Source organism: Comamonas sp. 17RB (assembly GCF_030056555.1).
In the GTDB taxonomy this organism is placed as follows: domain Bacteria; phylum Pseudomonadota; class Gammaproteobacteria; order Burkholderiales; family Burkholderiaceae_C; genus Comamonas; species Comamonas terrigena.
This window is the reverse complement of record NZ_JASHHY010000006.1, coordinates 169,848-226,147: the sequence shown is the minus strand read 5'-3', so window position 1 is coordinate 226,147 and position 56,300 is coordinate 169,848. Positions and strand designations below refer to the sequence as shown.

The following is a 56,300-nucleotide window of genomic DNA, read 5'->3' as shown; positions in this document are numbered from 1 at the left end:
ACGGCGTGCTTTTTCGTATCCAAAACAGCGCCGTCGGTGCGTATCCGGACGGCCCTGTTGGCGGAGAATTCCGCCAAGTCCTCTGGGACACGAATTTGTAAAAACCTTCAAAGGAAGACCATGAGTGCAATCGTTGACATCGTAGGACGCGAAGTCCTGGACAGCCGCGGCAACCCCACCGTCGAATGCGACGTGCTGCTGGAATCCGGCGTGATGGGCCGCGCTGCGGTGCCGAGCGGCGCCTCCACCGGCTCGCGCGAAGCCATCGAACTGCGTGACGGCGACAAGAGCCGTTACCTGGGCAAGGGCGTGCTCAAGGCCGTGGAGCACATCAACACCGAAATTTCCGAGGCCGTGCTGGGCCTGGATGCTTCCGAACAGGCCTTCCTGGACAAGACCCTGATCGATCTGGACGGCACCGACAACAAGAGCCGCCTGGGCGCCAACGCCATGCTGGCGGTGTCCATGGCCGTGGCCCGCGCTGCCGCGGAAGAAGCCGGTCTGCCCCTGTACCGCTATTTCGGCGGCATGGGCGGCACGCAGCTGCCCGTGCCCATGATGAACGTGATCAACGGTGGTGCCCACGCCAACAACAGCCTGGACCTGCAAGAGTTCATGATCATCCCCGTGGGTGCGCCGACTTTCCGCGAAGCCGTGCGCTGGGGCGCCGAGGTCTTCCATGCACTGAAGACCATCATCCACCACAAGGGCATGTCCACAGCCGTGGGCGACGAAGGCGGTTTCGCACCTTCCGTGGAAAACCACGAAGCGGCGATCCAGCTGATCATCGAAGCCATCGAAAATGCCGGCTACAAGCCCGGTGAGCAGATCGCCCTGGGCCTGGACTGCGCAGCCTCCGAGTTCTACAAGGACGGCATGTATGTGCTGGCCGGCGAAGGCAATATGACGCTGACCTCCACCCAGTGGACCGACATGCTGGCGGGCTGGTGCGACAAGTACCCCATCGTCTCCATTGAAGACGGCATGCACGAAGGCGACTGGGATGGCTGGAAGATCCTGACCGAGCGCCTGGGCAAGAAGGTGCAGCTGGTGGGTGACGACCTGTTCGTGACCAACACCAAGATCCTGAAGGAAGGCATTGAAAAACACATTGCCAACTCCATCCTGATCAAGATCAACCAGATCGGCACCCTGACCGAAACCTTCGCCGCCATCGAAATGGCCAAGCGCGCCGGTTACACCGCCGTGATCTCGCACCGCTCGGGCGAAACCGAAGACAGCACCATCGCCGACATCGCTGTCGGCCTGAATGCAGGTCAGATCAAGACCGGCTCCATGAGCCGTTCCGACCGTATCGCCAAGTACAACCAGCTGCTGCGCATCGAAGAAGACCTGGGTGATGTGGCCGAATACCCCGGCCGCGCTGCTTTCTACAATCTGCGCTGATCCGCAGCCCTTTCACTGAGTCGAGCGCCTCCCCCGCACCATGGTTCACCGCATTGTCACGCTGGTACTGCTGGCCATACTGGCCATCGTCCACGCCCAGCTCTGGCTGGGCAGCTACAGCATGGACCATGTGCAGGAGATGCGCACCCAGATCGCGCAGATCAAGTCCGCCAACGAAGTGGCCCGGCTGGAAAACAACCGGCTGACCTCGGAAGTGTCGGACCTGCGCGAGGGCAAGGACATGGTGGAAGAGAAAGCCCGCAGCGAACTGGGCATGGTCAAACCCAACGAGATCTACGTGCAGATCACCAAGCCCTGATCGCCGCAGGCGCGCCCCTGCGCGCACCTCCCTGTAACGGCCTCTTGAGAGGCCGTTATCGTTTCTGCACAGCGGCTGGCGGCCACCATGCCCCGCCCAGGCCCCATGCCGTGTGGTGCAGCACGCCCCACAGCCACCGCCTCTACACTGGCCCCACCAGCCACCGCTTTTCGGCCCCACCAGGTCCCGCTTGCCCCGGAAAACGGCTCCACACCTCCCGCTCGATGTCCCCGCTTCCTGCCCCTTTTCCCTTGGCCACTGTGGCCGGTACGGCCAGCAGCCAGCCGCAGGCGCTGTGGCAGCGTGTGGCGCAGGCAGGTGCCGCAGCCACCGACGGCGCGCCATGCCCGCCCGACGGGCGTCCCTCCCCCTCCCCCTTCGTGGATGCCGGCCTGCTGGCCCATTGGACGGCCGAGGCCCAGCAGCCCATGCCCACCGGCCAAGTGTTCTGGCTGCCGACACCGGCATCGGCGGATGCCGCCGAGCGCGCGCTGGAGCAGGCCTGCCGCCAGCAGCTGATGCAGGACGCGATGGATGGCACCACCTGCCTGCGGGTGCTCTATGGCGCCCCAGCGCAGCAACTGCGCGCGCTGCAGGAATGCCTGCAGGCCTTGGCTGCCCAGCTGCCCGATACGGCCGCCCTGGGCAGCGGACCCGACGTGGACAGCGCGCTACGGCACGGCCATGGGCCCAACCTGCGTTGCCGGGAATGCGTGGACCCCGCCAGCGAGCAGCGCCTGTTCTCACGCCTGCTGGGTGGCAGCAAGAGCCCAGGGAACGACGCAGGGCAGCCCTGAGCCCCACCGGTTTGCCGCACACGCACGGCAAACTCTATGAATAAAGCATCGCTGCCTGCCCCCATGGGCCATGGCCGCTGCAAGCCACCACGCTCAGCGCTGCAGCAGTTGCTGCTTCGGTACAAAGTGCCTGCATAGCCCGCTCCCCCATGGCACGCACAAGAAAAAAGCCTTGCAAGCAAGGCTTTTTAGCGATCGGGACCACCCGACAGGACCGAGCCTGCCCCCAGACAAGGCGCTTACTGCACCGCGTTGGATGCCGGCGGCTGCGCCGCCGCATCGGCAAACAGCTGGGCCGCGTCCACCGCGTCAAAGTGGTACTGCTGGCCGCAGTAGTCGCAGCCCACTTCCACATTGCCGCGTTCGGCGACGATGCTGTCCACCTCGTCCTGACCCAAGGAACGCAGCATGTTCTGCACGCGTTCACGGCTGCAGGTGCAGGCAAAACGGGGACCGGCTTCCTCGTCCTGCTGGGGCACAAAGCGCAGCAGCTTCTCCTCCCAGAACAGGCGGTGCAGGATGGTGTCCACGTCCAGCGTCAACAGCTCATCGCGCGTCAGGCTGGCGGCCAGATGGGCGATGCGGTTGTAGTCCTCGTTGAAACCGTTGCGGTCATCGCCCTGTTCGGCACTCTCGGTGGCACCGGCCAGGTTGGCCTCGCCCTTGACAGGCATGCGCTGGATCATCAGACCGGCGGCCACTTCCTCGTTGGCCGCCAGCACGATGGTGGTGTCCAGCTGCTCGGACTGCAGCATGTAGAACTGCAGCGCATCCGACAGGCGGGCGAACTTCTTGCCATCCACATCCTGCAGCGGCACCACGCCCTGGTAGGGTTGCTGACCCGGGCGGCGGTCCTTGGGGTCCAGCGTGATGGCGCAGCGGCCGCTGCCATGCACATTCACCAGCTCGGCCAAGGAGGCACCTGCCGGCACATCTCCTTGCACATTGGCAGTGGCGCGCAGCGTCAGGTCGGAATTCACATCCGCCACGACCAGCTTGACCGGGCCGTCCCCCATCACCTGCAGCACCAGCGCGCCATTGAACTTGATGTTCGATTGCATCAGCACGCCGGCCGCCGCCATTTCCCCCAGCAGCTCGCGCACCGGGGCGGCATAGGCCCCGGTTTCGGTGTTGCTGGCGCGGCGGCGCAGGATTTCCTGCCAGGCATCGGTGAGGCGCACGATCATGCCGCGCACCGGCTGGCCGTCAAAAAGGAATTTGTGCAGTTCAGACACGCTGTCTCATTTCTCAAAAAACGCCCGGCGTTTATCCGCCGAGCTTGCGCAGGCCTTTGTGAAAGCGCTGCGCGTTCAGTACATAGTGGCGTGCGCTTTGGCGCAGGCCTTCGATCTGTTCCGGGCTCAGCTGGCGCACCACCTTGGCGGGGCTGCCCAGAATCATGGAGCCATCGGGGAATTCCTTGCCTTCGGTGACCAGCGAGCCGGCCCCCACCAGGCAGTTCTTGCCGATTTTCGCCCCATTGAGCACCACGGCGCCGATGCCGATCAGCGATTCATCGCCAATCGTGCAGCCATGCAGCATCACCTGGTGGCCCACGGTGACATGCTGGCCGATGGTCAGCGGCGAGCCAAAATCGGCATGCAGCACGCTGGCATCCTGGATATTGCTTCCCGCCCCGATGGTGATGCGGTCCGTGTCACCACGGACGACCGTTCCAAACCATATGCTGGCGTCTTCGCCCAATTCAACCTGGCCCATCACCTGGGCACTGTCGGCCACCCAGGCCGAAGGGGAAATCACCGGCGCCACGCCGTCCAGTTCGTAAATTGCCATGGGGGACTGTCTCCGTTGGTTTTAGTGCGAAACCTAAAATTGTAAATATGGAGCTTCGCCACCGTGCATTGGAGGTCTTGCGCCTCACCGACCCTGAAGAAAAAGCGCTTGCTGTGCTTGACCTGCATGCGCAGCAAGCTCACTATTCCATAGCAGCCGATATCCAGCTGCCGTCCGTGGACCCGGCCAGCCTGCCGGGCCGCCCCGAACGCCCGCTGCTGCGCCACCACACCGAAGTGGCGCGCCGCTCCCCGGCCACGCCCGAAGGCCGGGCCATCTTGATTCACGCCATTGCCCATATCGAATTCAACGCCATCAACCTGGCGCTGGACGCCATGTGGCGTTTTGCCGGCATGCCGCCCGACTACTACCGCGACTGGCTGCGCGTGGCCTCCGAGGAAGGCAAACACTTTCTGCTGCTGCGCGACCACCTGCGCCAGCACCACGGCCAGGACTACGGCGACCACCCTGCCCACCAGGGCATGTGGACCATGTGCGAGAAGACCTCGGACGACGTCACCGCCCGCATGGCCCTGGTACCCCGCACCCTGGAAGCACGTGGGCTGGACGCCACCCCGCAGATCCAGAACAAGCTGCGAAACACCCACGCCCCCGACGCCCTGGCGGCAGTGGCCATTCTGGACATCATCCTGCACGAAGAAGTGGGTCATGTCGCCATCGGCAACCACTGGTACCGCTGGTTGTGCGACAAACAGGGGCTGGATCCCGAATCGCTGTACCACGAACTCACGGTACGCTACGAAGCCCCGCGCCTGCGGCCGCCGTTCAACACCAGCGCCCGCAAGCAGGCCGGCTTCACCGAAACCGAGCTGCTGTGGCTCCAGCAAATTGCTTGACCATGGACATCGACAAGCGCCGCCTGTGTGCGGCATGATCGCAGCCGCCTGCTGCACCGACTTCTGCCCCGCCACCCTTCACGCCCCATGTCACTGTCCACTTTGACTTCTGCCCCCCCTCCCACTGCGCAAGCGGCGCTTCCTGGCGCCATGATTGCGCGGCAGGCCATCGTGGACCAGCAGGGCGAAGTCGTGGGCTACGAGCTGTTCTGCCGCTCCCGTGCCCCCGCCAGTCTGGGCGTGGCCAACGATGTCAGCCTGATCTTTGCGGCCATGTCCCATGCCAGCGGTGACGATCCGGCCGTCACCAAACCCATTTTCGTGAAGTGCTCGCACGAAAGCATGGCCAGCGGCCAGCTGGAGCTGGTCAGCTCCGACAAGGTGGTGCTGGAGGTGGAGATGCTGGGCCATGTGGCCAGCAGCGAGGTGCTGGCCCGCCTGCCCATTCTGCAAGCGCTGCGCAACCGGGGCTTTCAGCTGGCGTTTGGCCACAAGGTGCTGGAATCGGCCTACGCCGCCTGGCTGCCGCTGGCCGACTACATCAAGCTGGACCTGGGCGTGCTGCGCCCGGAACAGCTCGCCGTGCTGGTGGGCTATGCCCAGCGCCACACCAAGGCCCAGATCATTGCCGAGAAAGTGGAAAGCGCCCAGCACTACCACCTGCTGCAGGACATGGGCATCCGCCTGTTCCAGGGCTACTGGTTTGCCCGCCCTGCGCTGGTGGAAGCCCGCCTGCTGGCCCCGGCCCAGGCCAGCATCATCCAGCTGATCAACCTGCTGCGCCAGCAGGCGCATCCGGAGGCCATCGAGGCCGTGCTGAAGAAAGATGCCGGCCTGGCCTTCAATCTGATGCGGCTGATCAACTCGGCCGGCCTGGGCATGGCACGGGAAATCACCTCCTTCCGCCAGGCCGTCCTGATCCTGGGACTGAAAAAGATGTTCCGCTGGGCCGCGCTGCTGCTGACGGCCTCCAAGTTCGGCAACCTGCCCTCGTCGGTGGGCCAAACCGCCGTGGTGCGCGGGCGCCTGATGGAGCTGCTGGCCCTGGAACTGTTGGGTGAGGACGAGGCCGACCAGGCCTTTGTGGTGGGCGTGTTCTCGCTGCTGGACGTGATGCTGAACATTCCCATGCAGGCCACGCTCAACCTGGTGAATGTGCCCGATGCCGTGGGTGCGGCCCTGCTGCGCAACGAAGGCGTTCTGGGCGAGCTGCTGGAGCTGACGCGTGCCTGCGAGGATTGCAGCCCGCTGCTGCACGACCGCTCTGCCACCTTGTCGCGGCTGAGCGATCCGCAGATCAATCTGGCGCACCTGCAGGCGCTGGCATGGACGGACAATCTGTCCACGACCTGAATCCTGCGCTCCCCATGGGCGGTGCAAGGCCCGCCCTGCATCCGCCCGCCATGAACGAAGGCCTGCAGCGACCGACCCCGTTCACCAGCGCTGCTCCCCGCCCCCCGTCGGAGCAGCCGCCCGGAAAGCCGTGCATGCACGCGGCGGATGCAACACCCGGCCATGAAAAAAGCACTGCCAGGCAGTGCTTTTTCGGGGAGAAACGACCAACCGCTTCGCTTACTGCAGCGTGATGCTGGCGGCCTTGATGATCTTGGCGTTCTCCACCGATTCCGCTGCGATCTGCTTGGCAAACGCTGCGGCCGTGCCACCGGTGGGCACGTTGTCGCTGGCCTTCAGGCGCTGCTGGATATCGGGCTCGGCCAGTGCCTTGTTGATTTCGGCGTTCAGGCGGTCGAGCACCGCCTTGGGGGTACCGGCCGGGGCGAAGATGCCGAACAGCGAGGTGCTGTTGGCCGCGGGGTAGCCCAATTCGGCCAGGGTGGGCACCTTGGGCAGCGAATCCAGGCGCTTGGGCGCACCCACGGCCAGCGGCGTCAGGCTGCCGCTCTTGATGTGGGGCATCACCGTGGGGCTGGCATTGGTGGACAGGATCTCGTACTGACCGCCCAGGCCGTCATTCATCTGTTGACCGCCGCCCTTGTAGGGCACGTGGGTGATGTCCACCTTGGCCTGGTGGCGCACCTGCTCCAGCACGATATGGCCCAGCGATGCCAGACCGGCCGTGGCCCAGCGCACCACACCCGGGTCCTTGCGCGACTGTTCCATCAGCGCGGCAAAGTTGGCCGCCTTGTTGGCCTTGGTGCCCAGAATCAGAATGGGCGAGTACATGACGCTGGCCACCGGGGCGATGTCCTTGAGCGGATCGAAGGCCATCTTGCCCAGGTGGGGGCTCAGCGCCAGCGGACTGATGGACGAAAAGCCCAGGGTGTAACCGTCGGCCGGAGACTTGGCCACCTGGTCCAGACCGATCGCACCGCCAGCACCGGCCTTGTTCTCGATCACCACGGTCTGGCCCAGCTGGGCCGACAGCTTGTCGCCCAGTGCGCGCGCCACGTTGTCGCTCACGCCGCCAGCAGGGTAGGACACCACCATGCGGATGGGCTTGGTCGGCCAGGCTTCAGCGGCCACAGACAGGGCAGGCACAGTGGCGGCGAGCACAGCCGCAGCCAGCAGACCACGGCGCAGGGAATCAGTCATGGAAACTCCGGATTGCATAAACCTTGCAATTTTCTTTCAAACTGTAAAACCGCTTATGCGGGTTTAGTAATTCTTCAAGCCACGGCAGGGGGCACCGCCCTGGCGCTCACCCCCGCGGGTGGTGCGTGGCATGCAGCTGGCGCAGGCGCTCGCGCGCCACATGGGTGTAGATGGTGGTGGTGGAAATGTCCGCATGGCCCAGCAGCATCTGCACCACGCGCAGGTCTGCGCCGTGGTTGAGCAAATGGGTGGCAAAGGCATGGCGCAGCGTGTGCGGCGACAGCGGCGCCGTGATGCCGGCGATGGCGGCATACTTTTTCACCAGCGTCCAGAACATCACCCGCGTCATGCCGCTGCCACGCCGGGTGACAAACACCGCATCGCTGTGCTGACCGGCCAGCAGGTCGGCGCGCCCCTGCGCCAGGTACTGCTCCAGCCAATGCTGGGCTTCCTGGCCGAACGGCACCAGCCGTTCCTTGCTGCCCTTGCCCATCACCCGCAGCACCCCGGCCCGCAGGTCGATCTGGAACAGCGGCAGGCCCACCAGCTCGCTCACCCGCAGGCCGCAGGCATACAGCAGCTCCAGCATGGCCCGGTCGCGCAAGCCCAGCGGGTTGCCCAGGTCCGGAGCCTGCAGCAAACGTTCCACCTGCTCGGCCGTCAGGGTGTGCGGCACACGCTGCGGCTGCTTGGCCGGCTGCAGACGCACCACCGGATCCTGGTGGATGCGCGCTTCGCGCAGCGCCCATTGAAAATAGCGGCGCAGCACGCTCAGGCAGCGGTTGGCCGACGTGGCCTTGCTGCGCAGATCCAGACGGTGTGCCAGATAGGCCTGCAGGTGTTCCTCGGCCGAAGCATCCAGGGACACCCCCGGAAAAGCCTGCTGCAGCCAGCGCAGGTACTGCGTCAAATCCCGGCGGTACGCCTGCAGGCTGTTGTCTGCCAGGCCATCTTCCAGCCACAGCGCTTCGACAAAGGCATCCACCGCGGCCTGGCTGGCGGCATCCAGGCCGTCGCCCCCCGCATCGCCGGTGTCTGCTTGCGCTGTTTTCGGTTCCGTCATGGACTGTTCACTCCTGGGGCGCCATTGTGCAGCCGCCCCGGCAGCACTCAGGCCACGGCACCGCAGGATTGCAGCTGCGCAATCTCGTCCGCCCCGTACCCCAGCCCCTGCAGCAGCACCGCCGTGTGCTCGCCCACGGCGGGCGGGCTGCAGCGCACCGGCAGGCGCTGGCCGTCCATGCGCAGCGGCAGCAGCGTGGTGCGCACCGTCTGTCCGGCGCGCTCGCCATCGGTCAGCACCACGTCCGCCAGGCAGCCCGTGGCATTCAGGTGCGGGTCATCGAACAGCTGTTCCGGCCGGGAGATGGGCGCGAATGGCAGCTGGTGCTGCTCGAAGATGGCCGCCAGCGCGGCCGCCGTATGCTGGGCCAGCCGCTCGCGCAGCACCGGCATCATCGTGGAGCGGGCACGCACACGGTCATTGTTGGTCTGCAGCTGCGGGTCGTTCTTCAGATCGGTATAACCCATGGCATCGCAGAAAGTGCGCCATTGGGCATCGCTGACGGCGGCCAGAAAAATCTGTTCCCCATCCTGGGCGGTGAACACGTCGTACATGGCCCAGGACGAAATGCGGTCCGGCATGGGGGCCGCCGCCTGTCCCGTCACGGCGTACTGCATCATGTGCTGGCCGACCAGGAAGACATTGTTCTCGAACAGGGCGGAGTCGATCTCCTGGCCCTTGCCCGTCTGGGCGCGCTGCATCAGCGCTGCCATGGCACCAATGGCGCCAAACATGCCGCCCATGATGTCGTTCACGCTGGTGCCGGCACGCAGCGGGTCGCCCGGGCGGCCTGTCATATAGGCCAGACCGCCCATCATCTGCACCACCTCGTCCAGCGCCGTACGGTGCTCGTAGGGCCCTGGCAGAAAGCCGGTGTGGTTCACATAGATCAGTCCCGGATTCAGCTGGCTCAGCGTGGCGTAGTCCAGCCCGTATTTCTTCATCACCCCGGGCTTGAAGTTCTGCAGCACCACATCGGCCGATGCCGCCAGCCGGATGGCGGCCTGCAGGCCTTCGGCGCTGCGCAGGTCAATGGCGATGCTCTTCTTGTTGCGGTTGAACATGGGGAAAAAGCCCGCGCCCGCACCCAGCAGATGGCGCGTGCGGTCGCCTTCCACCGGCTCCACCTTGATCACCTCCGCCCCCAGGTCGGCCAGCACCATGCCGCACGACGGCCCCATCACCATGTGGGAAAACTCCACCACGCGCAGGCCTTGCAAAGGCAGGGGCCGGTCGGCAGCCGCCGCAGCGGTGTCCAGGGGAATATCGGAAGAAGAAGCCATGAAGTACCAAGAAAAAGCCACAAGACGGGGCGCCGCCGACCGCAGGCAGGGCCTGCGCGCCTGCGGCCCACACCCCCATGCCCACGGACTCTGGGAGCACGCCCACAACCAGCGGCCCATTGTAGAAAGCGCCTGCAGCTGCCGGCCCCGGCATTTGGGAAGCCGCCGCATCCCCAAACGCGCGCGCCCTGCAAGTGCACTGGAGCGCACCCGCGTGTCCGACAAACACCCGACGTCTCCAACGGACGTGGTCCGGTTGCAACACTTGCGCCGTTTTTGAGCCATTTCTGACCCGTTTGCCTGATTGCTCTACGTATAGAGCTACCAAACTTGTAGCAGAATGCGATCCACGCTATATTCATTCCGACTTGGTACGGGGGATCCGCTGCCCCAGTCCTCCATCAACGACATGCGCAAGGAGAAGCGTCTATGAGCTCCAAGGAAAACGCCGCCATCAACCAGCTGTTCGAAAAGTTGGAATGCCGTTATGCACTCCGCGTGCTGTGGGCTTTGCGCGACGGACACCCACAGACCTTCCGCTTGCTGCAGGACAGCGTGGGGGGCATCACCCCCAACACGCTGAACACCCGTATCAAGGAACTGCGCGAATGTGGTCTGCTGGAGCATGGCAGCGACGGTTACACCGTCACCACCCAGGGCCATGACCTGCTCAAGCGCCTCAGCGATGTGCAGGCTTTTGCCACACGCTGGGCAGCCGCGCGCGCCAAGAAGTAAGCTGTCGCACCTTTCGCATCTGGCGCACCGAAGGTGCGTACAGGTATGCATCAGGCCCGGGGCATGCCCTGCAGGCCTGATTTCTTTATTGACGATCTCCAAGGACACCCCATGGCCCTGACCACCACCGCCTCTGGCCTGCAGTATGAAGACACCGTTGTGGGCGAAGGCGCCGAAGCCATCAGCGGCGCTGACGTCAAGGTGCACTACACCGGCTGGCTCTACAACAATGGCGAACAAGGCGCCAAGTTCGACTCCAGCAAGGACCGCCGCGAGCCGTTCGAGTTCTCCCTGGACGAAGGCATGGTCATCCGCGGCTGGGATGAAGGCGTGCAAGGCATGAAGGTGGGCGGCAAGCGCACCCTGATCATCCCCGCAGAACTCGGCTACGGCGAGCGCGGCGCCGGCGGCGTGATCCCTCCCAATGCCACCCTGAAGTTCGAAGTGGAGCTGCTGTCCACCAAGGCTGCACCGGTGCTCCAGATCGAAGACACCGTTGTGGGTGACGGTGCCGAAGCCACACGCGGCAAGCGCGTGACGGTGCACTACACCGGCTGGCTCTACAACAATGGCGAACAAGGCGCCAAGTTCGACTCCAGCCTGGACCGCAACGACCCCTTCGTCTTCCAGCTGGGTGCCGGCATGGTCATCAAGGGTTGGGACAAGGGCGTGCAAGGCATGAAGGTGGGCGGCAAGCGCACCCTGATCATCCCCTCGGAAATGGGCTATGGCGCCCGTGGCGCGGGCGGCGTGATCCCTCCCCATGCCACACTGCGCTTCGAAGTGGAACTGCTGGCGGTCTGATCTGCCCGGCCCGTATCGCACCAGGCGGTCCAGACAAAAAAAGGCGCCTTTGGGCGCCTTTTTTGCATCCTGCAACCCAAGCTACCACGACGCACGCGAAGGCGGTACAGCCTTCTCCTGCACATCGCCAAACAGCACCAGCTCCAGCACTGCGGCCCGCGCGGACCCCACGGCATCACGGATCCGCGGCACCAGCGACGCCAGCTGCTGGTAGTCGGTGGCGGACTCAATGGCCAGCAGCAGACGCAAGCCCCGCAGTCCCAGCCCCGTGGTCAGCTGCCGCGCCCAGCGGTAGCCTTCCACATACCGCGCATGCTCCAGCGCCAGGCTGGCCGTGCGCGCATCCATGGCGGAGGCCGCCGTTTCCTGCTGCGTCCCGGCCCGCAGCCACCCCAGCTCCAGCAAGGTGCGCACATCCTCGGACGTTGCCCCCAGACCGGCCGTGGCACCCAATACCTGGCCCATGCTGCGCTGCCCGTCGCACAGCATGAAGACGGTGTGCATGCTGGGCGTGAACAGGGCGTCCTGTACGGCCAGGGCCTGCCGGCCGCTTGAAGTGGGAACCAAGATCATGCTGCCCTCCTGGGATGGTGCTCATGAAACCAAGCCCTTGCGGCATCCGCTACGGGATGCGCAGTGACTGGCATGCAGCTTCCCACGCCCGCCCCCTTTCGCAAAGGGACAATGCAGCAGGTGTTGCGGCACATCAAATCCCGCGTGCCGGCAGTTCCGACCACCAGCGCACCCGCGCCGTCTCACAAGGGGCCGTAGGGGCGCGGTACGGGCGCGCGGGTACGCGTCAGCCAACTCACACCCCATGCCAGCAGCAGCCCGGCCGGCACGCCGAACACCCCGGCCGAGACGGGCTGGATGCCGAACCACAGCCCATCAGCCAGCAACACATGGGGCAGCCACGCCTTCACCAGCGACGCGTGCGAGAGCATGTAGTACAGCGCCACCACCAGCCCGCCCAGCATGCCTGCCAAGGCGCCCTGGCGGGTGGTGCCGCGCCAGAAAATGCCCAGCACCATCACCGGCACAAAGGCCGAGGCCGCCAGCGAGAACGAGGCCGTCACCATGGGCAGGATGTCCGACGAACGCCGACCGGCCACAAACGCCGCCGCCAGCGCCACCGCCAGCAGCGCGAACTTGGACAGGATCACCCGCTGCTCCGGCACCATGCGCCGCGGCCGGGCATGGAAATACAGGTCCCGCACCAGCGCATTGCTGATGGCCAGCAGCAAACCGTCGGCCGTGGACAGGGCCGCCGCCAGCCCCCCTGCGGCCACCAGCCCCGACACAACAAACGGCAGTCCCGCAATCTCCGGCGTGGCCAGCATGATCAGATCCGCACCCAGTCGGATTTCGCCAAACTGCACGCGGCCGTCGCCATTCATGTCTTCCACCGACAGCAGCGATGCATCCACCCGTGCCCATTGCCCCATCCAGGCCGGCAGCTCATCGAACCGCACACCCACCAGGTTGTTCATGACCTCGTACTTCACCAGCGCCGCCAGCGCCGGCGCCGTCAGGTACAGCAGACCGATGAAGAACAGGGTCCATGCCACCGAGGTGCGCGCCCCCGACACCGACGGCGCCGTGTAGTAGCGGGTCAGCAGATGCGGCAGGCCCGCCGTGCCCACCATCAGGCAGAACATCAGGGCCAGAAAGTTGATGCGTGCATCCTGGTATTCCGCCTGCTGCGCCGGCGTGCCGTCCGGGTCGCCGGTGAACGGCTGGCTGTGCCGTGGCAGGCCGCCCAGCGGCTTGGCGCGCTCCAGGTTCTCCGCCACCTCCCGCGTCCAGCGCTCCCGGGCCTGGTCCGCATCGCGCGGCAAGGCGGCGTACTCGCGGCTGGCCATCACGATGTCGCTCAACTCCCCGCGCTCGGCCCGCAGAATGCGCAGCCGTTCCGCCAGCTGCGCGCGCTCCAGGTCCAGCGACTGGGGCAGCGCCGCCAGCTTGCGCTGCAGCAACTCGGCACGGCGCAGGTAGGCATCCTGCACCTCCTGTTCGGCCGACGATTCCAGCAACTGCTCTTCCAGCACCGCAATCTTGCCCAGCTGCGCACCGTAGGCCACGGCCGCCACCGGGTTGCCCAGCTGCTTGTAGGCCAGCCAGGACACCGGAATCAGGAAGGCCAGCAAGATCACCACATACTGCGCCACCTGGGTCCAGGTGATGGCCCGCATGCCGCCCAGAAAGGAGCACAGCAGCACCCCGCCCAGGCCCAGCATGATGCCGATCTCGAACTGCACCCCCGTCAGCCGCGACGCAATCAGGCCCACCCCATAGATCTGCGCCACCACATAGGTGAAGGAGCAGACCACCGTGGCCAGCGCCGCCAGAATGCGCGGCCAGCGCCCGCCAAAACGCACCTGGAAGAAGTCCGGCACCGTGTACAGCCGCATGGCGCGCAGATGGGGGGCAATCAGCATGGCCACCAAGCAAAAGCCGCCCGTCCAGCCCAGCAGATAGGCCAGGCCGCCGGGTTGCCCGGGGGTCCCGCCAAAGCCCTGCAGGTACAGCGCACCCGACAGGCTGATGAAGGAGGCGGCACTCATCCAGTCGGCCGCAGCCGCCATGCCGTTGTACATGGGCGGAATGCGCCGCCCGGCCACGTAATAGTCTTCCGGGTTGCTGGTGCGGGCGTAGACGCCGATGCCCGCGTACACCATCACCGTGGTGAACAGGAAGATGGGGCCGATCCAGTGCCGTGCCAGGCCCTGCTCCTCGGCCCAGACCATGGTGCCCAGAAATGCCAGCACCCCCAGCACATACAGCGCCAGCATGCGGTGCAGGCGCCAAAGGTAGCTGGAAGGGATGGTGGTGGAGGCGAAATCGGAATTACTGGGGCCGGCCATGGCGTGCTGCCTGGGCGCGGCGGCGCGCAGCGTCATTGCGTTCAAACTGATCCATGGCGACACAGTAAACGAGCACCAGGACAATGAACATCAGGACTGCCCCTTGGGCGGCCATCCAATACCCCAGCGGCCAGCCTTCGGCCCAGGCCTGCAGCTCGCGCGCATAGAAGCAGGCCCCAAACGACACCACCACCCAGACCGCCAGCAACAATGCCTTGAGCCACAGGTGGTGGATATCGTGCAGGTCGGGGGCAAACGTGCCCCCGCCGGCGACCGGTGCTTCATGCGGAAGATCGTCCCGATTCACAAAGCACCTGTGCTGTGCAAGCCTCAGCTTGCCAGACGTTGCCAGGTTGCCACCACGCTGTCAGGGTTCAGCGAGATGGAGGCAATGCCCTGGTCCGCCAGCCACTTGGCGAAGTCGGGGTGGTCCGAAGGGCCCTGGCCGCAGATGCCCACGTACTTGTTCTGTGCCAGGCAGGCCTGGATGGCGCGCTCCAGCATCTTCTTGACGGCGGGGTCACGCTCGTCGAAGTCGGCAGCCAGCAGTTCCAGACCGGAGTCGCGGTCCAGACCCAGGGTCAGCTGGGTCAGGTCGTTGGAGCCGATCGAGAAGCCGTCGAAGTATTCCAGGAACTCGTCGGCCAGGATGGCGTTCGAGGGCACTTCACACATCATGATCAGCTGCAGGCCGTTCTCGCCGCGCTTCAGGCCGTTTTCCGCCAGCAGCTCGGTCACGCGCTTGGCCTGGGCCAGGGTGCGCACGAAGGGGATCATGATCTTGACATTGGTCAGACCCATGTCTTCACGCACACGGCGCAGGGCTTCGCATTCCATGCGGAAGGCTTCGCCGAAATCGGCCGAGATGTAGCGCGCTGCACCGCGGAAGCCCAGCATGGGGTTCTCTTCCTCGGGTTCGTAGCGGCTGCCGCCGATCAGCTTGCGGTACTCGTTGGACTTGAAGTCCGACATGCGCACGATCACGGGCTTGGGGTAGAAAGCCGCAGCGATCGTGGCCACGCCTTCGGCCACCTTGTCCACATAGAAGGCACGGGGCGATGCATGGCCACGGGCCACGGATTCCACGGCCTTCTTCAGGTCGGAGTCCACCGCGGGGTAGTCCAGGATGGCCTTGGGGTGCACACCGATGTTGTTGTTGATGATGAATTCCAGACGGGCCAGACCCACGCCTTCGTTGGGCAGCTGGGCAAAGTCGAAGGCCAGTTGGGGGTTGCCCACGTTCATCATGATCTTGGTCTTGATCTCGGGCATGGCGCCACGGGTGACTTCGGTCACTTCCGTCTCGATCAGGCCGTCATAGATCTTGCCGGTATCGCCTTCGGCGCAGGACACGGTCACCAGGGTGCCGTTCTTCAGCAGCTCGGTGGCGTCACCGCAGCCCACCACGGCCGGGATACCCAGTTCACGCGCAATGATGGCGGCGTGGCAGGTACGGCCACCGCGGTTGGTGACGATGGCAGCGGCCTTCTTCATCACCGGCTCCCAGTTGGGGTCGGTCATGTCGGTCACCAGCACGTCGCCGGCCTGCACCTGGTCCATCTGCGAGATGTCGGACACCAGACGCACCGGGCCGGTACCGATCTTCTGACCGATGGCGCGGCCTTCGGCCAGCACCGTTCCGGTACCCTTGAGCTTGTAGCGCAGTTCGGCCTGGCCCTTGGCCTGGCTCTTCACGGTCTCGGGACGGGCCTGCAGGATGTACAGCTTGCCGTCGGTGCCGTCCTTGCCCCACTCGATGTCCATGGGACGGCCGTAGTGCTGTTCGATCACCAGCGCGTACTTGGCCAGCTCCTGCACGTCGGCGTCGGTCAGCGAGTAGCGGTTGCGCAGCTCGGTGGCCACATCGGTGGTCTTGACCAGCTTGCCGGAAGCGGCCTTCTCTTCGGCGGAAGAGAACACCATCTGGATCAGCTTGGAGCCCAGATTGCGGCGGATCAGCGCGTTCTTGCCGGCCTGGAGCATGGGCTTGTGCACGTAGAACTCGTCGGGGTTCACTGCGCCTTGCACCACAGTTTCGCCCAGGCCATAGCTGGAAGTGATGAACACCACTTCTTCAAAGCCGGATTCGGTGTCGATGGTGAACATCACACCGGCAGCGCCCAGGTCGGAGCGCACCATGCGTTGCACGCCGGCGGACAGGGCCACCACGTCGTGGGCAAAGCCCTTGTGCACGCGGTAGGAGATGGCGCGGTCGTTGTACAGCGACGCGAACACTTCCTTCATCTTGTGCAGCACGTCTTCGATGCCCATCACGTTCAGGAAGGTTTCCTGCTGACCGGCGAACGATGCGTCGGGCAGGTCTTCTGCCGTGGCAGACGAACGCACGGCGAACGAAGCGGCTTCGTTGCCGCCTTGCAGCGTGATGAAAGCGGCGCGGATGGCGGCTTCCAGATCGGCCGGGAAGGGCTGGTTCTCGACCAGGGCGCGGATTTCGGCGCCCACGGCGGCCAGGGCGCGGACATCGTCCACGTCCAGGGCGGCCAGCTTGGCGGAAATCTTGTCGGCCAGGCCTTCATAGGCCAGGAAGTTGCGGAAGGCGTGGGCCGTGGTGGCGAAGCCGGTGGGCACGCGCACGCCCTGGGGCAGCTGGGAAATCATCTCGCCCAGCGAGGCGTTCTTGCCGCCGACGACTTCAACGTCGCTCATGCGCAGGTTTTCGAACGGAACGACCAGCGCGGTCGCCTCAAAACGTTCAGACATGGGAAGCTCCAAAGTTAAAAAACCGGCTCAGCCCAGGCCCTGCTTTTCAGGCCTGCAGCCATCCCCCCACATCTGGCAGAACACACTTGGGTGTTCTGGATGTTGGCGTTCTGCTTGTGTGGGGATGAAATTGGGAATAATGGGCGCCATTGTAGGCCTGCCGCGCAAAGTCCATGGCAATGGCGGGCTGTTCATTTTTTGACCACTGTTAGCTGCCCATGCATACGCGCACCATTTTTGTCGTCTCGGACGGCACCGGCATCACGGCCGAAACCTTTGGCTCGGCCTTGATGACGCAGTTCAACGTCAAGCCGCGCCTGGTGCGCATTCCATTTGTGGATACGGCAGACAAGGCCCACCAGGCCGTCCGTCAGATCAACCACACCGCCGAGATCGAGGGCAAGAAGCCCATCGTCTTCACCACCGTGGTCCACCCCGAGGTGCAGCAGGTCATCCAGAGCAGCTGCAAAGGGATGTTGCTGGACATGTTCGGCACCTTTGTCCAGCCGCTGGAAGACGAACTGGGCGAGAAGTCCATGCACCGCGTGGGGCGCTTCTCGGACGTGAGCCACAGCAAGGAATACTTTGACCGCATGGAGGCCATCAACTACACGCTGGCCCACGATGACGGCCAGAGCAACCGTGATCTGGCCGGCGCCGATGTGATCCTGGTGGGCGTGAGCCGCTCCGGCAAGACCCCGACCAGCCTCTATCTGGCCATGCAGTTCGGCCTGAAAGTGGGCAACTACCCGCTGATCCCCGAAGACTTCGACCGCCGCCAGCTGCCCCCGGCACTGGAACCCCAACGCAAGAAGCTGTTCGGTCTGACCATTGATCCGGGCCGTCTGTCGTCTATCCGCAACGAACGCCGTCCGGACTCCAAGTACGCCAGCCTCGAAAACTGCCGCCATGAAGTGGCCGAAGCCGAAGCCATGATGCGCCGCAGCGGCATCAAGTGGCTGTCCACCACCACCAAGTCGATCGAGGAGATCGCCACCACCATCCTGCAGGAAGTGCTGCCCGAGCGCCTGGGCCACTACTGATCTATTGATCTACTGATCCGGCGCCGGCGGCAACTGCAGCTGGGGAAGCCCCGGCAGGGCTTCGAGCAGATAGTCCACCAGCGCCCGGACCTTGGCCGGCACATACTGCCGGTCGCGAAAGCAGGCGAAAAAGTCCAGCGGCTCCTCCTCGAACTGCAGGCCGGGGTCCCCGGCCCGGGCTTCGGGCATGGGAATATGCACCAGCCGGCCCTGGCGCACCTGCTCATGCACCAGAAAGAAGCCGGCCCAGGTGATGCCGGCGCCGGCCTCCGCCATCGCCACCAGCACATCGATGTCATTGGCGATGGCCGCAATGTGCAGCGGCGGATCGGCGCGCTGGCCGCCACTGCTGAAAGGCCAGCGCATCAGCCGCCCATCCACCTCCCGCCGGTACAGCAGGCAGCGGTGCTGCAGCAAATCCTCCGCCGTGCGCGGCACGCCGTGGGCCTGCAGATAGGCCGGCGCGGCATACAGCCTGCGTGGCACCGCCACCAGATGCCGCACCGCCATGCCCGGCTCCAGCACATCGCGGTAGCGCAAGCTGACGTCCACATCCTCTTTGAGCACATCCACCTGCCGGTCCACATTCAGCAACTCCAGCGCCAGCTTGGGATGGCGCGCGGCAAAGGCCGGCAGCAGCGGTGCCAGGACATGGCGGCCAAAGGCGGCCATGCAGGCAATGCGCAGCCGGCCCTGCAACTCACCGTGCAGCAGCGACAGATCGGACTGGGCTTTTTCCAGCTCGCCCAGCACCGGCGCCACACGCGCCAGGTAGCGCTCTCCGGCTTCGGTCAACGCAATCTGCCGGGTGGTGCGGGTCAGCAGCCGCACGCCCAGCTCGCGCTCCAGCCGCGCAATGTTCTGGCTGGCTGCGGCTGGCGTCATACCCAGCTGGCGGGCAGCCGAGGCGATGGAGCCCCCTTCCAGCGCTTTGACGAAGGTTTCGATGGCGCGCAGATTCGGCATGTTTGGTAAGCGATGGTTTTTTGGATTCGTAAATTTAACTTATGAGTCTAGCAAGCTGGCCGCATCTACCGCTGCCTGCCGGCGCTGCGTACAGTCCCCCTTCGCCCATGACCCCATGGTTGTGGGACCCTCCCCTCACCGATTGCATTTCCGACTTTGATGACCCCTCCCACCTCGACCCCCACCGCACGCGCCCGCCGCAAGCTCCCCCGCCCCTACGCCCCGGTGGTGTTTGCCTTTTACATGTCGGCCATCATGGCCATGCTGATGTGCGCGGCCATCGTCGGCATCAACAGCGGCCTGAGCGACGGCTATGTGCAGCGCGTGCTCGGCGCCTATGTGTTTGCCATGCCCATCGCCTTTGGCTGTGTGCTGCTGGTGCGCCCGCTGGTGGTCCGCCTGGTGGCGGCCACCGTCGAGCTGTAAGCCGCCGCGGGCATCGGCTCTGCCTTTGTTCTGCCGTTGGTATCCACCCAAGCCCCTGGGCTGGTCCTGGGAGGCCGTTTGGCCTCAACGCCCCGATTTTCGGCAGGCCAGCACCCTGGTCATCAGGCCTGGCCAGGAAGACGCCCGGGACCGCACGCTCTGGCACCCCTGCCGGCGTTCCCGCCTGTTTCCAGCGCCAGCCACGCGCGGTCGCAGGGCCTGAGCGACCTTTGCGGCCTTTTCGCGGTCCATTCCCTCACACTGCGCCTGATGCCACCGGCGCATCCATCCCCGGCAACTGCGCGCAGTGCGCACCGGCGATGAACTGGGGCGTGCCGTCGCGCGCAGCCTGCATCTCGCCGTGGATGCGCCATACGCGGGCGATGGTCGGCAAGGTCAGCACGGCATGCACCGGCCCCAGCAGCGCCGCCTCGCCCTGACCGGGCAGCAGCAGCACCTCGTCGGCATAGCGCAGCGCCAGGTTCAGGTCGTGCAGCACCACGATCACGCCCAGGCCATCGCGGCTGGAGCGCTCGCGCACCAGGGCCATGGCGTGGTGCTGGTGCTGCAGGTCCAGTGCAGCCGTGGGCTCGTCCAGCAGCAACCAGCGGCTGCCGGACTGTGCCTGTCCCTCCGGCTGGATCTGCGCCAGCGCCCGCGCCAGCTGCACCCGGGCACGCTCCCCGCCCGACAGCGAGGCCAGCGCGCGCTGCGCCAGGCCCGCCACGCCGGTGGTCTGCATGCAGTGCTGCACGATGGCCGCCTCGTCCGGCGCGGGGTGCTGGCGGTGGGGGTAACGCCCCATTTCCACCACCTCCTGCACGGTGAAGGCAAACGCCAGTTGCGTGTCCTGGTGCATCACTGCCATGCGCCGCGCGCGCTGGGCAGCGGGCAGCTGGGCCAGCGGCGCACCATCCCACAGCACCTGGCCCTGGCGCGGTGGCTGCGTACCGCACAGCGCCGCCAGCAAGGTGGACTTGCCCGCGCCGTTCGGCCCCAGGATGGCCGTCACCCGGCCGGGCTGCAGCTGCGCGTCCACCCGGGCCAGCAGCGGGCCCTGGCGGTATGCGGTCAGCCGAATGTCCTGGCAGTGCAGGCTGCCGTCCACCTGATGGGGAACGTCCATGCCCTGCACCGGGCCGTGTTCCCCGGTCGTCACCACTGTCACAGCCCGCTCCTGAATTGCCGCAGCATCCACAAAAACAGCGGCACGCCGATGAATGCCGTCAGCACGCCCAGCGGCATTTCCGCCGGCTGCACCACGGTACGTGCCAGCGCATCCGCCCCCACCACCAGCGCAGCGCCCAGCAAGGCCGAGCACGGCAGCACCACCCGGTGGTCCGGCCCGGCGATCAGGCGCACGCCGTGCGGCGCCACCAGACCGATGAAGCCGATGATGCCGGTGGCCGACGTCACGGCCCCCACGGCCAGCGCAGTGACCACCACGATCCAGCGCTTGCAGCGCTCCACCGGCACACCCAGCAACTGGGCCTGCGCCTCGCCCAGGGCCAGCGCATTCAGCGGCCGCGCCAGCCGCAACGCGGCAGCGTTGCACACCAGCACCACGCTGCCCACCAGCACCACCGTCGACCAGCGCGACTGGCCCAGGCTGCCCATCAGCCACAGCTGCAGATTGCGCAGCTGTTCGTCGCTGGACACATAGCTCAGATACCCCAGCCCGGCCCCCGCCAGCGCATTGACGGCAATGCCGGCCAGCAGCATCAGCCCCACGCGCGTACCGCCCTGGGTCTGGGCCAACAGGTAGATCAGCACCGTCACGCCCATGCCGCCGCCAAACGCGGCCAGCGCCAGCGCCCAGCTGCCCAGGCCGACCTGCAGGCCGGGCAACCAGGCCTGACCCAGCACAATGGTGAACGCCGCCGCCAGGGCGGCACCGCTGCTCACGCCGATCAGTCCCGGGTCCGCCAGCGGATTGCGGAACAAGCCCTGCATCAGGGCGCCCGCCAGACCCAGACCGGCCCCGGCCACCACGCCCAGCAGCAAACGCGGCAGGCGGATGTGCAGAAACACCAGCTCCTGCGCCCCGGCCCCTTGCTGCCCCCCTTGCCCGGTCACCCACTGGCCGAGCACCTGCAGCAGCTGCGCCGGCGCAATGGCGTAGGCCCCTTGGGCGCTGGCCCACAGCAGCACCAGCAGGGCCAGCAGGGCCATGGCGCCCAAGGCAGTCGCCGGCGCCAACCGCCCGTTGGACAACCGCCAGGGCCGTCGCCAGGCACTGGCACGGCGCGCCGCCGGCACGGCACTCATCTGCACCGCCATTTACACCACCCGCTGCATCTGTTCATGCAACTGGCGCACTGCCGACGGCAGACGCGGGCCAAAGCCCAGCAGGTGGTTGGCCTCCATGGCCACCAGCGCGCGCCGGCCATAGGCCGGCGTCAGAGCCAGCTCTGGGCGCTTCCAGAAAGCGTCGATCCCGCCCATGGCTTCCAGGCCCTGCGTCGTGGTCACGATCAGCTGGGGCGCGACGGCCGCCATGGCCTCGGCCGTCAGCGCACGGTAGCCTTTGAACGCCTGTACCGCATTCGACGCGCCCGCCATGGTCAGCAGCGCATGGGCTGCCGTACCACTGCCCGCCACCTGGGGCGTGCCGCTGTGCGCCAGGATGAACAGCGCACGCGGCTTGCTGCGGGCGCGGGCCACGTCGGCCTGCACCGTCTGCCACTGCTGCTGCAGCTGCTGGGCCAGGGCCTCGGCCTCGGCCTGCTTGCCGGTGGCGCGGCCCGCCATGCGCAGCTTGGCCATGACTTCGGCCCAGTCGTGCGTGGCCTGCACCGTCTCCACCTGCACGCCGGCGGCGCGCAGCTGGTCCAGCACGATGGCCGGACCGGCTTCGCCCGCACCGATCACGGCATCGGGTCGCAGCGACAGCACACCTTCGGCCGACAACTGGCGCAGATAGCCCACCTTGGGCGTGCGCGTGGCGGCATCCGGGTAGAGGCTGGTGGTGTCGGTGGCCACCAGCATGTTTTCGGCACCCAGGGCGTACACCGCCTCGGTGACGGCGCCCCCCAGACTGATGATGCGCCGCGACGCACCGGCAGCCGAAGCCCCTTTGGGCGCAGCAGGCTGGGCCCAGCTGGCGGCCCCGGTCCAGCCCATGGCGGCGACCGCCGCCAGCCGCTGCAGCGCGGCTCTGCGTGCACACCCCTTCATCACAGGCGCTCCAGGGTTTCGGCCAGGTCGCGCCAGGCGGTCAGCTCAGGCTGGCCCGGCTTGCGCACGCCGAAGAACATGGCCACCACCTCACCGGTGTCGTCGAACACTTCCACCGACGTCACCACGCCATCGCTCGTGGGCTTGCGCACCAGCCAGGCACTGACCACGCGGTCGGTGCGCACATGCAGATTGAAGCCGGCATCCAGCACATTGATCCACTGCGCCGCACCGGGTGTGGCCAGGGGCTTGATGTTGTTCACCGGACCGGAATGGATCTGGATGCAGCCTTTGCTGCCCGCAAACACCATGATGGGCGTGGACGCGGCAGCCGCGCGCTGCAGCAGCTCGGTCACCACGCCGGTGGCCAGGGGTTCGCAGAACTCACCTTGCGTCAGGCGAAAGCTCTGCTGGCGTTCGCTACCGAATTTCTTGAGCATGCCGAAGAACTCGTGCGTGTCCTGCATGGCGGCCCAGGCCGTGCGCAGGCCGACCACGTCGATGCTGCTGTCGGGCGCCACCACCGGCTGGGCGGCGCGCGGCTGGAAGGTGTGCTGCGCACCGGCATCGGCATCGGCATCGGCAAAGCGTGCCACCAGCGCATTCCAGGCATCCAGGTCGCTGGCGGGCCGTGCATAGACCTTGTGCACCGCCACGCCCATGCTGTCGAAGAACTGCAGGCTGTGGGCCAGCACACCGCCGCGCCCGGGTTCGGTGACCGCATAGCCGGCGTGCCAGTGCATGAAGAACAGGCGCAGATCGATGTCGGGGTTGACGCACAGGCCGATGGGGCCTTCCTGCGTCAGATTGCGGTAGATGCCGTCCTTTTCATGCACCACGGTTTCGTTGCGCGTCAGCGCCATCACCGGTCCGCAGGCTTCCAGCGCCTGCAGGATGGCCAGCCATTGGCCGCCGACCAGCGGCGTGGATTGCAGCGACCGGTCATGGGCACCAGTGTGGGCCTGTACCACCGCACCTTCGCTCAGGCCCAGGGCCTCGGCAGCATCCTTGGCACGCAGGCCGGCAGCGCGCTGGGTCGCAAAGCCTTCACGCACCGTGGCGGGGTTGGTCAGGGAAAAAGTATTCAGGTGTTCCATCGTGGCGTTATTCATTGCAAAGTCTCCAAAGGGGCGTGCCACAGCACGTCCGGGGTCTGGGTGGGGCTGGCGGCAGCGGGCATGTGCATGGCGGCAGCCGCCGCCGCATCGGCCTGGCTGCGCAGGTCGCTGCGCATTTCGTTGAGGTGGGCTTCGGCGTAATGGGCGGCCGCCGCCGTCCATCGGGTGCGCAAGCGCAGCAGCAGCGCCTGCATGTCGCAGGACAGCTGCGGCCCCTGCATGCTGTGCACCAGGGCACTGAGCTGGTCGGCCACCTTGGCGGCAATGGGCCCCTTGTGCGCCGGGCAGCAGCCATGGGCGAAGCCGGTCATCAGGGCCAGCGTGGCAGCCAGCACCGCTTCCTGTTCGGAAAGCAGGTATTCCTCATCCTGGTTGGCGCTGGCGGTCTCGGGGTGCGAATGCGAGTGGGCGTTGTGCGACATGCTGGCTCCAGTGGTGCTTCGTCAAAAAAGCCTGGGCCAGTGCAGCAAGCGCTGGCCCAGGCGGTTGTGGTTTTAGAAGTCGGCGACCAGCGAGACACGCACATTGCGGCCCGGCTGGCTGTAGGCGTCGATGGCGGCGCGCTCGGTGGCCGTGGTCACACCGCGCACATCCGACCAGTTCCAGTACTTGCGGTCCGTCAGGTTGAACAGGCCCAGGTTCAGGCGCAGGCCTTTGCGCAGTTCTACCTGCGTGGTCAGATCCAGCACGGTGAAGGACGGCGTCATGAACAGCGCGCTGCTGCTGGTGGACACATCGCTTTGCTTCTTGGCCGCATGGTGCGTGGCCGCCAGCTCCCAGTTCCAGTGCGCGGCCTTCTGGCCTACGCCCAGCTTGACCTGCCAGGGCGAGATGCTTTCCAGACCCTGGCCATCGGCGCCCGTGCCCTTGGTGTAGCCGTAGCCACCGCGCAGATTCCAGACACCGCCCCAGGACTGACCCAGCTCCGCCCTGGCCTTGAGCTCGATCCCCTTGATCGTTGCCCGGGCCTGGTTGCGCGACTGCTGCAAGGTGACCACCGGCGAAGTGCCGACGGAGCCGGCATTGGCATAGCGTTCGATGAAATTGCGGTACTTGCCGTAGAAGGCCGCAGCCTCCCACTGGAAGGCGCCTTCGGCGTCGCGTATGCCCAGGTCGAAGTTGTTGCTGGTTTCGGCCTTCAGATTCGGGTTGGGCAGGATGTAGTAACCGTAGAACGGTGTGATGTTGCCGAAGAAGTTGTTCAGCTCGCCCGCCGTGGGGGCGCGAAAGCCCCGCGCATAGTTGGCAAACAGCTGCACGCCACCGCCCATGCGCATCTGACCGCCCAGCTGCGGCAGCCAGGCATCAAAGCGTTTGGACACGGCCGTGGCGCCCGAGGCGCCCATGCTGATGCTGCCCGCATCGGCATCCACGTCCACCGATTCGTAGCGCAGGCCCGGCTTGAGGGTGAAGCGGCCCAGCTCGATGCTGTCCTGCACAAAAGCCCCCCAGCGCGTGGTGGTGGTGTCCGGCCCCTTGGGCACGGCCGTGGTCACGCCCCGGTCGGTGGACAGGCTCTGGGTTTCGTTGTCCAGGCGGTTCACATCCAGGCCGTAGTGCAGCGCATGGCGGCCCAGTTGCTTGCGCGCCTGCAGACCGGCCTGCAGCATGCGTTCGTCATAGCTGTGGTCGCGCACGCGCAGGCCCTGGGTGGTGGTATCCACATCCAGCTTCTGGGTGGAGCTGCTGTCCTGCCAGGCCAGATAGCCCGTCAACAGATCGGCTGCGGCCGCATTCAGGCGGAAGTCGGACTTGAGCGAGACGCGGTTGCGCGTGCTCTCGTTGTCGTCGGTGTGGCTCTTGGTCGTGCCGTTGGCAAAATCATGCAGGTTGTTGACATACGTGCTCTGGCTGCGGCGCTCGACCGTGAGCATATGGGTCTGGTCGGCGTTGGGCTGGTAAACCAGCTTGGCCAGTACCGAGTTGCGGCGGACGTCTTCGGGATTGGCCCGGGTGCGCTTGAGGCCTGTGCCCCCCACGCGGCCCATGGTTTCGGTCTCGTCGCTCCAGTCGCCGTTGAGTGCAAACAGCCACTGCAGCTGGTCCGAGGCCTTGCCCGCCAGCACGGCGCCAGCGGTCAGCCCCTGGCTTTCGCTGCGCCAGCCCAGCAGCGCGCGGCCGGCCAGCGTCTTGCCGTCCAGCAGCAGGTCCGAGGGCGACAGCGTGCGCAGATTGACTGCACCGGCAATGCCGCCGGCCGGCATGGACACGGGCGATACGCCCTTGTGCACTTCGATGGACGACAGGGTCAGCGGATCCACATAGTCGCGGCCAAAGCTGTGGCTGTTCATGAAGCTGTCGGCTTCAGGCTGGGGAATACCGTCCACCAGCATCTGCACGCGGTTCCCACCCAGACCACGAATCTCGAAGCCGGTGTTGCCTTCGCGCCCTGTGGTGCCCGAAATGCCGGTGCCGCGCGCAGGCTGGCGCGGCACTTCCACGTTCACCATGTCACGGGTGGCATCGCGAATGTCCAGCACCTGCTGGCGTTCCATCTCTGCGCGGTTCAGCAGCTCGGTGGCATACGGCGTCTGCGCCGGGTCCAGCGCATCGGCCTGCTGGGCGGGGGCGGCCACGGTGGTTTCGGGCAATGCCGCCGTGGTCGCATCGGCGGCCATGGCAGATCCGCCCCACACACAGGCCAACACGGCCGCTTGGGCCACCGGACGCATTCCTGCCCACAGCTGGGTCATAGCTTGTTCTCTCTTCCTGAAGTTCTGGTACTGCACCAAAGGGTTTGGGGCTGGCGAACCTGGGCCGGGAGTTCAGCGAAGCGAACGGCTTGGGGTGGCTGGCAAGCTTTCGATTATATGAGAACAATTCTCATTAACATGCTATGTACCAGCAGTGTGTGTGTTTTCTGCACCAGCGGCGCCGGGGGGCTGGCGCACGGTGTGCCGCAAGGCCATGCCTGCGACCAGACCCCTGCTCGCGCACGGACTCATGCCTGTGCCACGGCGCTGCCAGGATGCCTGGGCGGTTGCATCGCCCGAAGACAGGCTCTCAGGGTTGTGGCTGGCGCATCCATTGCGTGATGCGCTGCACGGCCATGTGCTCCATGCCGATGAAGCCATGCCAGTGCAAGGCATGGCACACACCGCCTGTGGGGTGGGCACCGCCATCGACCAATTGCAGCTGTTTGACCGGCGCCTGGGTGAAGCGCGCCAGCACCCCCGGCATGGCGCTGGGCGTGCACAGGGGGCAGGCATCCCTGGCATGCTGGACCAGCAGCACCGGCACACGGATGGCCGCCAGATCCAGGCTGGGCAGCGCGCCCGGCTCCGCCGGGGCCACGATGCTGGACGTCAGCACCACACCGGCCAACCCTGCATCCGGCATGCGGCTGGCAGCGGCGGCCACCGATGTCGTGCCCCGGCTGGTGCCCACCAGCCACACCGGCTGGCTGCTGTGGGCACGTACGGCCTGCAGCACCTGGCGGATGTCCTGCAGATGCTCGGCCCCCATGCGGTCCTGGGGCGCCAGCTCCTGCCCGTTCGCACGGCCGAAGATGGCCACGTTCAGGCCCTGCTCCCGGAATTCGTCTGCCGAGCGCACCAGAAAATTGTTGCTGCTGGGCCGGTTCTGCTCCAGCTTGCCAAAACCGCCCACGCCCCCCGGAAACAGCAGCACCGTGGCCCAGGCATTCGGTGCCGCTTCCCAGTACACGGTGGTGCGCACACCGTCACGGGTGGGCAGCGACCAGACGGTCCCGGATGCGGGTGCAGTCAGCGCTGCAGCCGGTGCCGCAGTGACGGCCGTTGCGGCAGGCGGCCGCTCCGCCTCTGCGGCGTGTGCCTGGGTCAAGACCGCCCCCAAGGCCATCCCGGCCCACACCACCGCACGCGCCCACAGGCCCGCTGCACTTTCACGTTGCGACTTGCACATGGTCGACTCCTGCATGGCACAAGGGCCGCCCCCTGCTGCACGGCCAGCATAGCGCGCAGGGTCACCGCAAGGCAATCTGTGCGGCAGCGCCCAGGCAGCTACGGGCGCCAGAAGGACCAAAGGACTGCCGAAGCAGTCCTTTGGTGGGCAGTCGCAGCACGCAGCTGCGCTGGCAGTACCTACTCTACTGTGGGTGCAGGCCCGGGTTTCACCCCCAGGCCCCTGCCCTCAGTGGCGGATCAGGTGATCGAAAGCCGACAGCGCAGCCGTGGCACCGGCACCTGCGGCAATGATGATCTGCTTGTACGGCACGTTGGTGCAGTCACCGGCCGCCAGCACGCCAGGCACATTGGTCTCGCCCTTGGCATTGATCTCGATCTCGCCAAAGCGCGTCAGGTTCACCGTGCCCTTGAGCCAGTCGGTATTGGGCAGCAGACCGATCTGCACAAAGATGCCTTCCAGCGCCACCGACTTGATTTCATCGGTGGTGCGGTCCTTGTAGGTGATGCCGGTGACCTTCTTGCCGTCGCCGTTCACCTCGGTGGTCTGGGCGTTCAGGATCACCGTCACATTGGGCAGCGAAGCCAGCTTCTTTTGCAGCACGGCGTCGGCCTTCAGCTCGGCAGCAAATTCCAGCACCGTGACGCTCTTGACGATACCGGCCAAGTCGATGGCGGCTTCCACGCCGGAGTTGCCACCGCCGATCACGGCCACATCCTTGCCCTTGAACAGCGGGCCGTCGCAGTGCGGGCAGAAGGTCACACCCTTGGTGCGGTACTGCTCTTCACCGGGCACGTTCATATTGCGCCAGCGGGCACCGGTGGACAGGATCACGGTCTTGGCCTTCAGGCTGGCACCGGATTCGGTCTGCACCTCGATCAGGCCACCTTCGGTGGCTGCCGGAATCAGCTTGGCCGCACGCTGCTGGCTCATGATGTCCACTTCGTAGTCACGGATGTGGGCTTCCAGCGCCGCCGCCAGCTTGGGACCGTCGGTCTTGCTCACCGAGATGAAGTTCTCGATGTCCACCGTGTCCAGCACCTGGCCGCCCACGCGCTCGGCAGCGATGCCGGTGCGAATGCCCTTGCGGGCAGCGTAGATGGCTGCTGCTGCGCCGGCAGGGCCTGCGCCCACCACCAGCACGTCGAACGCGTCCTTGGCGGAAATCTGGGCCGCCGCACGGGCCACCGCACCGGTGTCCACCTTGGCAACGATCTCTGCCAGTTCCATGCGGCCCTGGCCAAAGCGTTCACCGTTGACGAACACGGTGGGCACGCCCATCACTTCGCGTTCCTTGACCTCATCCTGGAACAGGCCGCCGTCGATGGCGGTGTGCGTGATCTGGGGGTTCAGCGCCGACATCAGGTTCAGCGCCTGCACCACGTCCGGGCAGTTGTGGCAGGACAGCGAATAGTAGGTCTCGAAGTGCAGCGGCACATTGATGGCCTTGATCTGCTCCAGCAGATCCGCCGATTCCTTGGAGGGATGGCCGCCCACGTGCAGCAGGGCCAGCACGAAGGACGTGAATTCATGGCCCAGGGGCACGCCGGCAAAGCGCACACCGGTTTCCACGCCGGGGTTGTTGATCGCAAACGAAGGCTTGCGCACCGCCAGATCGTTGTTTTCGACCACGGTGATCTTGTCGCTCAGCGCCACCAGATCGGCCAACAGAGACTTGACTTCACCGGCGGCCTTGCTGTCATCCAGGGTTGCGACGATCTCGAGCGGCTTTTGCAAGCGTTCCAGATAAGCCTTGAGTTGGGTTTTGAGGTTGGCGTCCAGCATATTAGTCAAATCCTATTAATTATTTATTTCGATAGTCTGCGTTTGCTTGGTGGAAAAAAAGCCCGGTCAGGCCCGGGCTTTTTTCTGCGGGCAAAGGCTTAGATCTTGCCGACCAGGTCCAGGGAAGGAGCCAGGGTAGCTTCGCCTTCCTTCCACTTGGCGGGGCAGACTTCACCGGGGTGGGCGGCCACGTACTGGGCAGCCTTGACCTTGCGCAGCAGGTCTTCGGCGTCACGGCCGATGCCTTCGGCAGTGATTTCCATGGCCTGGATCACGCCTTGGGGGTCAATGATGAAGGTGGCACGGTCTGCCAGGCCTTCGCCTTCGCGCAGGCAGTCGAAGTTCTGGCTGATTTGCCAGGTGGGGTCGCCCAGCATGGTGTACTGGATCTTGGCGATGGTGTCCGACGTGTCGTGCCATGCCTTGTGCACGAAGTGGGTGTCGGTGGAGACGGAATAGACTTCCACGCCCAGCTTCTGCAGTTCAGCGTAGTGGTCGGCCACGTCACCCAGTTCGGTGGGGCACACGAAGGTGAAGTCGGCGGGATAGAAGAAGAACACGGCCCACTTGCCCAGGACGTCCTTTTCGGTCACTTCGATGAACTTGCCGCCCTTGTAGGCTTGTGCGGTGAAGGGCTTGATCTTGCTGTTGAGCACGGACATTGTGTTGTTTCCTTTCAGTGAATCGGAGGTACTGCTTGAACTAAGCACTGGGTCAAGTGTAGGACAAGCAACCGATAAACTCAATCGATTGACTCGATCATATTGATTGAGTGTAGCTATCAAAAACTACCGTATCGATAGCCATCGGCAGACCGCTGTGCAGACACCGAATGCAAACGCGATTCAGCATCAAACGCAGCCCATCCCCATTATTGGGGGCAAAGATGTCAAGCGCGTTGTCATGCAGGACAATCGCCCCACAACAGCGACCGGAAGGAGCCCCCACATGCAAGGCGACACACAAGTCATTGCCTGCCTCCAGGCACAACTCAAAAACGAACTCACCGCCATCAACCAGTACTTCGTGCACTACCGCATGTTCAAGCACTGGGGTTTCGACAAGCTGGCCAAGGTGGAATACAAGGAATCCATCAGCGAGATGAAGCACGCCGACGTGCTGATGGACCGCATCTTCATGCTGGACGGTCTGCCCAACCTGCAGGACCTGGGCAAGCTGCAGATCGGTGAAGACGTGCCTGAATCCCTGACCTGCGACCTGCGCCTGGAACAGGCCGCCCAGCAGACCATCAAGGAAGGCATTGCCGCCTGCGAAAGCGTGCAGGACTATGTCTCGCGCGATCTGCTGCAAGAGATCCTGGAAGACACCGAGGAGCACATCGACTTCCTCGAAACCCAGCTGGACCTGATCGAAAAGGTGGGCGTTCAGAACTATCTGCAGTCGCAGATGAGCGAAGCGGACTGAAGCTCCTGCTTTCCATGCAAAACGGGCCCACAGGGCCCGTTTTTTCATGCACCGCCGAATGGCTCAGCCATGCGCCTTCTGGTTTTGCAGCGCGTTTTCCCGGATGGTGGACAAGGTGGCGCGGGTGGTGATGACTTCCGGGCTGAGCGGAATCTCGATCAGCGTGCCCGTGGGTGCCGCCAGCGCGCGCTGCAGTGCGGCTTCGAAGTCGGCAGTACGCTCCACCCGCTCGGCCGCATAGCCATAGGCCTGGGCCAGCGCGCAGAAGTCCGGATTGCCCAGCGTGGAGCCGCTGACATGGCCGGGGTACTCGCGCTCCTGGTGCATGCGGATGGTGCCGTAGATGCCATTGTTCAGCAGCACGATGATGCTTTTGCCGCCATGCTGCACTGCCGTCGCCAGCTCCTGGCCATTCATCAGGAAGTCGCCGTCCCCGGCGATGGTGAACGCCGTGCGCCCGGTGATCAGATTGGCCGCAATCCCGGCCGGCACGCCATAGCCCATGGCGCCGCTGGTGGGCGCCAGCTGGGTCTTGTGGCCCTTGCTCCAGCCGTGAAAGCGGAAATAGCGGTGCACCCAGCTGGCAAAGTTGCCCGCGCCATTGGTGATGGCTGTGTCCTGCGGCAGCAGGCGCTGCAGCGTGGCAATGATGGCCGGCATGTCGATGGCGCCGTCCTTGGCCACATCCAGCCCCGCCAGCGGCTGGGGCTGCAGATTGGCTTCATAGTCGGCATGGGCTGCCGCCGTCCAGGCGGCCCAGGGCACACTGGCCGGGGCTTCCAGTGCCGCCAGCGCCCGGGCTGCCGCAGGCATGGTGGCGCACAGCGGCAGATCGGCGCGGAAGACACGGCCCAGTTCCTCGGCACTGGGGTGGATGTGCACCAGCTGCTGCACCGGGCGCGGCGACTGCAGCAGGGTGTAGCCGCTGGTCGTCATCTCGCCCAGGCGTGCACCGATGGTGATCAGCAGATCCGCCTGCTTGATGCGCTGGGCCAGCGCCGGGTTGATGGCAATGCCCACATCGCCGGCGTACAGCGGGTGGTGGTTGTCGAAAGTGTCCTGGAAACGGAAGGCATTGCCCACCGGCAACTGCCAGCGCTCCGCAAAGGTCTGCAGGTCTTGCGCGGCCTGCGGCGTCCAGCCCGGTCCGCCAGCGATCACAAACGGTTGTTTGGCCTTCAGCAGCAGCGCACGCAATTCCTCGGCGCCCTGTGCGCCGATGTCCTGGTGCACCGTGGGGGCGGCAGGCAGGGCCTCGCCAGAGACCACCTGGGTCAGCATGTCTTCGGGCAGCACCAGCACCACGGGACCGGGGCGGCCTTGCAGGGCCGTGGTGAACGCACGGGCAATGTATTCGGGAATGCGGCGGGCATCGTCGATGCGTTCCACCCGCTTGGCCATGCCCCGCGTGCCAGGGCCGAAAAAGGTGCCGAAATCCACTTCTTGGAAGGCTTCGCGGTCACGCATATCACTGCCCACGTCACCAATCAGCACCACCATGGGGGTGGAATCCTGGAACGCCGTGTGGATGCCGATGGAGGCGTTCGTCGCCCCCGGACCGCGCGTGACCATCAGCACCCCGGGCTTGCCGGTGAGCTTGCCGTAGGCGTCCGCCATGAAGGAGGCTCCGCCCTCCTGGCGGCAGGTGATGAAACGGATGCGGTCGCGGTGGGCGTGCAGGCCATCGAGCACATCCAGATAGCTTTCGCCGGGCACGCCAAAGGCCATGTCCACGCCCTGGGCGATCAGGCATTCGACGATCAGGTGGCCTGCGCTGCGTGGTGGGGTGGTGGAAGGCATGGCTTGTCTCTTTCTGTGTCAGGGGGAGAAAACGGGAGGGCAGCCGGCGGGGAGTCGTACCCCGCACGGGGCTGCGCCAGCGGCCCCGTGATTATGCGAAGGATGGGAGAGCAGACAGTTGGTGGAACCCGCAGCACCCCCTGCCTGCCTGTCGCACAGCCGACAAGGCCCCTGCGCCGCCGCGGGCCGGCAAGTGCGGCCTTGCGCCCACCCTGCACTCGCCTTGTCCCCCATTTGCCCCCGCCATTCACGCCGCCAGCACGTCGGTACATACTGCGCCGCCCCGGTTTCGTCGCAAGGCGCTGTGCCTGGCTGGCGCCCGGCACGACAGTGCAGGCATGCGGCAACGTCGCCGTGTTTTTTGCAGGAGCCCTGCCATGTCGCAGTACACCCCATCCCTTTCGAATACGCCACTCTGGCATCTGCGCACCGCCTTGCTGTGCGCCACCATGGCCGGCGGCATTGCCACCGGCAGCCTGGCACAGGAGCGCAGCGAAGCACCGGTGGTGGCCGCCGCCGCCAGCCAGACCATGCCCGCCGCGCCTGCGGCGCAGCCGGGTCGCACCCGTGCCGAGGTGATTGCAGAGCTAGAGTGCGCCCGCGCCTCGGGCGAGCTGGAAGCCATGGTCTTGCGCTCCTACGGCCAGCCCACACCACCGCTGCGCCCCGAAGCCTGTGCACCGGGCGCCATGGCCAGCATGGCCCCTGGCCCGCATGCGGCGCACCCGACACCACGGTCTGGTTACTGAACGCGCAGGGCCGCCAAGCGCGGACCCCGCGCCACCGTTCACACCAGCTCCGGCGCCAGGAAGTCGCGGCTGATCTGCCCGCCCAGCAGGTTGACCCGGTCCAGGAACTGGGTCAGGTAGGCGTGCAAGCCGGTGTCCAGAATTTCCGTGATGCGCCCATATTGCAGCTGGGCCAGCAGCAGGCCGGCACTGCGCAGGCTCTCGCTCATTTCCTGGTGCCCCACCTGGCGCAGGTTGTCCATCAGCTCGTGCATGCTGGCGTGCAAGGAACGCGGCATATCGCGACGCAGAATCAGCAGCTCGGCCACGCGCTCGGGCGTGATCACATCGCGGTAGACCTTGCGGTACACCTCGAAGGCCGAGACGCTGCGCAGCACCGCGCTCCAGTGGTAGAAATCGAACTGCTGCTGCCCCACCTGGCGCAGATCGGTACCGTGGTAGTCGCTCTCGATGGCGTGGAACTTCACATCCAGCAGGCGCGCCGTGTTGTCCGCCCGTTCCAGGAACGTGCCCAGCCGCACAAAGTGGAAGGACTCGTCCTGCAGCATGGTGCCCAGCGACACGCCCCGCGACAGATGGGAGCGGTATTTGACCCATTCAAAGAACTGCATCGGGTCACGCTCGAACCAGCCATCCTGCAGCTGGCGGTTCAGCTCCAGCCAGGTCTGGTTCTGGGTTTCCCACACTTCCGACGTCAAGGCGCCGCGCACCGCCCGTGCGTTCTCGCGTGCGGCCCGCAGGCAGGAGTAGATCGATGAGGGGTTGTTCTCATCGCGCACCATGAAGTGCAGCACGCCATCGCGCGTGACCTGGGTGTGGCGCCGGTCGTAGGCGGGAATCAGTTCACTGATGGACAGCACCCCCATCCAGTCCTTGCGTGCCATCTCGGCAGGCTGGGGCAGCATGGACGTGTCGTAGCTGACGTTCAGCATGCGGGCGGTGTTTTCTGCCCGCTCGGTGTAGCGGGACATCCAGAACAGGTGGTCTGCGGTACGGCTCAACATGGGAAACCTTTCAAGATCGTCATGGCAGGAATGCAAGCGGTGTTCATCACCAGCCCCCTCCCATGCTCTGCACCATGCCGCCCAGCTCCTGCACCAGCTCCGGTGAAGGCTGGCCCTGGGCCTGTTCGTTCAGCACCCAGGTGTCCTTGGTCCCACCGCCCTGCGAAGAATTGACCACCAGCGATCCGTCCTTCAGTGCCACGCGCGTCAGGCCGCCGGCCGCCATGCGCACGGTCTCGCCGCTCAGCACAAAGGGCCGCAAATCGATGTGGCGCGGCGCAATGCCGGCGTCCACCATCGTCGGGCAGCTCGACAGACTGAGCGTGGGCTGGGCGATATAGCCCGCCGGGTTGGCCAGCAGCGCACGGCGGAAGTCCTCGATCTCGGTCCGGGTGGCGGCAGGGCCGATCAGCATGCCGTAACCGCCGGCACCATGCACCTCCTTGACGACCAGCTCGTGCAGATGCGCCAGCACGTATTTCAGATCGTCCTGCTTGCGGCACAGCCAGGTGGGCACGTTGGAGAGAATCGGTTCCTCGCCCAGGTAGAAGCGGATCATTTCCGGCACATAGGGGTAGACCGATTTGTCGTCGGCGATCCCGGTGCCCACCGCATTGCAAATGGTCACATTGCCGGCGCGGTAGGCGTCCATCAAGCCAGCGCAGCCCAGGGTGGAATTGGGCCGGAACACCAGCGGGTCCAGGAAGTCGTCGTCCACGCGGCGGTAGATCACATCCACGCGCTGCAGGCCCCGCGTGGTGCGCATATAGACCACCTTGTCCTTGACGACCAGGTCCGGTCCCTCGACCAGCTCCACCCCCATTTGCTGCGCCAGGAAGGCGTGCTCGAAGTAGGCGCTGTTGTACATGCCCGGCGTCAGCACCACCACCGTGGCCGAATCGGATGCGGCCCGTGCCGGCGCACTGGCGCGCAGCGTATCCAGCAGCATGTCGGGGTAATGCGCCACCGGCTGCACGGCGTGCCGGGTGAACAGGTCGGGGAACAACCGCATCATCATCTTGCGGTTTTCCAGCATGTAGGACACGCCGGAGGGCACACGCAGATTGTCCTCCAGCACAAAGTACTCGCCTTCGCCCCGGGCATTGGGGGCGCGCACGATGTCGATGCCGGCGATGTGCGCATAGATGTCGCGCGGCACATCCACGCCCTCCATCTCGGGCCGGTACTGGGCGTTGTTGGCGATCAGGTCCCTGGGCACGATACCGGCCCGCAGAATGTCCTGGTCGTGGTAGATGTCGGCAATGAAGCGGTTCAGTGCCGTGACCCGCTGCACCAGGCCCGCCTGCATGCGCGTCCACTCCGCGCCGGGAATGATGCGGGGGATCAGGTCGAACGGAATCAGGCGTTCCGTACCCGCACCGTTGGCGTCTTTCTCCCCGTAGACCGCAAAGGTGATCCCCACGCGGCGGAAGATCATCTCTGCCTCTGCCGCGCGCGCTGCCATGGTCTGCGCCGGTTGCTGTGCCAGCCACTGCGCATAGGCTTTGTAGTGGTCTCGCACGTCACTGCCGTCAAACGGCAGCATGGTGTACATCTCGTCGTACTTCTGCATCGTGGGCCTCCTGGGGATTGCATAGCAAGTTGCGGGCCATAGCGATGCACTATGGGTATGACAGCCAGTTTAAGGGCTGCCACGCTCCGCCCCCTCCGGGCAAGCACTCACCGATCTGGTGCATGACTCCAGTAACGTGGGCGCAGACTGCGCTCACAGGCCACTGTCTGCGCCTGCACACCATTCCAGTGCGCCGCGCCGCATTGGGGCGTGCTCTGCACCACCAGGTCCTGGGCGGCATAGCGCCGCAAAACAGGCGCTGCAGGGTGGCCAAAACGGTTGCGGTAACCGGCCTGCACCACCACCGTGTGCGGCGCCACCGCCGCCAGAAACGCCGCGCTCGACGAGGTGCGGCTGCCATGGTGGGGTGCCAGCAGCACATCGGCCTGCAGGTTCTGGCCGGAGCGCAGCAATGCGGCTTCCTGCGCCGCCTCGATATCGCCCGTCAGCAGCACGGCTGCACCGTTGGCCGCCTGCACGCGCAGCACGCAGCTGGCGGCATTGCCGTCACCCTGCACGCCGGCCGTGGGGTGCAGCACCTGCCACAGCACCCCGTCCCATTCCCACTGCTGACCGGCCACGCAGGGCTGCCAGGACCGGGACAGGCGCTGGGCCAGCACCGCCGCGCCCGCCCCCACCAACTGCGCCTGGGGCTGCTGGGCCAGCACCGCCTCGGCTCCGCCCACATGGTCGGCATCGCCATGGCTGAGTACCAGCATGTCCAGCCGCTCCCCCAGGGCCTGCAACAAGGGCTGCACCACCCGGGCCCCGGCATCGCCTCCCGGCCAGGCCGGCCCGGCATCAAACAGCAGACTGTGGTGGGCCGTGCGCAGCAGCACCGCAGCCCCCTGGCCCACGTCCAGCGCCAGCATGTCCACCTCGCCAGGGGCGGGCCGGGGCGCCTGCCACCACAGCGCGGGCCACAGCAGCGGCAAGGCCAGCACCTTCCACTGCCAGGGCAGCGGCAGCACCAGGCCCACACCGGCGGCGATGGCCGCTGCGGCCGCCCACCACGGCGCCTGCGCCCGGGCGAGACTGGCCCAGGGCCAGGCGGACAGTGCCTCCAGCACCACCGCCATGGCCTGCACACACCAGGCCGCGGCCTCCCACAAGGGGTGCCAGAGCACCCCCAGCAGCGACAGGGGGGTGACCACCAGCGTCACCCAGGGAATGGCCAGCAGATTGGCCAGGCCACCGACCAGCGAAACCTGCCCGAAGAACAGCAGCGACAAGGGACTGAGCGCCAGCACCACCACCATCTGCTCCCGCAGCAACTGGTGCAATCGCTGTGCCCAGCCTGGCGGCTGCCACCCCGCAGTGCCCGACGCCAGCAGCACCCCCACGGCCACAAAGCTGAGCCAAAAGCCCGCCTGGCACAGCGCCCAGGGATCCCACAGCGCAATCACTGCCAGCACCACACTCCAGACCGCCCACCAGGGCCAGCGCCGGCCGGTGCTGTGCAGCAACGCCACCACCACCAGCATGCCCACCGTGCGCTGCGCAGGCAGTCCGCCACCGCTGAACAGTGCATAGGCTGCCGCCAGCCCCACGCCACCCCACAGTGCCGCCAGCGGCGCGGGCCAGCGCAGGCACAGCCACGGGCTGCAGCGCCACAAGGCCCCCAGCAGGCGCATCGCCAACCAGGCGAACATGGTGATGTGCAGGCCCGAAATGCTGACCAGGTGGGCCACGCCGGTGCGGCGAAACACCTCCCAGTCGGCGGTGTCGATGGAGCGCTGGTCGCCCGTGACCAGCGCCGCCACCACGCCAAAGGCACGGCGGCGATCGTTCGCGGCGTCCGGCTCGGCATCTGCCGCGCCCGGGACGGCCCCCTGGGCCACGATGGCATCGCGCACCTGCTGGCGCAGCGCTTCCACCGGGCGGCGGCCTTCGCCAGGGTCCAGCCGCAGGGGGGCGGTATTTTTGGGGCCGTCGCGTACATAGCCGGTGGCGCCGATGCCCTGGGCCCACAGCCACAGCTCCCAATCCCAGCCATGGGGATTGCGCGCGCCATGCGGGGCTTTGAGGCGCAGCGTCCAACGCCAGCGTTCGCCGGCCGAGACCGCAGGCCACGGCGCGGTCCCCATTCCGCGTGGCGCATACCATGTGACTTCCAGCCGCTGCGGCAGCTCCACAGCCTGTCCATTGGCCCGCTGTGCCTGCTCCACCACCAGTTGCATCCGCAGACCTTGGGAGCTGCGTGCCGGCAGGGCGTCCACCACGGCGATCACGTCCACATCCACGCCCTCCAAGGCTGGCGCAATGCGCTGGGCTTGCCGCCCCAGGGCCTGCCATCCCGTCAGCGCAAAGGACGCCGCCGCAGCGCAGACCACCATCAGAACCAGCAACCCCTGCTGCGTTCGCCGCGCGCCGGCGTGCGGCCACGCCCACATGGCCGCGCCCCCCAGCGGCACGGCCGCCACGCCCAGCACCGCATACTCCCACCCCGGCCACAGGGCAGGCTGCAGCAGCTGCAGCGCCACCCCTGCCGCGGCGGCCAGGGCCCAGATCGTGGGAGAAAGCCGCACTGCCGTGTACGCGGAAGCGAAAGACGGCTCCACTCTTGGCATACTGGCTGGCATGCGCGCGGTTGTCACCGACGGCCACGCACGCGCCGGAACCGCAGCACGCCCACGGGCGCCGCTGCGCGCCCTTCCCGCCCCGTTCTACCCACCATGCAAGGAACTCCCATGAGTGTCTACGACAAACTCCAAGCCCTGAACATCACCCTGCCCCCGCTGGCCGTCCCGGCCGCCGCCTATGTGCCATTTGTGCAGACGGGCAACCTGGTGTTTCTGAGCGGCCATATTGCCCGCAAGGACGGCAAGGTGTGGACCGGCCAGCTGGGCGGCGCCATCAGCACCGACGAAGGCAAGCTGGCCGCACGCGCCGTGGCGGTGGACCTGCTGGGCACGCTGCAGGTGGCCTGCGGCGGCGATCTGAACCGCGTCACCCGCATCGTCAAGGTGATGAGCCTGGTGAATTCCACCGCCAGCTTCACCGAGCAGCACCTGGTGACCAACGGCTGCTCCGAGCTGTTGGCCGAAGTGTTTGGCGACAAGGGCTCGCACGCACGCAGCGCCTTCGGCGTGGCACAGGTCCCCATGGGCGCCTGCGTGGAGATCGATCTGGTCGCCGAGATCGCCTGACCCGTTCCGTCGGGCACGCGGCGCCGTGGCCTGGGTGCAGGCCGCTTTTGCCTCTTGCCGCACACCGGAAACAAAAAAGCAGCCTCTGGGGCTGCTTTTTTTTGTTGGGCGCGAACCAACGGCCCGTGAAGAGGCCTTTGGCTGCTTTGCCTTTTTGCCTTTTTGCCTTTTTGCCTTTTTGCCTTGTGCCTGGCGTGGCAGTCAGTCACGCCCGGTTGCAGCCGCTGGAGGTCAGCCCTCCAGCTCCAGCATCGCTTGCGGTCGGCTGCCGATGCTGCGGGGCGCCGGCACCGGGCGCTGCAAGCCCAGAACCTGCTGCGCGCCAGGGACCTTGAAACGGCCCACCACGCTTTTCATGTTCTGCGATTGTTCGCTCAGGCTGTGCGAGGCGGCCGCACTTTCTTCCACCAGTGCCGCATTCTGCTGTGTCATCTGGTCGAGCGAACTCACGGCCTCGCTGACCTGGGCAATGCCATCGCGCTGCTCGGCGGCCACGGCATTGATTTCGGCCATGGTCAGTGTCACGCGCTCGATGGACTGGACGATTTCCTGCATGGTGCCACCGGCTTCATGCACCAGGCGCGCACCATCGGCCACCCGCTCGACCGAGGCCTGGATCAGCTGCTTGATTTCCTTGGCGGCATCCGCGCTGCGGCCGGCCAGGGAACGCACTTCGCTGGCCACCACCGCAAAGCCGCGCCCCTGTTCGCCCGCGCGGGCGGCTTCCACCGCCGCGTTCAGCGCCAGGATGTTGGTCTGGAAGGCAATGCCATCGATCACGCCGATGATGTCGGCAATCTTCTGGCTGCTGGCGTGGATGTCGTTCATGGTGCTGACCACCTGGCCCACCACGGCCCCGCCGCGCTGGGCCACGCCCGAGGCCTGTTCGGCCAGCTGGGTGGCCTGCTGGGCGTTGCCCGCCGTCTGCTGCAAGGTGCTGGTGAGCTGGGCCATGGCGGAGGCGGCCTGCTGCAGGCGGCCCGAGGTTTCCTCGGTGCGCTGCGACAGGTCCTGGTTGCCCATGGCGATTTCGGCGCTGGCCTGGGCGATGTTGTCGGTGCCGTAGCGCACCTCCTGGATCATGCCCCCCAGCGCCTGGTTCATATTGCGCAGCGAGAGCAGCAACTGCCCGAATTCATCGCTGCGGTCCACCCCCACCTGGGTGCTCAGATCCCCCGCGGCAATGCGCTCGGCAATCTCGTTGGCCTGCACCAGCGGCCGGCGGATGCTGTTGATCAGCCAATGCGCGCCCAGCACGATGGCCACCACCAGCGCCAGCATGCCCACGCCGGCCCACAGGCCCATGCGTACACGGGTGTCTGCCATCTCGACGCGCATGCGGCTGATGTGGGCGGTTTGCAGGTCGACAAAGGCCTGCAGGCCTTCGAGGTACTTGTCCACCACCGGCTTGTAGGTGGCCTGCACGATTTTCACGCTTTCGTCCGCACTCCCGGCTTCCTTGAGCTTCATCACCTGCTGGCGCACCGCGATCATGTCGCTGCGCAACTGGGCAATGCGGGCCATCTGGGCCTTGTCGGCCTCGCTCAGATTGGCTTCTTCCAGGCTTTTCTGTACCTTGGAAATCTGCGCGCTGGTGGCCGCAATGGTGGGCGAGAACTCCTCGCCCACACTGGGATCGGTGCTGAGCACCACGGCCAGCGTGCGCACGGCGTTGGTCTTGGTCAGTGCCGCCCAGTGCATGGCATCCGCCATGCGCTGGGACAGGACGACTTCCTGGGCCTCCTGCTGCTTCTGGAAGCGGTAAGCGCCGGTGCCCACAAAGCCCGCCAGCCCCACCATGCCTGCCACGATACACAGCACACTGATCCACAGCTTGCGTGTGACGCTGATATTTTTCATGCACTCTCCATGCCTCGGTTGCAATGCCTGGATGCAGCCCTGCCACCGTTCGTCCGCCGAAATATCGGCGGTCGCCTGCATGCTTGACAAGACTTACACCCAGACACAGTGGACGCTGAACCAGCCCGGCGACGAAATCTGGTTTTCCCTGATGGACTCCATTTCGCATCACTGATGATTACTATGGATTGACATTTCTCAATAGCCATTCACAACCACTTGTTGGCCGGAAACATCCCCAAGCACCGCGTCCCAGGCTTCGCCGGCACGCACCATGCGATCAGCCGTCGGCCATCAGCTGTTAACGATCAGCGATCGCTGCGCCAGTGCACATCGGATGGTTGCGCTTCGCAGGAGCGTGGCACACCCGCACCCCACCGCGCATGCCGCACAACCGCCGCACTGCGACCGCAGGTACCTGCCTGTGGAACCCGCAGGGCGGCACTGCGCAGGATCGCTGCGCCGCCGCAAAAAAATGGGGGAGCCTATAGCTCCCCCCAACGCTCGCCATGCTCAATGGACGGTTGCGCCCTCTTCCCTCAATCGACTTCCGCGTGCACCAGGGCCTGGGTGCACGCTGTGTGCAGCGCCGCTGCGGCTAGGCCAGCTCCAGTGCCCGCGTGGATTCGGTCTGCGGCCCTGCCGGTGCCAGTGCGGGCGCCAGTGCAGGAGAGCGCAGTGCACGCTCTGCGCCCAGGCCGCCAGCCAGGGCCGGTGCGGGTGCACCGGCATGTACCGTGGCGGCCACAGCGGCAGCCCCCGTGCGCTGCGGCGCGCTGTCCGGCACCTGAAAGCGCTGCACCAGCTCGCGCAGGTGTTCCGACTGCTCACGCAGGCTGAAGGCAGCCGCCGCGCTTTCTTCCACCAGCGCGGCGTTCTGCTGCGTCATCTGGTCCAGCGCGCCCACAGCCTCGCTGACCTGGGCCACGCCGTCACGCTGCTCGGCGGCACTGGCATTGATCTGACCCATCACCTGGGTCACACGCTGCACGGACTGCACGATTTCCTGCATGGTCCCTCCCGCCTCGTTCACCAGGCGCGCACCGTCGGCCACCCGCTCGACCGAGGCCTGGATCAGTTGCTTGATTTCCTTGGCGGCATCCGCGCTGCGGCCGGCCAGGGAACGCACTTCGCTGGCCACCACCGCAAAGCCGCGCCCCTGCTCGCCCGCGCGGGCGGCTTCCACTGCGGCGTTCAGCGCCAGGATGTTGGTCTGGAAGGCAATGCCATCGATCACGCCGATGATGTCGGCAATCTTCTGGCTGCTGGCATGGATGTCGTTCATGGTGCTGACCACCTGGCCGACCACGGCCCCCCCGCGCTGGGCCACGCCCGACGCCTGGTCCGCCAGGCCTGCGGCCTGCTGGGCACTGGCCGCCGTCTGCTGCAAGGTGCTGGTCAGCTGCAGCATGGCACTGGCGGCCTGCTGCAGATGGCTGGAAGTGATTTCGGTGCGCTGCGACAGATCCTGGTTGCCGTTGGCGATTTCGGCGCTGGCCAGGGCAATGGCATCGCCGCTGGTGCTCACATCCTGGATCATGGCGCCCAGCGACCGGCTCATGGCCTGCAGTGACAGCAGCAACTGGCCAAACTCGTCGTGGCGCTGCACCGCCCACTGACTGCGCAGGTCGCCGGCCGCAATCTGCCCGGCCACTCCGTTGGCCTGCGCCAGCGCGCGGCGGATGCCGTTGATTAGCAGGTAGGCACCAATCGACACACCGAGCAACAGCACCACCATGTTCAGTGCCGAACTGCGCACCACCCCTTGGCGCGCGGCTCCCATTTCGGCACGCATGGCCTCCAGCCCCTGGGACTGGTGCTGCACAAAGCGCAGCAGGCCGGCGAGATAGGCATCCACCGACTGGCGGTAGCCGGTGCGCGCCAGGGCACGGCTTTCCTCCTCCTGGCCGGCGGTCTTCTTCTGCAGCATCTGATCCCGCTGGGTCTGCATGGCCTGGCGCAAGGCCACCACGTTCTGCATCTGGCTGCGGTCGTCCGCATCGCGGGCCGATGCATCCAACGCCTGTTGCAAGGTGGAGATCTGCTGGCTGGTCGCTGCCATCTGCGCAGAGAACTGCTCGGCATCCTGCGCATCGCGGCTGAACACCTGGGCCAGGGTCCGCACCGCATTCACCTGGGTCAGCGCATGCCACTGCGTGGCCTGCTCCAGGCGCAGAGAGAGCAGGCGGTCCTGTTCGCCATGCTTTTTCTGGTGCTGGGCCGAGTTGTAGCCCGCCACGCCCACGATGATCACCGCCCCCACCACGATGCTGCCCACCCCCAGCCACAGCTTGTGTGTCACCCCGATGTGCTTCATAGCCCCCTCCTCCCTCTTTTTATGATGCAGCGCACTAAAAAGCACGACCGTGCGGATACGAAGTGGACAACAAAGCGTCCCAGGTTCGTATCGGTGTAAGCCCCAGGGAAGGTGGCATGTGGCGCGCACCACACGCCTGCTGCTGCATGGATCCCCTGCCATTCATAGGGCTTTATCGCATTTCTTTCGGCATTTGCTGCGATGGCATGGTGTCTGCGGCTGCATGGCGCTTTTCTTACGCTGCATCGCCGCATTTTTCTGCATTGTGAAATTTTGATTTCGCATTCTGAAAAAAAACCTGATTTTTGTACTTTTATAGGCCAGAAAACCGTTTTGCATTACGAAAAATTAACGTAATTAATTGATTTAAAAGCGAAATAATTTTTTTAAAGCGCCAAAAAAGAAATTGCTGCGACGCAAACAATAAGACCCATGCCAACCCTCTGAGGTTGCGGCGGATTCACCCTCCAGCGCAGCCCCTCAGGACCACAGCAACTACCTGCTGTGCCGCACCGCCAGCCAGTCAATTAGCACCACCGTGCTAATTAGCAAGTTGAGCAAGGGATGGTGTTTGACACCCATGTCTTAACCCGGCGCTCCGGCCTTTGACAGCCTGCGCCACCGTTACAGAAGGAGCATCCCATGCCCAACCGCCACGTGACCCTCGCCGCCGACACCACTTCCACCAACGAAGGCAGCTACCTCGGCCGCATCCTTTGCCCGCACTGCATGTGCACCCACACCATCGAAGCCGAAGGCGGCTGCAGCACCGAAGCCTGCGACGACTGCGGCAGCCCCAGCGAAAGCGAATAAGCTTTCCGTCCCGCTCTCCACCGGAGCGGCAGCTGCAGCGTCTTTTTTCTGTGTGCGGCGCTGCCGCTGGCGCTCCGGATCCTGGAGCGATCTCCCCTTCCGCCCCGAATGCCTGCCCTGGCCTTCGGGGCGATTGCTTTGGACAGCCTGCAATGGCTCGCATGGTCAGCCTGTGCCCGCTGCACCGGTGAAACAGTCTTCACCGCCACGCGCCTAATCCTCCGCCTCAGCGGACCTAGCATGCATGCGCACCCCGGACACCATCATCAGGAGACCACCATGACCACCGCGGCCCCCCAGCACCCGATCCCCCACCCCGAAGAAGCCGCCGTGCGCCTGCCGCTGGAGCTGTACATGCGTGGACACGCCGAAGACTGCGCCGCACACATGCGCGCAGCCTTTCTGCCCAGCGCCCGCCTGGAAAGCGTGCGGGAAGGTCCGCTGACATCGTGGACGCTGGACGTCTACTGCCAGCGCTTCAACAACACCCCGGCGGCGGACGAGGCCCTGCGCCGCCGCCGCATCGACTGGCTGGACATCACCGGCACCTCGGCCATGGCCAAGGTCACGCTGGAGCATGGCGCCGTCACCTTCACTGACTACTTCGTGCTGCTCAAGACCGAGGCCGGCTGGAAGATTGCCAACAAAGCCTTCCACGCCCAGCCGCAGTAAATCCCACCGCCGGGCCACGCCGCCCGCCACGCCTTCCATCCCCTGCCTGCGGTAGTGCCATTGCCCAGCCCTTACGCTGTGCCGACTGCAACGCACTGATTCCACTGGCTGTGCACCCCATGGACGCAGCACAGCCTCCGCACGGCGAAAGGCATGGCAACGCATGTACTACGGCGAACGCTTCAACGCATGGACCCACCTGCTGGGCGCCTTGCTGGCGCTGGGCGGTGCGGTGTGGCTGATCGCGCGTGCCAGCCTGCACAGCGACGGCATGGGCATCACCAGCGTGGCCATCTACGGCGCTAGCCTGGTGCTGCTGTACGCCATCTCCAGCAGCTACCACAGCGTGCGCGGCCGCGCCAAGCGGGTACTGCGCAAACTGGACCACCTGAGCATCTACCTGCTGATTGCCGGCAGCTACACCCCGTTCTGCCTGATCAGCCTGCGCGGCGCCTGGGGCTGGTCGCTGTTTGGTGTGGTCTGGGGCATGGCGGTGGTGGGCATGCTCCAGGAGATCAAGCCGCGCAGTGAAGCCCGGGTGCTGTCGCTGGTGCTGTATGCCCTGATGGGCTGGGTGGTGCTGGTCGCCGTCGGCCCGCTGCTGGATGCACTGGGCACGGCCGGCTTTGTCTGCCTGCTGGCGGGCGGGCTGCTGTACACCGGCGGCATCGTGTTCTTCGCTCTGGACCAGCGGCTGCGCCACGCCCATGGCATCTGGCACCTGTTCGTGCTGGCAGGCAGCGGGCTGCACTATGCGGCGGTGTGGCTGTATGTGCTGCCGGCGCCCGTAGCGCGCTGATCCACGCTGACACACCGCTGGATCGAAGAAAAAGCGACCAGAGCGCCCTCTGCCGCACTCCGCCCCGTACTGGCCGCAGCTCGGTTGTCCGCAGCGACAGCGGCCAGCGCCGCTGTCATCGCCCCCGCTTACGGTCTGGCGACATGCCAGCTGTTGTTCAGAAAACCATCGCCCGTCTTGTCACCGGGCTTGGTGTCCTTGGCCCAGAAGTACAGAGGCCGCCCCTTGTAGGCCCACTGTTTGCTGCCGTCATCGCGCGTCACCACACTCCAGTCGCCAGTGGGTGCCGCATTGGCCTTGGCCATCAGCGGCGGCCAGTTGGTGGCGCAGGGCCCGTTGCAGACGCTTTTACCGCTGCCGGCAGTGTCCCTGTCGAACACATACAACGTCATCTGGTTCGGCCCCACCAGCATGCCATCGCGAATGGTGCTGGGCGAGTTGTCCTTGGCATGGGGAGCCATGGAACAGGCCGCCAGCAGCGCCGGTGCCAGAACAGTGAGGGAAATCATGCGGATCATGGTGTGGTCTCCTTGCTGTGAAATGGCGGCCTGCGGCCGGATGGACGGTAGCCAACGCAGCGCCCTGCCCGGCATGGGCAACGCGGTCTGCCACCGCAGCCGCACTGGCTGCGACAGCGCCCGGGGGCACATGGCCTGCTCCCGCCGTGTCCATCACTCCGGCAGGGCAAGACCATGCAGTCTCCCTCCATCCCAGCTACACGGTGTAACCGTTGGTGCGTTGTACACGCTTTCTGTGGTGCCCTGCGGTGCGCCTCCCGCCACCCGCATGCGGTGCAGCCACAGTCCAGCATCTTTTTTTGCACGGCACGCAGAACTTCCGGCCGACCACGCCATCCCAGGACTGCTCCGTGGCAGCCGCATGGATTCAAAAACCATCCCACCAGACTTGATGCGCTCTACCCGGACAATGCATGCAACATTTTTGATAGCAGAACCTACCCATGAGCACCCACAGCTTTCAACTGCCCTTCTTCACCATCGGCGATCTGGATGGACTGAGCGGCGATGACACCACGCGCACCGCCCACATCGACATTTCCGCCGACTGCCTGCCCGTGGCCGCCACCCTGCGTTCCGCCCGCCAATGGCTGGTGGAGCAACATCCTGCCGTCGACATGGAGTGCGCCGCCGACCTGCCGCTGCGCGGCTTTTTCTCCTTCCAGGGCCCGCAAGGCCATGAAGGTCTGAACGTGGACAGCGCCCAGTTGGTCGCAATCGACGAGGGCTTTGTGGTGCGTGCCAGCCTGGACAATGGCGTGTGCGTGGAAACCGATGTACTGAGCCTGGACGGCCTGGCCTGACCCGCCTGCCGCAGCGGTGGCGCGTACCACACCACAGCCCGCTTCCTGCGGGCTTTTTGGTACCTGGGCCGCACGGCACACGGTCACCCGTCAGTCGCAGGGCAGCGCCGCCCCGTCTCGGCAGGCCACTCTCTGCCGCATGCCACGCCCTCGCAGCTTGTAATTTTTTCTATCAAAGCAAGCACTCCCATGCTCACGCATGCATAGCAGCTTGTGCATACCTGGTGCGCTTGAACAACGTTTCTGCATTTCAATTCCGGTACATTCGACGCAGCAACTGTTACTGACGGAGAAAACCTTGCGCGCACGCACTGCCTGGCTGCTGGCCCTGACCTCTTCTGCCCTTGCCCTGAGCGGGTGCAGCGCCCCTGCCCCCACGCCCACCACGCAGGCCCCCACCAACACCACGCGCAATACCGCAGTGGGGGCGGCCGTGGGCGCCGTGGCCGGCGCGGGCGTGGCCCATGCCACGGGCGGCAAGGCCGCTGTGGGCGCGGTGGCGGGTGCGGCCGTGGGCGGCACCGTGGCCTATCTGTGGTCCAGGAACATGGAACGCCAGCGCCTGGAACTGGAGCGCGCCACCAAGGGCACCGGAGTGAAGGTCAGCCGCACCGACGACAACCGGCTCAAGATGGTCTTTCCCGCCGACATCACCTTCAACAGCCACAGCGCCGAACTGCAGCCCCAGGCCCGCACCCTGCTCAGCCGCTTTGCCGACAGCCTCAAGCGCCACCCCACCACGCATGTGCTGATCGTGGGCCACGCCGATAGCAGCGGCGGCCCGCACATCAACGACCCGCTGTCCAAGGACCGCGCCAATGCGGCACGCAACTACATCTTCCAGCAGAAGGTGATGGGCCCGCGCATCCAGACCGAAGGCCGGGGCGCCCGTGAACCCGTGGCCAGCAACGACACACCGGCCGGCCGGGCCAAAAACCGCCGGGTGGAGGTGTTTGTGATGGAACAGCGCCGATAAACAGCTGCCGGGGGCAACCCTGCCCCAGGAGGATGCCCGCCGCCCTCCATGCCGCAACAGCCTCGTCCGCACGCGGACCGGGCTGGTGCAGTGTCAGCGTGCAGCGGCTTCCAGCTCCGCCCGGCCCAGCACAAAGGCCGGGTTCTCGGTCAGCGTCTCCAGCGCCATGTCGATGAACGCCCGCACACGGGCAGGCTGGGCGCTGCGGCTGCCCCAGTACAGATACAGGCTGTGCTCCTCCACCAGGTACGGCAGCAGCACCGGCACCAGACGGCCTGATCGGATGAACGGCGCCGCCGTCACCCCCGTCAGCTGGCCCAGCACCTGGCCGTCCAGCACGGCCTGCAGCTCCAGTTCTTCGTCATTGGTGCTGAAGGCCGGCGTGATCGCCTGGTAGACCACCGCGTCCCCTTGCCGCAGCTGCCAGGGCATGGGGCGGCCGGTATCGGTGCGCAAGAACACGCTGCAGCGGTGCCGCGCCAGCTCGGCCGGCGTGCGTGGTGCGCCCTGCCGCTCCAGATAGGCCGGCGCCGCGCAGACGATCAGCTGCAGCGCAAACAGCCGCCGCGCCACCACGCCTTCGGCCGTGGCAGGCCCGCCGCGAAAGCCCACATCCACCCGGTCCTCCACCCAGTTGCCTACATGGTCGTCCAGTTGCACCTCCAGCTGCACGGCGGGGTGGCGGGCACTGAATGCGGACAACAGTGGTGCCACCACCGGGCGAAAGGTGGAACGCGGCCCCACCACCCGCAGCGGCCCGGCGATATCCTCCTTGGCATGCTGCACACCGGCCAGCGCCTGCTCCAGGCTGCGCACGGCCGGCTGCACCGTGGCCAGCAGCTGCCGCCCCTCGGCCGTCAGCGCCATGCTGCGCGTGGTGCGGTGGAACAGGCGCACGCCCAGGTGCTTTTCCAGCTGGGCCAGCGCCTGGCTGGCCGCCTGGGCGCTGACGCCCTGCTGCTGCGCCGCCCGGCGCAGGCTGCCCAGCTCAGCCGTGTGAAGAAAGGTGTGCAGCGCGCGCAGTTCATTGATGGGCATGGGCCATGGTAGGGGCAAACACCCGAAAAATTCGTCTACTGACAAATTTCACTTGTAAATCCTTCAAGGCATTGATGGCTAGTGGCTTGTGAATGTGCTTTCTAGAATCTGCTCACAACGGCTGCCACTGCCCTCCTCCTTTCCACCCGGCAGCGGCCAGCACTTTCTTGCGACTTTTCCCACAGGACACCACCATGGTCATGCCCGTGCGCGGCTATGCCGCCCATTCCGCCACCTCTGCACTGGGGCTGTTCAGCTTTGTGCGCCGCGATTCACGCCCCAACGATGTGGCCATCGAGATCGAATTTGCCGGGGTCTGCCACTCCGACCTGCACACCGTGCGCGGCGACTGGGGCGTTCCACGCTACCCCGTGGTCCCCGGCCACGAAATCATCGGCCGCGTGACGGCCGTTGGCGCCGATGTGACGCGCTTTACCGTGGGCCAGCGCGTGGGCGTGGGTTGCATGGTCGACTCCTGCCAGCACTGCCCGGCCTGCGCCCAGGGGCTGGAGCAGTACTGCGAGAACGGCATGACCGGCACCTACAACGATGTGGACCGCCAGGATGGCACGGCCACCCAGGGGGGCTATTCGGAACGCATCGTGGTCTCCGAACAGTTTGTGGTGAACGTGCCCGAAAACCTGGACCCTGCCGGCGCCGCCCCGCTGCTGTGCGCAGGCATCACCACCTGGTCGCCGCTGCGCCACTGGAAGGTGGGCCCCGGCAGCAAGGTGGCCGTGGTCGGCCTGGGCGGCCTGGGCCATATGGCGCTGAAGCTGGCCAAGGCCATGGGTGCCGAAGTGACGCTGTTCAGCCGCAGCCCGGGCAAGGAGGCCGATGCCCAGCGCCTGGGTGCCAGCCACGTGGTGATCTCCACCGATCCCGCGCAAATGAAGGCCGTGCGCGGCCAGTTCGATCTGATCATCGACACCGTGCCCTATGTGCACGAACTCAACCCCTATGTCAGCACCCTGGCGGTGTCCGGCACGCTGGTGCTGGTGGGCTACCTCGGCCCGCTGGAAGAAATGCTCAACACCGCCCCCATGGTGATGGGCCGCAAATCGGTGGCCGGATCGGTGATCGGCGGCATTGCCGAGACCCAGGAGATGCTGGATTTCTGCGGCCAGCACGGCATCACGGCCGATATCGAGCGCATCGATATCGGCAGCATCAACGACGCCTACGAACGTATGCTGAAAAGCGATGTGAAATACCGTTTTGTGATCGATATCGCCTCGTTCCAAAGCGCTGCGTGAGGGCAATACCCCGCACTACCCAGTGACTGCAGGAGCAGGACGGCCATAGCCTCAGGTGCTCACGGCATCGGTCAGCCGAACCATGCCCAGCTCCCTGCCCGTCAGCGGAAAGCAAAAAAGCCAGCGGTTCGCTGGCTTTTTTGTATGGGCAACGCAAAGTGCGCCGGCTTATTCCACCCGGAAGATGCCGCTGGGCTTGAAGGTCCAACCCGCGGCCTTGCCCTTGCTGCCGCGCTTGCCGGCCGCGTTGTTCAGGCTGCGGATTTCCAGGGTTTCTTCCCGGTCCTTGCCGCCGCGCCCGTTGCCCGTGATGCGCACGCTGCGGGTGTAGGCTGCCGCCCCCACCAGGCTGGCCTTGTCCTCCAGCTTCATCAGCTGCAGGCCGCGGCCGCCGCTCATCAGCTTCAACTCGGACAGGGCATAGGTCAGCACATGGCCATCACTGGACAGGCAGGCCACATGGGTGGCGGCCGGTGTTTCGGCGCCGTCGGCCGCGGCGGCGGGGATGGCGGCCAGGTTGCTGGGCAGGCACAGCGTCTCGCCGTCCTGCACCGTCACAAAGGACTTGCCCGCCTTGTTGCGTGCCACCATGGATTCCAGCTTGGCCACAAAACCGTAGCCGCCGGAGCTGGCCAGCAGCAGCTGGCTGTCGGCACTGCCCGCAAAGTAGGCGGTGATCTGGCTGCCGGACTCCAGGTCGATCATGGTGGTGACCGGCTGGCCATCGCCGCGCCCGCCGGGCAGGCTGGAGACGGCCACGCTGTAGACGCGGCCGTTGTCGCCAAACACGATCAGCTGGTCCACGGTGCGGCATTCGAACGTGCCCCACAGCTGGTCGCCGGACTTGAAGGTGAACACCGCGGCCTCGTGGCCATGGCCCTGGCGCGTGCGGACCCAGCCTTTTTCGGAAATGACCACGGTCACCGGTTCATCCACCACCTTGACCTCGGCCACCACCTTCTTTTCCGCCTGGATCAGGGTGCGGCGTGCATCGCCAAACTCTTTGGCGTCGGCCTTGATTTCCTTGACCATCAGGCTGCGCAGCGCCTTGGAGTCCTGCAGGATTTCTTCCAGCCCCTTCTGCTCGTCGCGCAATGCGGCCAGTTCCTGCTCGATCTTGATGGCTTCCAGCCGCGCCAACTGGCGCAGGCGGATTTCCAGAATGTCTTCGGCCTGGCGTTCGGACAGGTTGAAGCGCTCCATCAGCGCCGGCTTGGGCTCGTCGCTGGCCCGGATGAGGGCAATCACCTCATCGATATTCAGCAGCACGGCCTGACGGCCTTCCAGGATGTGGATGCGGTCCAGCACCTTGGCCAGGCGGTATTCGCTGCGGCGGGTGATGGTGGCCTGGCGGAAATCGATCCACTCCTCCAGCATCTGGCGCAGCGGCTTCTGTACCGGTTTGCCATCCAGCCCGATGCAGGTCATGTTGATGGAGCTGGACGTTTCCAGGCTGGTGTGGGCCAGCAAAGCAACCACCAGCTCGGACTGCGGCACCTTGCCGGTCTTGGGCTCGAAGACGATGCGCACCGGCGCATCCTTGCTGGACTCGTCGCGCACGCCATCCAGCACCGCCAGCATGCTGGCCTTGAGCTGGTTCTGCTCCTGGGTCAGCGCCTTCTTGCCGGTCTTGACCTTGGGGTTGGTGATGTCCTCGATCTCTTCCAGCACCTTCTGCGTGCTCACCCCCGGAGGCAGCTCGTTGACCACCAGCTGCCACTGGCCGCGCGCCAGCTCCTCGATCGTCCAGCGCGCGCGCACCTTCAGGCTGCCGCGGCCGCTGCGGTAGGCCTCGGCAATGTCATGGCTGCTGCTGATGATCTGGCCGCCGCCGGGGTAGTCCGGACCGGGAATCAGTGCAAACAGCTCCTCATCGGCCAGCGCGGGTTTTCTGATCAGCGCCACGCAGGCCTCGGCCACTTCCAGCAGGTTGTGGCTGGGAATTTCGGTGGCCAGACCCACGGCAATGCCGCTGGCGCCGTTGAGCAGCGAGAACGGCAGGCGTGCGGGCAGCTGCTGTGGCTCTTCGGTGCTGCCGTCGTAGTTGGGCACGAAGTCCACAGTGCCCTGGTCGATCTCGTCGAGCAGCAGGCGCGTGATCTTGGACAAGCGGGCTTCGGTGTACCGCATGGCTGCGGCGCCATCGCCGTCGCGGCTGCCGAAGTTGCCCTGGCCGTCCACCAGCGGGTAGCGCTGGTTGAAATCCTGCGCCATGCGCACCAGCGCGTCGTAAGCCGACTGGTCGCCATGGGGGTGGAAACGGCCCAGCACATCGCCCACCACGCGGGCGCTCTTGACCGGCTTGGCCGCGGTGTTGCCGGTGCTGCCGCCATAGGACAGGCCCATGCGGTCCATGGCGTACAGAATGCGGCGCTGCACGGGTTTGAGGCCGTCGGCCACATCGGGCAGGGCCCGGCCCTTCACCACGGACAGGGCATATTCCAGGTAGGCGCGCTGGGCGTAGGCGCCCAGGTCCAGCGAGTCACCGCCCTCGGCGGGGCGTGCAAGGTCTAGCGTCAAATGGTCACTCATGGAAGAAAGTTCGGGGTAGTACTCAGGTCCGCAGCCGGCTGGTCGCCGCGCAGCTCCATGCGCACCCGGCCAGCGCCGGGGACGGCCGCCTGGCGGCCTCCGCGTGCGGCCACCGGGGCCGAGGCGCCGGGCTGCAGCTGTTCATACAGCGCCAGCACGGTGCGGACATAGTTTTGGGTTTCTTTGTACGGGGGAATCGCCTGGCCGAAGCGTTTGACGGCGTTTTCCCCTGCGTTGTAGGCGGCCAGCGCCAGGTCCAGCCGACCCGGGAACATGGCGATCAAATACTTCAGGTAGCGGGCACCGGCCTGCAGATTGGTGGCGGGGTCGGTCAGCTTGGCGGCCACCGAGCGGCGCGCATCGGCGCGCACACCAAAGCGCTCGGCCGTGGCCGGCAGCAGTTGCATCAGCCCCACAGCGCCCTTGGGCGAGACCACATCCACATCGAAGCCGGATTCGGTGGCGATCAGGGCCTTGAGCAGCTCGTAGTCCAGCCCGGTATTCTGCGCGGTGTGCTCCACATGGCGGCGCACCCGCTGGTACTGGGCCGAGGACGAGAAATACGCTGCCAGCTTGCCGGCCGATGCCACGGACGCCGCATCCACCTTCAGGCCCGAGCCAGTGCCCCTGTGCCGGGGCGTGCCGTCGCGCTGGGAATCGAAATCATCGCCCTGGAAGAACAGGCGGTAGCGCTCATCCAGCGGCTCGGCCGCAAAGTGGGTCACGCCCTGACCATCCACATAGGCCCAGATATCGGCCCGTGCAGTACCGGGCAGCGCCAGGGCCGCGGCAGCCGCCAGCCAAAGGGTCAGCAGCAGCCGTCGGTACCGGGCGTACCGCCCTCTTTCACCGCACAGGCGCAGTCCCGCCGGGCGTGCCGCGCGCTGCGGCCATGCCCGTAAAGTCTGCAGCCATGCAATGAAAGACAGCGGCATGGCAGGCCTCAGATGTCCAGATCCACTGCGTCGCCGTGCAGCTCCATCAGCTCACGGCGCGAGGCAGCCTCGCCCTTGCCCATCAAACGGGTCATCAGGTGCTCGGTCTCCTGCAGCGGCATGGTGTCGACCTGCACCGGCAGCAGGCGGCGCGTGTCGGGGTTGAGCGTGGTTTCCCACAGCTGCTCGGCGTTCATCTCGCCCAGGCCCTTGAAGCGGCTGATCTGGCATTTCTCGCGCGCCACACCTTCCTTGGCCGCTTTTTCCAAAATGGCGTTCAGCTCGCTTTCATCCAGCGCATAGACCTTGGCGGCCGGCTTCTTGCCGCGCGCCGGCACGTCCACGCGGAACAGCGGCGGACGGGCAATGCACACATGGCCGGCCTCCATCAGCTTGGGGAAATGCTTGAAGAACAGTGTCAGCAGCAGCACCTGGATGTGGGAACCGTCCACGTCCGCATCGGACAGGATGCAGATCTTGCCGTAGCGCAGGCCGGACAGATCCACCGCGTCATCCGGACCGTGCGGATCGACACCGATGGCCACCGAGATGTCGTGAATTTCGGTGTTGGCAAACAGACGGTCGCGGTCCACTTCCCAGGTGTTGAGCACCTTGCCACGCAACGGCAGCACGGCCTGGGTCTCCTTGTCCCGTCCCATCTTGGCGGAACCGCCGGCCGAATCACCTTCGACCAGGAACACCTCGTTGTGGGCCAGGTCGCGGCTTTCGCAGTCGGTGAGCTTGCCGGGCAGCACGGCCACGCCGGAGCCCTTGCGCTTTTCCACCTTCTGGCCGGCGCGCTGGCGCGTCTGCGCGGCCTTGATGGCCAGCTCGGCCAGCTTCTTGCCGTGCTCCACATGCTCGTTCAGCCACAGCTCCAGCGCCGGACGCACAAAGCCCGAGACCAGGCGCACGGCATCACGGGAGTTCAGCCGCTCCTTGATCTGGCCCTGGAACTGGGGGTCCAGCACCTTGGCCGAGAGCACATAGCTGGCGCGGGCGAACACATCGTCCGGCATCAGCTTGACGCCCTTGGGCAGCAGCGAATGCATGTCGATGAACGCCTTGACCGCCTGGAACAGGCCGTCGCGCAGGCCGCTGTCGTGCGTACCGCCGGCGGTGGTGGGAATCAGGTTGACATAGCTCTCGCGCAGCGGTGCGCCTTCTTCGGTGAAGGCCACACACCAGGCCGCACCTTCGCCTTCGGCAAAGTTGTCGTTGTGCCGGTCGGCAAAGCCCTCGCCCTCGAACAGGGGAATGACGGGGTCGCCCGCCAGGCTTTGCGCCAGGTAGTCGCGCAGGCCGCCCTTGTACTGCCAGCTTTGTGTGTCGCGGTTCTTGTCGTTGACCAGGGACACGCTCACGCCGGGCATCAGCACCGCCTTGCTGCGCAGCAGGTGCACCATCTCGCCCATGGGCAGGTTGGACGATTCAAAGTACTTGGCGTCCGGCCAGGCGCGCACCGTGGTGCCCTGCTTGCGCTCGCCGCTTTGCAGCGGGCGCACGGTCAGGGGCTCGATCACATCGCCACCGGCAAACACCAGATGGGCCACCTTGCCGTCGCGGTGCACGGTGACTTCCATGCGCGTGGACAGCGCATTCGTCACCGACACGCCCACGCCATGCAGACCGCCGGAGAAGCTGTAGGCGCCGCCCTGGCCCTTGTCGAACTTGCCACCGGCATGCAGGCGGGTGAAGACCAGCTCCACCACGGGGGCGCCTTCTTCGGGGTGCAGGCCGAAGGGAATGCCGCGGCCATCGTCTTCCACGCTGACCGAGCCGTCGGTATGCAGCGAGACCTTGATGCGCTTGCCGTAGCCCGCCAGGGCTTCGTCGGCCGCGTTGTCGATCACCTCCTGCAGGATGTGCAGGGGGTTGTCGGTGCGGGTGTACATGCCGGGGCGTTGCTTGACCGGCTCCAGGCCCTTGAGGACGCGGATCGAACCTTCCGAATATTCGGGAATGGAAGTAGAGGGTTTGGCTGCCATGGGGGCGGATTGTAGTGCGCGCGCCAGCGCACAGCTGGATAAATAAACAGTTACCCCTGACGCCATTGCTTGCACATGCACGAGCGCCGGGGCATTTCCGGGCGCAACGCTAACACAGCAGGCTGTCGCGCCGGAGTCCATTCGCAAGGTGGGGCTGCCCCACAGTCAGGGGGTGAACTGGATACATTCCACAGCTATGCAAAACCAAAACAACACCTCCAACCGCCTGCCCATGCTGCAGGTGCTGCTGTGCGGGGGCGCAGTGGTCACCTTGTCCATGGGCATACGCCACGGCTTCGGCCTGTGGCTGCAGCCCATCACCCAGGAAATGGGCTGGACCCGCGAATCCTTTGCCCTGGCGATTGCCATCCAGAACCTGTCCTGGGGCGTGCTGGGCATCTTCGTGGGCATGATGGCCGACAAGCTGGGCGCCTTCAAGGTGCTGATCGGCGGCGCCATTCTGTATGCGCTGGGACTGGTGGGCATGGCGCTGTCG

At 65.8% G+C, this 56,300-nt stretch carries 49 protein-coding genes and 1 pseudogene (1 of these 50 only partly in view); 20 read left to right on the top strand and 30 right to left on the bottom strand.

Annotation, left to right across the window (positions count from 1 at the left end):
* Window positions 1–120 precede the first annotated feature (120 nt).
* The 3 genes from eno (at window position 121) to QM470_RS12665 (ending at window position 2,523) form a co-directional block, all read left to right on the top strand.
* Window positions 121–1,407: a phosphopyruvate hydratase gene (gene eno / locus QM470_RS12675; RefSeq protein WP_283339509.1), complete on the top strand. Its 1,287-nt coding sequence runs from the start codon at window positions 121–123 to the stop codon at window positions 1,405–1,407.
* Between the two features lie 40 nt (window positions 1,408–1,447).
* A complete protein-coding gene (locus QM470_RS12670; protein ID WP_066539093.1) occupies window positions 1,448–1,726 on the top strand; it encodes an FtsB family cell division protein in 279 nt (92 codons plus the stop codon).
* Between the two features lie 251 nt (window positions 1,727–1,977).
* On the top strand, window positions 1,978–2,523 hold the full coding sequence (locus QM470_RS12665; protein ID WP_283339508.1) for a hypothetical protein: 546 nt from the start codon (window positions 1,978–1,980) through the stop codon (window positions 2,521–2,523).
* Window positions 2,524–2,762: 239 nt separating this feature from the next.
* Here QM470_RS12665 and hslO read toward each other — a convergent pair whose 3' ends face one another.
* Window positions 2,763–3,758: an Hsp33 family molecular chaperone HslO gene (gene hslO / locus QM470_RS12660; RefSeq protein WP_066539096.1), complete on the bottom strand. Its 996-nt coding sequence runs from the start codon at window positions 3,756–3,758 to the stop codon at window positions 2,763–2,765.
* 31 nt (window positions 3,759–3,789) lie between these two features.
* The gene (locus QM470_RS12655; protein ID WP_066539098.1) at window positions 3,790–4,317 is read right to left on the bottom strand and encodes a gamma carbonic anhydrase family protein; all 528 of its coding nucleotides are present in this window, start codon (window positions 4,315–4,317) and stop codon (window positions 3,790–3,792) included.
* Window positions 4,318–4,364: 47 nt separating this feature from the next.
* On the opposite strand from QM470_RS12655, the gene QM470_RS12650 reads away from it, so the two are divergent.
* On the top strand, window positions 4,365–5,174 hold the full coding sequence (locus QM470_RS12650; protein ID WP_283339507.1) for a ferritin-like domain-containing protein: 810 nt from the start codon (window positions 4,365–4,367) through the stop codon (window positions 5,172–5,174).
* An 87-nt stretch (window positions 5,175–5,261) separates the two neighbouring features.
* Complete coding sequence (locus QM470_RS12645) at window positions 5,262–6,527, top strand: EAL and HDOD domain-containing protein (RefSeq protein ID WP_083520513.1); 1,266 nt, start codon at window positions 5,262–5,264, stop codon at window positions 6,525–6,527.
* A 219-nt stretch (window positions 6,528–6,746) separates the two neighbouring features.
* Here QM470_RS12645 and QM470_RS12640 read toward each other — a convergent pair whose 3' ends face one another.
* The 3 genes from QM470_RS12640 to QM470_RS12630 form a co-directional block, all read right to left on the bottom strand.
* Entirely contained in the window at window positions 6,747–7,727 is a 981-nt protein-coding gene (locus QM470_RS12640; protein ID WP_066539102.1) for a Bug family tripartite tricarboxylate transporter substrate binding protein, read from the bottom strand.
* Window positions 7,728–7,833: 106 nt separating this feature from the next.
* Window positions 7,834–8,790: a site-specific tyrosine recombinase XerD gene (gene xerD / locus QM470_RS12635; protein WP_283339506.1), complete on the bottom strand. Its 957-nt coding sequence runs from the start codon at window positions 8,788–8,790 to the stop codon at window positions 7,834–7,836.
* A 47-nt stretch (window positions 8,791–8,837) separates the two neighbouring features.
* A complete protein-coding gene (locus tag QM470_RS12630) occupies window positions 8,838–10,073 on the bottom strand; it encodes a CaiB/BaiF CoA transferase family protein (protein WP_283339505.1) in 1,236 nt (411 codons plus the stop codon).
* Window positions 10,074–10,502: 429 nt separating this feature from the next.
* On the opposite strand from QM470_RS12630, the gene QM470_RS12625 reads away from it, so the two are divergent.
* From QM470_RS12625 to QM470_RS12615, 3 genes and pseudogenes are all read left to right on the top strand, one after another.
* Complete coding sequence (locus tag QM470_RS12625) at window positions 10,503–10,808, top strand: winged helix-turn-helix transcriptional regulator (protein ID WP_066539105.1); 306 nt, start codon at window positions 10,503–10,505, stop codon at window positions 10,806–10,808.
* A gap of 111 nt (window positions 10,809–10,919) precedes the next feature.
* Window positions 10,920–11,267 (top strand): annotated as a pseudogene (locus QM470_RS12620) (FKBP-type peptidyl-prolyl cis-trans isomerase); the annotation flags it as partial.
* On the top strand, window positions 11,259–11,612 hold the full coding sequence (locus QM470_RS12615) for an FKBP-type peptidyl-prolyl cis-trans isomerase (protein WP_225608792.1): 354 nt from the start codon (window positions 11,259–11,261) through the stop codon (window positions 11,610–11,612). The pseudogene QM470_RS12620 and the gene QM470_RS12615, both read left to right, overlap by 9 nt.
* A gap of 81 nt (window positions 11,613–11,693) precedes the next feature.
* On the opposite strand, the gene QM470_RS12610 is transcribed toward QM470_RS12615, so the two are convergent.
* From QM470_RS12610 to ppsA, 4 genes are all read right to left on the bottom strand, one after another.
* Window positions 11,694–12,185 (bottom strand): hypothetical protein, encoded by a 492-nt coding sequence (locus tag QM470_RS12610; protein ID WP_283339504.1) that lies wholly within the window; start codon window positions 12,183–12,185, stop codon window positions 11,694–11,696.
* A gap of 182 nt (window positions 12,186–12,367) precedes the next feature.
* On the bottom strand, window positions 12,368–14,476 hold the full coding sequence (locus QM470_RS12605) for a VC_2705 family sodium/solute symporter (protein WP_066539504.1): 2,109 nt from the start codon (window positions 14,474–14,476) through the stop codon (window positions 12,368–12,370).
* The gene (locus QM470_RS12600) at window positions 14,460–14,783 is read right to left on the bottom strand and encodes a DUF4212 domain-containing protein (protein ID WP_066539111.1); all 324 of its coding nucleotides are present in this window, start codon (window positions 14,781–14,783) and stop codon (window positions 14,460–14,462) included. The genes QM470_RS12605 and QM470_RS12600 overlap by 17 nt, the downstream gene beginning before the upstream one ends.
* A gap of 23 nt (window positions 14,784–14,806) precedes the next feature.
* Window positions 14,807–17,197 (bottom strand): phosphoenolpyruvate synthase, encoded by a 2,391-nt coding sequence (gene ppsA / locus QM470_RS12595; protein ID WP_280012726.1) that lies wholly within the window; start codon window positions 17,195–17,197, stop codon window positions 14,807–14,809.
* Between the two features lie 218 nt (window positions 17,198–17,415).
* On the opposite strand from ppsA, the gene ppsR reads away from it, so the two are divergent.
* Window positions 17,416–18,240, top strand: a complete 825-nt coding sequence (gene ppsR / locus QM470_RS12590) for a posphoenolpyruvate synthetase regulatory kinase/phosphorylase PpsR (RefSeq protein ID WP_066539119.1) — start codon at window positions 17,416–17,418, stop codon at window positions 18,238–18,240.
* 9 nt (window positions 18,241–18,249) lie between these two features.
* On the opposite strand, the gene QM470_RS12585 is transcribed toward ppsR, so the two are convergent.
* Window positions 18,250–19,206 carry a LysR family transcriptional regulator gene (locus QM470_RS12585; RefSeq protein WP_280012724.1) on the bottom strand — a complete coding sequence of 319 codons (957 nt, stop codon included), beginning with the start codon at window positions 19,204–19,206 and terminating at the stop codon, window positions 18,250–18,252.
* A gap of 159 nt (window positions 19,207–19,365) precedes the next feature.
* Here QM470_RS12585 and QM470_RS12580 point away from each other — a divergent pair, with 159 nt between their 5' ends.
* Entirely contained in the window at window positions 19,366–19,632 is a 267-nt protein-coding gene (locus QM470_RS12580; protein ID WP_279999046.1) for a DUF2798 domain-containing protein, read from the top strand.
* A 256-nt stretch (window positions 19,633–19,888) separates the two neighbouring features.
* On the opposite strand, the gene QM470_RS12575 is transcribed toward QM470_RS12580, so the two are convergent.
* The 9 genes from QM470_RS12575 to ahpC all read right to left on the bottom strand — a co-directional run bounded on the left by QM470_RS12575 (window position 19,889) and on the right by ahpC (window position 30,259).
* Window positions 19,889–20,758 carry a heme ABC transporter ATP-binding protein gene (locus QM470_RS12575; RefSeq protein WP_283339503.1) on the bottom strand — a complete coding sequence of 290 codons (870 nt, stop codon included), beginning with the start codon at window positions 20,756–20,758 and terminating at the stop codon, window positions 19,889–19,891.
* A gap of 38 nt (window positions 20,759–20,796) precedes the next feature.
* Window positions 20,797–21,900 carry a FecCD family ABC transporter permease gene (locus QM470_RS12570; RefSeq protein ID WP_502846839.1) on the bottom strand — a complete coding sequence of 368 codons (1,104 nt, stop codon included), beginning with the start codon at window positions 21,898–21,900 and terminating at the stop codon, window positions 20,797–20,799.
* 12 nt (window positions 21,901–21,912) lie between these two features.
* Entirely contained in the window at window positions 21,913–22,809 is an 897-nt protein-coding gene (locus QM470_RS12565) for a heme/hemin ABC transporter substrate-binding protein (protein ID WP_502846842.1), read from the bottom strand.
* Window positions 22,809–23,921, bottom strand: a complete 1,113-nt coding sequence (locus tag QM470_RS12560) for a hemin-degrading factor (protein WP_283339501.1) — start codon at window positions 23,919–23,921, stop codon at window positions 22,809–22,811. The genes QM470_RS12565 and QM470_RS12560 overlap by 1 nt, the downstream gene beginning before the upstream one ends.
* Window positions 23,918–24,349 (bottom strand): hypothetical protein, encoded by a 432-nt coding sequence (locus QM470_RS12555; RefSeq protein WP_218332674.1) that lies wholly within the window; start codon window positions 24,347–24,349, stop codon window positions 23,918–23,920. Before QM470_RS12555 ends, QM470_RS12560 begins: the two co-directional genes overlap by 4 nt.
* A gap of 72 nt (window positions 24,350–24,421) precedes the next feature.
* Window positions 24,422–26,620 carry a TonB-dependent hemoglobin/transferrin/lactoferrin family receptor gene (locus QM470_RS12550; RefSeq protein WP_283339500.1) on the bottom strand — a complete coding sequence of 733 codons (2,199 nt, stop codon included), beginning with the start codon at window positions 26,618–26,620 and terminating at the stop codon, window positions 24,422–24,424.
* Between the two features lie 310 nt (window positions 26,621–26,930).
* Entirely contained in the window at window positions 26,931–27,812 is an 882-nt protein-coding gene (locus QM470_RS12545) for an alpha/beta hydrolase (protein ID WP_283339499.1), read from the bottom strand.
* A 228-nt stretch (window positions 27,813–28,040) separates the two neighbouring features.
* Complete coding sequence (gene ahpF, locus QM470_RS12540; protein WP_066539130.1) at window positions 28,041–29,597, bottom strand: alkyl hydroperoxide reductase subunit F; 1,557 nt, start codon at window positions 29,595–29,597, stop codon at window positions 28,041–28,043.
* 98 nt (window positions 29,598–29,695) lie between these two features.
* Window positions 29,696–30,259: an alkyl hydroperoxide reductase subunit C gene (gene ahpC, locus QM470_RS12535; RefSeq protein ID WP_066539131.1), complete on the bottom strand. Its 564-nt coding sequence runs from the start codon at window positions 30,257–30,259 to the stop codon at window positions 29,696–29,698.
* 286 nt (window positions 30,260–30,545) lie between these two features.
* Between ahpC and bfr the strand changes: the two genes are divergently transcribed.
* Window positions 30,546–31,022 (top strand): bacterioferritin, encoded by a 477-nt coding sequence (gene bfr / locus QM470_RS12530; RefSeq protein ID WP_066539137.1) that lies wholly within the window; start codon window positions 30,546–30,548, stop codon window positions 31,020–31,022.
* Window positions 31,023–31,085: 63 nt separating this feature from the next.
* Here bfr and QM470_RS12525 read toward each other — a convergent pair whose 3' ends face one another.
* Window positions 31,086–32,822 (bottom strand): thiamine pyrophosphate-binding protein, encoded by a 1,737-nt coding sequence (locus QM470_RS12525; protein WP_283339498.1) that lies wholly within the window; start codon window positions 32,820–32,822, stop codon window positions 31,086–31,088.
* Window positions 32,823–33,199: 377 nt separating this feature from the next.
* Between QM470_RS12525 and QM470_RS12520 the strand changes: the two genes are divergently transcribed.
* Window positions 33,200–33,571, top strand: a complete 372-nt coding sequence (locus QM470_RS12520) for a DUF4148 domain-containing protein (RefSeq protein ID WP_283339497.1) — start codon at window positions 33,200–33,202, stop codon at window positions 33,569–33,571.
* A gap of 38 nt (window positions 33,572–33,609) precedes the next feature.
* On the opposite strand, the gene QM470_RS12515 is transcribed toward QM470_RS12520, so the two are convergent.
* The 3 genes from QM470_RS12515 to QM470_RS12505 all read right to left on the bottom strand — a co-directional run bounded on the left by QM470_RS12515 (window position 33,610) and on the right by QM470_RS12505 (window position 38,676).
* Complete coding sequence (locus QM470_RS12515) at window positions 33,610–34,575, bottom strand: alpha-E domain-containing protein (RefSeq protein WP_066539143.1); 966 nt, start codon at window positions 34,573–34,575, stop codon at window positions 33,610–33,612.
* A 46-nt stretch (window positions 34,576–34,621) separates the two neighbouring features.
* Window positions 34,622–36,148, bottom strand: coding sequence for a circularly permuted type 2 ATP-grasp protein (locus QM470_RS12510; RefSeq protein ID WP_280012700.1), 1,527 nt, complete (start codon window positions 36,146–36,148; stop codon window positions 34,622–34,624).
* A gap of 107 nt (window positions 36,149–36,255) precedes the next feature.
* Complete coding sequence (locus QM470_RS12505) at window positions 36,256–38,676, bottom strand: DNA internalization-related competence protein ComEC/Rec2 (RefSeq protein WP_283339496.1); 2,421 nt, start codon at window positions 38,674–38,676, stop codon at window positions 36,256–36,258.
* A 162-nt stretch (window positions 38,677–38,838) separates the two neighbouring features.
* Here QM470_RS12505 and QM470_RS12500 point away from each other — a divergent pair, with 162 nt between their 5' ends.
* Window positions 38,839–39,297 carry a RidA family protein gene (locus QM470_RS12500; RefSeq protein WP_066539147.1) on the top strand — a complete coding sequence of 153 codons (459 nt, stop codon included), beginning with the start codon at window positions 38,839–38,841 and terminating at the stop codon, window positions 39,295–39,297.
* Window positions 39,298–39,528: 231 nt separating this feature from the next.
* Here QM470_RS12500 and QM470_RS12495 read toward each other — a convergent pair whose 3' ends face one another.
* Together QM470_RS12495 and QM470_RS12490 are read right to left on the bottom strand one after the other, a co-directional pair.
* Window positions 39,529–41,157: a methyl-accepting chemotaxis protein gene (locus QM470_RS12495; RefSeq protein ID WP_283339495.1), complete on the bottom strand. Its 1,629-nt coding sequence runs from the start codon at window positions 41,155–41,157 to the stop codon at window positions 39,529–39,531.
* Window positions 41,158–41,755: 598 nt separating this feature from the next.
* Window positions 41,756–43,474, bottom strand: coding sequence for a methyl-accepting chemotaxis protein (locus tag QM470_RS12490; protein ID WP_283339494.1), 1,719 nt, complete (start codon window positions 43,472–43,474; stop codon window positions 41,756–41,758).
* A 642-nt stretch (window positions 43,475–44,116) separates the two neighbouring features.
* On the opposite strand from QM470_RS12490, the gene QM470_RS12485 reads away from it, so the two are divergent.
* The 3 genes from QM470_RS12485 (at window position 44,117) to trhA (ending at window position 45,758) form a co-directional block, all read left to right on the top strand.
* Window positions 44,117–44,287 (top strand): hypothetical protein, encoded by a 171-nt coding sequence (locus QM470_RS12485; protein ID WP_283339493.1) that lies wholly within the window; start codon window positions 44,117–44,119, stop codon window positions 44,285–44,287.
* A 279-nt stretch (window positions 44,288–44,566) separates the two neighbouring features.
* Window positions 44,567–44,959 carry a nuclear transport factor 2 family protein gene (locus QM470_RS12480; protein WP_218332679.1) on the top strand — a complete coding sequence of 131 codons (393 nt, stop codon included), beginning with the start codon at window positions 44,567–44,569 and terminating at the stop codon, window positions 44,957–44,959.
* 163 nt (window positions 44,960–45,122) lie between these two features.
* On the top strand, window positions 45,123–45,758 hold the full coding sequence (trhA, locus tag QM470_RS12475) for a PAQR family membrane homeostasis protein TrhA (protein WP_283339492.1): 636 nt from the start codon (window positions 45,123–45,125) through the stop codon (window positions 45,756–45,758).
* A gap of 128 nt (window positions 45,759–45,886) precedes the next feature.
* Here trhA and QM470_RS12470 read toward each other — a convergent pair whose 3' ends face one another.
* Window positions 45,887–46,276, bottom strand: a complete 390-nt coding sequence (locus QM470_RS12470) for a COG4315 family predicted lipoprotein (protein ID WP_066539152.1) — start codon at window positions 46,274–46,276, stop codon at window positions 45,887–45,889.
* A 443-nt stretch (window positions 46,277–46,719) separates the two neighbouring features.
* On the opposite strand from QM470_RS12470, the gene QM470_RS12465 reads away from it, so the two are divergent.
* Together QM470_RS12465 and QM470_RS12460 are read left to right on the top strand one after the other, a co-directional pair.
* Complete coding sequence (locus QM470_RS12465) at window positions 46,720–47,079, top strand: hypothetical protein (protein WP_283339491.1); 360 nt, start codon at window positions 46,720–46,722, stop codon at window positions 47,077–47,079.
* A gap of 298 nt (window positions 47,080–47,377) precedes the next feature.
* Complete coding sequence (locus tag QM470_RS12460; protein WP_280011028.1) at window positions 47,378–48,055, top strand: YiaD family glycine zipper/OmpA-like lipoprotein; 678 nt, start codon at window positions 47,378–47,380, stop codon at window positions 48,053–48,055.
* Between the two features lie 93 nt (window positions 48,056–48,148).
* Here the strand turns inward: QM470_RS12460 and QM470_RS12455 are convergent, their stop codons facing one another.
* A complete protein-coding gene (locus tag QM470_RS12455; protein ID WP_283339490.1) occupies window positions 48,149–49,093 on the bottom strand; it encodes a LysR family transcriptional regulator in 945 nt (314 codons plus the stop codon).
* A gap of 194 nt (window positions 49,094–49,287) precedes the next feature.
* On the opposite strand from QM470_RS12455, the gene QM470_RS12450 reads away from it, so the two are divergent.
* Entirely contained in the window at window positions 49,288–50,349 is a 1,062-nt protein-coding gene (locus tag QM470_RS12450; protein ID WP_283339489.1) for an NAD(P)-dependent alcohol dehydrogenase, read from the top strand.
* 168 nt (window positions 50,350–50,517) lie between these two features.
* Here QM470_RS12450 and parC read toward each other — a convergent pair whose 3' ends face one another.
* From parC to QM470_RS12435, 3 genes are read right to left on the bottom strand one after another with little or no spacing between them, the layout of a single operon-like run.
* A complete protein-coding gene (gene parC, locus QM470_RS12445; protein ID WP_283339488.1) occupies window positions 50,518–52,881 on the bottom strand; it encodes a DNA topoisomerase IV subunit A in 2,364 nt (787 codons plus the stop codon).
* Window positions 52,878–53,816 (bottom strand): lytic transglycosylase domain-containing protein, encoded by a 939-nt coding sequence (locus QM470_RS12440; protein ID WP_283339487.1) that lies wholly within the window; start codon window positions 53,814–53,816, stop codon window positions 52,878–52,880. The genes parC and QM470_RS12440 overlap by 4 nt, the downstream gene beginning before the upstream one ends.
* An 8-nt stretch (window positions 53,817–53,824) precedes the next feature.
* Window positions 53,825–55,804 carry a DNA topoisomerase IV subunit B gene (locus QM470_RS12435; RefSeq protein ID WP_218332686.1) on the bottom strand — a complete coding sequence of 660 codons (1,980 nt, stop codon included), beginning with the start codon at window positions 55,802–55,804 and terminating at the stop codon, window positions 53,825–53,827.
* 232 nt (window positions 55,805–56,036) lie between these two features.
* Between QM470_RS12435 and QM470_RS12430 the strand changes: the two genes are divergently transcribed.
* Window positions 56,037–56,300, top strand: the 5' portion of a protein-coding gene (locus QM470_RS12430; protein WP_283339574.1) for an MFS transporter. The gene runs 930 nt beyond the window's last position; only the first 264 of its 1,194 coding nucleotides appear in the window; its start codon is at window positions 56,037–56,039; the stop codon falls past the right edge of the window.

What these genes read in the sequence shown, in the direction of transcription:
- QM470_RS12495 (WP_283339495.1), bottom strand. Translation starts at nt 41,157, where the DNA reads ATGAAAAATATCAGCGTCACACGCAAGCTGTGGATCAGTGTGCTGTGT.
- QM470_RS12480 (WP_218332679.1), top strand. Translation starts at nt 44,567, where the DNA reads ATGACCACCGCGGCCCCCCAGCACCCGATCCCCCACCCCGAAGAAGCC.
- trhA (WP_283339492.1), top strand. Translation starts at nt 45,123, where the DNA reads ATGTACTACGGCGAACGCTTCAACGCATGGACCCACCTGCTGGGCGCC.
- eno (WP_283339509.1), top strand. Translation starts at nt 121, where the DNA reads ATGAGTGCAATCGTTGACATCGTAGGACGCGAAGTCCTGGACAGCCGC.
- QM470_RS12455 (WP_283339490.1), bottom strand. Translation starts at nt 49,093, where the DNA reads ATGCCCATCAATGAACTGCGCGCGCTGCACACCTTTCTTCACACGGCT.
- xerD (WP_283339506.1), bottom strand. Translation starts at nt 8,790, where the DNA reads ATGACGGAACCGAAAACAGCGCAAGCAGACACCGGCGATGCGGGGGGC.
- QM470_RS12545 (WP_283339499.1), bottom strand. Translation starts at nt 27,812, where the DNA reads ATGTGCAAGTCGCAACGTGAAAGTGCAGCGGGCCTGTGGGCGCGTGCG.
- QM470_RS12450 (WP_283339489.1), top strand. Translation starts at nt 49,288, where the DNA reads ATGGTCATGCCCGTGCGCGGCTATGCCGCCCATTCCGCCACCTCTGCA.
- ahpF (WP_066539130.1), bottom strand. Translation starts at nt 29,597, where the DNA reads ATGCTGGACGCCAACCTCAAAACCCAACTCAAGGCTTATCTGGAACGC.
- QM470_RS12435 (WP_218332686.1), bottom strand. Translation starts at nt 55,804, where the DNA reads ATGGCAGCCAAACCCTCTACTTCCATTCCCGAATATTCGGAAGGTTCG.
- QM470_RS12570 (WP_502846839.1), bottom strand. Translation starts at nt 21,900, where the DNA reads ATGAGTGCCGTGCCGGCGGCGCGCCGTGCCAGTGCCTGGCGACGGCCC.
- QM470_RS12640 (WP_066539102.1), bottom strand. Translation starts at nt 7,727, where the DNA reads ATGACTGATTCCCTGCGCCGTGGTCTGCTGGCTGCGGCTGTGCTCGCC.
- QM470_RS12610 (WP_283339504.1), bottom strand. Translation starts at nt 12,185, where the DNA reads ATGATCTTGGTTCCCACTTCAAGCGGCCGGCAGGCCCTGGCCGTACAG.
- QM470_RS12670 (WP_066539093.1), top strand. Translation starts at nt 1,448, where the DNA reads ATGGTTCACCGCATTGTCACGCTGGTACTGCTGGCCATACTGGCCATC.
- ahpC (WP_066539131.1), bottom strand. Translation starts at nt 30,259, where the DNA reads ATGTCCGTGCTCAACAGCAAGATCAAGCCCTTCACCGCACAAGCCTAC.
- QM470_RS12525 (WP_283339498.1), bottom strand. Translation starts at nt 32,822, where the DNA reads ATGCCTTCCACCACCCCACCACGCAGCGCAGGCCACCTGATCGTCGAA.
- QM470_RS12500 (WP_066539147.1), top strand. Translation starts at nt 38,839, where the DNA reads ATGAGTGTCTACGACAAACTCCAAGCCCTGAACATCACCCTGCCCCCG.
- QM470_RS12580 (WP_279999046.1), top strand. Translation starts at nt 19,366, where the DNA reads ATGACCCCTCCCACCTCGACCCCCACCGCACGCGCCCGCCGCAAGCTC.
- QM470_RS12555 (WP_218332674.1), bottom strand. Translation starts at nt 24,349, where the DNA reads ATGTCGCACAACGCCCACTCGCATTCGCACCCCGAGACCGCCAGCGCC.
- QM470_RS12630 (WP_283339505.1), bottom strand. Translation starts at nt 10,073, where the DNA reads ATGGCTTCTTCTTCCGATATTCCCCTGGACACCGCTGCGGCGGCTGCC.
- ppsR (WP_066539119.1), top strand. Translation starts at nt 17,416, where the DNA reads ATGCATACGCGCACCATTTTTGTCGTCTCGGACGGCACCGGCATCACG.
- QM470_RS12510 (WP_280012700.1), bottom strand. Translation starts at nt 36,148, where the DNA reads ATGCAGAAGTACGACGAGATGTACACCATGCTGCCGTTTGACGGCAGT.
- QM470_RS12485 (WP_283339493.1), top strand. Translation starts at nt 44,117, where the DNA reads ATGCCCAACCGCCACGTGACCCTCGCCGCCGACACCACTTCCACCAAC.
- QM470_RS12585 (WP_280012724.1), bottom strand. Translation starts at nt 19,206, where the DNA reads ATGCCGAATCTGCGCGCCATCGAAACCTTCGTCAAAGCGCTGGAAGGG.
- QM470_RS12470 (WP_066539152.1), bottom strand. Translation starts at nt 46,276, where the DNA reads ATGATCCGCATGATTTCCCTCACTGTTCTGGCACCGGCGCTGCTGGCG.
- QM470_RS12560 (WP_283339501.1), bottom strand. Translation starts at nt 23,921, where the DNA reads ATGAATAACGCCACGATGGAACACCTGAATACTTTTTCCCTGACCAAC.
- parC (WP_283339488.1), bottom strand. Translation starts at nt 52,881, where the DNA reads ATGAGTGACCATTTGACGCTAGACCTTGCACGCCCCGCCGAGGGCGGT.
- QM470_RS12490 (WP_283339494.1), bottom strand. Translation starts at nt 43,474, where the DNA reads ATGAAGCACATCGGGGTGACACACAAGCTGTGGCTGGGGGTGGGCAGC.
- QM470_RS12520 (WP_283339497.1), top strand. Translation starts at nt 33,200, where the DNA reads ATGTCGCAGTACACCCCATCCCTTTCGAATACGCCACTCTGGCATCTG.
- QM470_RS12550 (WP_283339500.1), bottom strand. Translation starts at nt 26,620, where the DNA reads ATGACCCAGCTGTGGGCAGGAATGCGTCCGGTGGCCCAAGCGGCCGTG.
- QM470_RS12565 (WP_502846842.1), bottom strand. Translation starts at nt 22,809, where the DNA reads ATGAAGGGGTGTGCACGCAGAGCCGCGCTGCAGCGGCTGGCGGCGGTC.
- QM470_RS12465 (WP_283339491.1), top strand. Translation starts at nt 46,720, where the DNA reads ATGAGCACCCACAGCTTTCAACTGCCCTTCTTCACCATCGGCGATCTG.
- QM470_RS12655 (WP_066539098.1), bottom strand. Translation starts at nt 4,317, where the DNA reads ATGGCAATTTACGAACTGGACGGCGTGGCGCCGGTGATTTCCCCTTCG.
- QM470_RS12605 (WP_066539504.1), bottom strand. Translation starts at nt 14,476, where the DNA reads ATGGCCGGCCCCAGTAATTCCGATTTCGCCTCCACCACCATCCCTTCC.
- QM470_RS12645 (WP_083520513.1), top strand. Translation starts at nt 5,262, where the DNA reads ATGTCACTGTCCACTTTGACTTCTGCCCCCCCTCCCACTGCGCAAGCG.
- QM470_RS12440 (WP_283339487.1), bottom strand. Translation starts at nt 53,816, where the DNA reads ATGCCGCTGTCTTTCATTGCATGGCTGCAGACTTTACGGGCATGGCCG.
- QM470_RS12650 (WP_283339507.1), top strand. Translation starts at nt 4,365, where the DNA reads ATGGAGCTTCGCCACCGTGCATTGGAGGTCTTGCGCCTCACCGACCCT.
- QM470_RS12515 (WP_066539143.1), bottom strand. Translation starts at nt 34,575, where the DNA reads ATGTTGAGCCGTACCGCAGACCACCTGTTCTGGATGTCCCGCTACACC.
- QM470_RS12625 (WP_066539105.1), top strand. Translation starts at nt 10,503, where the DNA reads ATGAGCTCCAAGGAAAACGCCGCCATCAACCAGCTGTTCGAAAAGTTG.
- QM470_RS12575 (WP_283339503.1), bottom strand. Translation starts at nt 20,758, where the DNA reads ATGGACGTTCCCCATCAGGTGGACGGCAGCCTGCACTGCCAGGACATT.
- ppsA (WP_280012726.1), bottom strand. Translation starts at nt 17,197, where the DNA reads ATGTCTGAACGTTTTGAGGCGACCGCGCTGGTCGTTCCGTTCGAAAAC.
- bfr (WP_066539137.1), top strand. Translation starts at nt 30,546, where the DNA reads ATGCAAGGCGACACACAAGTCATTGCCTGCCTCCAGGCACAACTCAAA.